Annotated in this window: 42 protein-coding genes and 2 tRNA genes; 15 read left to right on the top strand and 29 right to left on the bottom strand. The window is 66.7% G+C overall.

Features of this window, described 5'->3' with window-relative positions; all coding sequences use genetic code 11:
* Nucleotides 1–150: 150 nt before the first annotated feature.
* From GM672_RS13735 to GM672_RS13690, 10 genes are all read right to left on the bottom strand, one after another.
* A complete protein-coding gene (locus GM672_RS13735) occupies nt 151–849 on the bottom strand; it encodes a TorD/DmsD family molecular chaperone (protein WP_229427708.1) in 699 nt (232 codons plus the stop codon).
* 317 nt (nt 850–1,166) lie between these two features.
* The gene (locus tag GM672_RS13730; protein ID WP_170300060.1) at nt 1,167–1,859 is read right to left on the bottom strand and encodes a PEP-CTERM sorting domain-containing protein; all 693 of its coding nucleotides are present in this window, start codon (nt 1,857–1,859) and stop codon (nt 1,167–1,169) included.
* Between the two features lie 80 nt (nt 1,860–1,939).
* On the bottom strand, nt 1,940–5,329 hold the full coding sequence (locus tag GM672_RS13725; protein WP_155471098.1) for an SdrD B-like domain-containing protein: 3,390 nt from the start codon (nt 5,327–5,329) through the stop codon (nt 1,940–1,942).
* A gap of 323 nt (nt 5,330–5,652) precedes the next feature.
* Complete coding sequence (locus GM672_RS13720) at nt 5,653–7,104, bottom strand: GGDEF domain-containing protein (protein WP_155471097.1); 1,452 nt, start codon at nt 7,102–7,104, stop codon at nt 5,653–5,655.
* Nucleotides 7,105–8,183: 1,079 nt separating this feature from the next.
* A tRNA-Ser gene (locus GM672_RS13715) sits at nt 8,184–8,273 on the bottom strand.
* 711 nt (nt 8,274–8,984) lie between these two features.
* Nucleotides 8,985–9,074: transfer RNA gene (locus tag GM672_RS13710), tRNA-Ser, on the bottom strand.
* Between the two features lie 63 nt (nt 9,075–9,137).
* Entirely contained in the window at nt 9,138–10,427 is a 1,290-nt protein-coding gene (gene serS / locus GM672_RS13705; protein WP_155471096.1) for a serine--tRNA ligase, read from the bottom strand.
* Between the two features lie 99 nt (nt 10,428–10,526).
* Entirely contained in the window at nt 10,527–10,727 is a 201-nt protein-coding gene (locus tag GM672_RS13700; RefSeq protein WP_155471095.1) for a hypothetical protein, read from the bottom strand.
* 178 nt (nt 10,728–10,905) lie between these two features.
* Complete coding sequence (locus GM672_RS13695) at nt 10,906–11,202, bottom strand: YciI-like protein (protein ID WP_155471094.1); 297 nt, start codon at nt 11,200–11,202, stop codon at nt 10,906–10,908.
* A complete protein-coding gene (locus GM672_RS13690) occupies nt 11,180–12,001 on the bottom strand; it encodes an alpha/beta fold hydrolase (protein ID WP_170300059.1) in 822 nt (273 codons plus the stop codon). Before GM672_RS13690 ends, GM672_RS13695 begins: the two co-directional genes overlap by 23 nt.
* Nucleotides 12,002–12,130: 129 nt before the next feature.
* On the opposite strand from GM672_RS13690, the gene GM672_RS13685 reads away from it, so the two are divergent.
* Nucleotides 12,131–13,006, top strand: a complete 876-nt coding sequence (locus tag GM672_RS13685; protein WP_155471092.1) for a DUF6216 family protein — start codon at nt 12,131–12,133, stop codon at nt 13,004–13,006.
* 2 nt (nt 13,007–13,008) lie between these two features.
* Here GM672_RS13685 and GM672_RS13680 read toward each other — a convergent pair whose 3' ends face one another.
* Genes GM672_RS13680 through GM672_RS13670 form a run of 3 tightly spaced genes read right to left on the bottom strand, consistent with a single transcriptional unit; the run spans nt 13,009 to nt 17,449 of the window.
* Complete coding sequence (locus GM672_RS13680) at nt 13,009–14,316, bottom strand: replication-associated recombination protein A (protein ID WP_155471091.1); 1,308 nt, start codon at nt 14,314–14,316, stop codon at nt 13,009–13,011.
* An 11-nt stretch (nt 14,317–14,327) separates the two neighbouring features.
* Nucleotides 14,328–14,966 (bottom strand): outer membrane lipoprotein chaperone LolA, encoded by a 639-nt coding sequence (lolA, locus tag GM672_RS13675; RefSeq protein ID WP_155471090.1) that lies wholly within the window; start codon nt 14,964–14,966, stop codon nt 14,328–14,330.
* An 11-nt stretch (nt 14,967–14,977) separates the two neighbouring features.
* Entirely contained in the window at nt 14,978–17,449 is a 2,472-nt protein-coding gene (locus GM672_RS13670) for a DNA translocase FtsK (protein ID WP_155471089.1), read from the bottom strand.
* Between the two features lie 326 nt (nt 17,450–17,775).
* Between GM672_RS13670 and trxB the strand changes: the two genes are divergently transcribed.
* The 3 genes from trxB (at nt 17,776) to GM672_RS13655 (ending at nt 20,331) form a co-directional block, all read left to right on the top strand.
* Nucleotides 17,776–18,726: a thioredoxin-disulfide reductase gene (gene trxB / locus GM672_RS13665; RefSeq protein WP_155471088.1), complete on the top strand. Its 951-nt coding sequence runs from the start codon at nt 17,776–17,778 to the stop codon at nt 18,724–18,726.
* A 25-nt stretch (nt 18,727–18,751) separates the two neighbouring features.
* Nucleotides 18,752–19,435: a Smr/MutS family protein gene (locus GM672_RS13660; RefSeq protein ID WP_155471087.1), complete on the top strand. Its 684-nt coding sequence runs from the start codon at nt 18,752–18,754 to the stop codon at nt 19,433–19,435.
* A gap of 266 nt (nt 19,436–19,701) precedes the next feature.
* Nucleotides 19,702–20,331, top strand: coding sequence for a trimeric intracellular cation channel family protein (locus tag GM672_RS13655; RefSeq protein WP_155471086.1), 630 nt, complete (start codon nt 19,702–19,704; stop codon nt 20,329–20,331).
* 85 nt (nt 20,332–20,416) lie between these two features.
* Here GM672_RS13655 and GM672_RS13650 read toward each other — a convergent pair whose 3' ends face one another.
* From GM672_RS13650 to GM672_RS13640, 3 genes are all read right to left on the bottom strand, one after another.
* Nucleotides 20,417–20,755 carry a P-II family nitrogen regulator gene (locus tag GM672_RS13650; protein ID WP_107141586.1) on the bottom strand — a complete coding sequence of 113 codons (339 nt, stop codon included), beginning with the start codon at nt 20,753–20,755 and terminating at the stop codon, nt 20,417–20,419.
* Between the two features lie 31 nt (nt 20,756–20,786).
* Nucleotides 20,787–22,841: an NAD(+) synthase gene (locus GM672_RS13645; protein WP_155471085.1), complete on the bottom strand. Its 2,055-nt coding sequence runs from the start codon at nt 22,839–22,841 to the stop codon at nt 20,787–20,789.
* Between the two features lie 75 nt (nt 22,842–22,916).
* A complete protein-coding gene (locus GM672_RS13640) occupies nt 22,917–23,513 on the bottom strand; it encodes a hypothetical protein (RefSeq protein ID WP_155471084.1) in 597 nt (198 codons plus the stop codon).
* A 71-nt stretch (nt 23,514–23,584) separates the two neighbouring features.
* Between GM672_RS13640 and GM672_RS13635 the strand changes: the two genes are divergently transcribed.
* The 4 genes from GM672_RS13635 to GM672_RS13620 all read left to right on the top strand — a co-directional run bounded on the left by GM672_RS13635 (nt 23,585) and on the right by GM672_RS13620 (nt 31,097).
* The gene (locus tag GM672_RS13635; protein WP_155471083.1) at nt 23,585–24,739 is read left to right on the top strand and encodes a GNAT family N-acetyltransferase; all 1,155 of its coding nucleotides are present in this window, start codon (nt 23,585–23,587) and stop codon (nt 24,737–24,739) included.
* A 499-nt stretch (nt 24,740–25,238) separates the two neighbouring features.
* Complete coding sequence (locus tag GM672_RS13630; RefSeq protein ID WP_155471082.1) at nt 25,239–26,906, top strand: ShlB/FhaC/HecB family hemolysin secretion/activation protein; 1,668 nt, start codon at nt 25,239–25,241, stop codon at nt 26,904–26,906.
* A 34-nt stretch (nt 26,907–26,940) separates the two neighbouring features.
* Nucleotides 26,941–30,369 (top strand): two-partner secretion domain-containing protein, encoded by a 3,429-nt coding sequence (locus GM672_RS13625; protein ID WP_155471081.1) that lies wholly within the window; start codon nt 26,941–26,943, stop codon nt 30,367–30,369.
* Nucleotides 30,366–31,097, top strand: a complete 732-nt coding sequence (locus GM672_RS13620; protein WP_155471080.1) for a hypothetical protein — start codon at nt 30,366–30,368, stop codon at nt 31,095–31,097. Before GM672_RS13625 ends, GM672_RS13620 begins: the two co-directional genes overlap by 4 nt.
* 31 nt (nt 31,098–31,128) lie before the next feature.
* Here the strand turns inward: GM672_RS13620 and GM672_RS13615 are convergent, their stop codons facing one another.
* From GM672_RS13615 to hemC, 10 genes are all read right to left on the bottom strand, one after another.
* Nucleotides 31,129–32,541, bottom strand: coding sequence for a glycoside hydrolase family 19 protein (locus GM672_RS13615; RefSeq protein ID WP_155471079.1), 1,413 nt, complete (start codon nt 32,539–32,541; stop codon nt 31,129–31,131).
* 267 nt (nt 32,542–32,808) lie between these two features.
* Complete coding sequence (locus GM672_RS13610; protein WP_155471078.1) at nt 32,809–33,504, bottom strand: hypothetical protein; 696 nt, start codon at nt 33,502–33,504, stop codon at nt 32,809–32,811.
* A 74-nt stretch (nt 33,505–33,578) separates the two neighbouring features.
* Nucleotides 33,579–34,994: a sulfatase-like hydrolase/transferase gene (locus GM672_RS13605; RefSeq protein WP_155471077.1), complete on the bottom strand. Its 1,416-nt coding sequence runs from the start codon at nt 34,992–34,994 to the stop codon at nt 33,579–33,581.
* A 12-nt stretch (nt 34,995–35,006) separates the two neighbouring features.
* Nucleotides 35,007–37,376, bottom strand: coding sequence for a TonB-dependent receptor (locus GM672_RS13600; RefSeq protein ID WP_170300058.1), 2,370 nt, complete (start codon nt 37,374–37,376; stop codon nt 35,007–35,009).
* Between the two features lie 87 nt (nt 37,377–37,463).
* Nucleotides 37,464–38,858 (bottom strand): arylsulfotransferase family protein, encoded by a 1,395-nt coding sequence (locus tag GM672_RS13595; RefSeq protein WP_155471076.1) that lies wholly within the window; start codon nt 38,856–38,858, stop codon nt 37,464–37,466.
* A 415-nt stretch (nt 38,859–39,273) separates the two neighbouring features.
* Complete coding sequence (ppa, locus tag GM672_RS13590) at nt 39,274–39,810, bottom strand: inorganic diphosphatase (RefSeq protein ID WP_155471075.1); 537 nt, start codon at nt 39,808–39,810, stop codon at nt 39,274–39,276.
* Between the two features lie 151 nt (nt 39,811–39,961).
* Nucleotides 39,962–41,158 (bottom strand): heme biosynthesis protein HemY, encoded by a 1,197-nt coding sequence (locus GM672_RS13585; RefSeq protein ID WP_155471074.1) that lies wholly within the window; start codon nt 41,156–41,158, stop codon nt 39,962–39,964.
* Between the two features lie 3 nt (nt 41,159–41,161).
* The gene (locus GM672_RS13580; protein ID WP_155471073.1) at nt 41,162–42,346 is read right to left on the bottom strand and encodes a uroporphyrinogen-III C-methyltransferase; all 1,185 of its coding nucleotides are present in this window, start codon (nt 42,344–42,346) and stop codon (nt 41,162–41,164) included.
* Nucleotides 42,343–43,113: a uroporphyrinogen-III synthase gene (locus GM672_RS13575; RefSeq protein WP_155471072.1), complete on the bottom strand. Its 771-nt coding sequence runs from the start codon at nt 43,111–43,113 to the stop codon at nt 42,343–42,345. Before GM672_RS13575 ends, GM672_RS13580 begins: the two co-directional genes overlap by 4 nt.
* A 2-nt stretch (nt 43,114–43,115) precedes the next feature.
* Nucleotides 43,116–44,063 carry a hydroxymethylbilane synthase gene (gene hemC / locus GM672_RS13570; protein ID WP_260115688.1) on the bottom strand — a complete coding sequence of 316 codons (948 nt, stop codon included), beginning with the start codon at nt 44,061–44,063 and terminating at the stop codon, nt 43,116–43,118.
* 191 nt (nt 44,064–44,254) lie between these two features.
* On the opposite strand from hemC, the gene ppc reads away from it, so the two are divergent.
* The gene (gene ppc, locus GM672_RS13565) at nt 44,255–47,110 is read left to right on the top strand and encodes a phosphoenolpyruvate carboxylase (protein WP_155471071.1); all 2,856 of its coding nucleotides are present in this window, start codon (nt 44,255–44,257) and stop codon (nt 47,108–47,110) included.
* 171 nt (nt 47,111–47,281) lie between these two features.
* Nucleotides 47,282–47,938 carry a head GIN domain-containing protein gene (locus GM672_RS13560; protein ID WP_155471070.1) on the top strand — a complete coding sequence of 219 codons (657 nt, stop codon included), beginning with the start codon at nt 47,282–47,284 and terminating at the stop codon, nt 47,936–47,938.
* On the opposite strand, the gene GM672_RS13555 is transcribed toward GM672_RS13560, so the two are convergent.
* Complete coding sequence (locus GM672_RS13555; RefSeq protein ID WP_170300057.1) at nt 47,939–48,631, bottom strand: GNAT family N-acetyltransferase; 693 nt, start codon at nt 48,629–48,631, stop codon at nt 47,939–47,941.
* A gap of 34 nt (nt 48,632–48,665) precedes the next feature.
* Here GM672_RS13555 and GM672_RS13550 point away from each other — a divergent pair, with 34 nt between their 5' ends.
* Nucleotides 48,666–49,013 carry a zinc ribbon domain-containing protein YjdM gene (locus GM672_RS13550; protein WP_155471068.1) on the top strand — a complete coding sequence of 116 codons (348 nt, stop codon included), beginning with the start codon at nt 48,666–48,668 and terminating at the stop codon, nt 49,011–49,013.
* 35 nt (nt 49,014–49,048) lie between these two features.
* On the opposite strand, the gene GM672_RS13545 is transcribed toward GM672_RS13550, so the two are convergent.
* On the bottom strand, nt 49,049–50,026 hold the full coding sequence (locus tag GM672_RS13545; protein ID WP_155471067.1) for a 2-dehydropantoate 2-reductase: 978 nt from the start codon (nt 50,024–50,026) through the stop codon (nt 49,049–49,051).
* 100 nt (nt 50,027–50,126) lie between these two features.
* Here GM672_RS13545 and GM672_RS13540 point away from each other — a divergent pair, with 100 nt between their 5' ends.
* The gene (locus GM672_RS13540) at nt 50,127–51,059 is read left to right on the top strand and encodes an SMP-30/gluconolactonase/LRE family protein (RefSeq protein ID WP_229417722.1); all 933 of its coding nucleotides are present in this window, start codon (nt 50,127–50,129) and stop codon (nt 51,057–51,059) included.
* 96 nt (nt 51,060–51,155) lie between these two features.
* On the opposite strand, the gene rpoD is transcribed toward GM672_RS13540, so the two are convergent.
* Nucleotides 51,156–53,600 (bottom strand): RNA polymerase sigma factor RpoD, encoded by a 2,445-nt coding sequence (gene rpoD / locus GM672_RS13535; RefSeq protein WP_155471066.1) that lies wholly within the window; start codon nt 53,598–53,600, stop codon nt 51,156–51,158.
* Nucleotides 53,601–54,224: 624 nt separating this feature from the next.
* Between rpoD and GM672_RS29215 the strand changes: the two genes are divergently transcribed.
* The 3 genes from GM672_RS29215 to GM672_RS13520 all read left to right on the top strand — a co-directional run bounded on the left by GM672_RS29215 (nt 54,225) and on the right by GM672_RS13520 (nt 56,188).
* Nucleotides 54,225–54,737 (top strand): ProQ/FINO family protein, encoded by a 513-nt coding sequence (locus tag GM672_RS29215; RefSeq protein WP_229427712.1) that lies wholly within the window; start codon nt 54,225–54,227, stop codon nt 54,735–54,737.
* Complete coding sequence (locus GM672_RS13525) at nt 54,737–55,408, top strand: 3'-5' exonuclease (protein ID WP_155471064.1); 672 nt, start codon at nt 54,737–54,739, stop codon at nt 55,406–55,408. Before GM672_RS29215 ends, GM672_RS13525 begins: the two co-directional genes overlap by 1 nt.
* Nucleotides 55,409–55,471: 63 nt before the next feature.
* Nucleotides 55,472–56,188 (top strand): c-type cytochrome, encoded by a 717-nt coding sequence (locus GM672_RS13520; RefSeq protein ID WP_155471063.1) that lies wholly within the window; start codon nt 55,472–55,474, stop codon nt 56,186–56,188.
* Nucleotides 56,189–56,322 lie beyond the last annotated feature (134 nt).

Raw genomic sequence — 56,322 nt, 5'->3', positions numbered from 1 at the left:
GCTTCGGCCGCCGGCGCCTGCCCGGCCACCAGCGCCAGCGCGCCCAGGGGCGCGGCCTTCAGGAAGTGGCGGCGGGCCGGCGACGGCTCGTCGGCCGGCTTGGCGGCATCGTGCCGGGCTTGGGGGAATTGGTAGCGCATGGGGTGTCCTTTACTGCAGCGGGGCTGCGTCGTGGCCGTCGTCGACGGCAAAGGCGTCGGCCTCGATGGCCAGGAAGGCGGCGACAAAGCCGGCCACGACGCGGTAGAAGTTGGCGCCGGGCGCGCCGGCGATATCGGCCAGGCAGCGCTCATACCACGGTTCGATATGCGTTTCAAAGAACTGCTGCTGGCGCGCCAGCGGCTGGCGCGGGCGCCCTGCTCCACCGGCGACGAGCATGCGCATGGTTTCGCACAGCGCGCCCAGGTGGTCCTCGAACTCGCCCACGCCGGCGGCGCGCGCCAGGCCCAGGGCCGCCAGGTCGTCGCGCAGGCGCGCCAGCGGCGTGTCGTTCAGGAAGCCGGACAGGTACAGTGAACCATAGGGATTGACGGGCGGCGTGCCCATGGCGATGAACAGGGCGGAGAATTCCTCGGCGGCCGCTTGCGCGTCGATGACGCCGGCGGCGAGCACCAGTTTTTCCCACGCGTTTTCCAGCGGACGCTCGTCCTGCGTGCCCAGGATCGGGTCGGCCGCCGCGAGCGCTACCAGCAGGTCCCCGTCGGGCGGCGCCAGCAGCAGGCGCGCCGCCAGGGCGTACAGATCGGCCCGGGCCTGGTCCTCCGGAGAGACATGCAAACTGATCGAGACGGCGGCAGGCTCCGCGCCAGCGGCATGGGGAACAAACTCGGGTACGGGCTGGGCCTGCACAGGGACGACTCCTGTTAACTAAATCACAGGGAAATTGTATGTCCAGCATGCAAGCGACGTCGCACGGTTGGCGAAGATCGGGAAGAAAAAGGATAGGGCAGGATGGTAAAGCCGCTGCCGCGCCGCGGCATTGACGCTTGAGCACGTGTCAACATCGGGGTCAGGCACGTCTCTCGACACGAGCTCGACCGTGTAAACGAACCCGGCCGCTGACGCGCGAAGCGCCAGCGGCCGGCATGACAGCAGGTATCGGTGCGTACCGGCGGCGGGACGAAGGTCCCCACCACCACCCGCCGCCGGGTACGCGCCGGAGAAACTTACGCCGCGCGGCGGCGGCGGGCGATGACGCCCATCGCGGCCAGGCCCAGGCCCATCATGGCAAAGCTCGACGGTTCCGGTACCGGCGACACGGCCATGGCCGTCACGACGGTCTGCGAGCCGGCGGCGGCATAGCTGGTGAACTTGTAGTCGTTGACGATGGCGGTCGATTCGTTCGTGGCGGCCAGCAGCATCGTCTTCGCTTCGGCGATCACGGCCTTGGCGGCCGTGGAGTTACCGAGCGGTGCCATGGCCAGGTTGCCCGAGGTCAGGTTGCCGTTATCGTTGTTCAGTTCCCACAGGGCCAGCTGGAAGCCCAGGGCCTTGACGGCGTTGTCGCCCGTCAGCACGCCCGACGACGTCGCGAACGACGAGTAATACAGCGAATACAGGCGCTTGACGCTGGTGCCGAAGCCCGTGAACAGCGAGCCCGTGTAGTTGAGGTTGTCGGTGTGCATGCCGACGGTCGGCTCGATGCAGAAGGCCAGCAGGCTGCTGTCGTCGGCCACGTTCCACACGGGCACGCTGCGCGCTTCGGTGTTGGTGATGTCGAAATTGGCGTTTTTCTTCGTCAGCACGCCCTGCGAGGCAACGGAGCTGACGACGACGCCGGCGTGGGCGGCACCGGCCAGGGTCAGGGAGGCGGCGGCAACGGCGATGGACTTGGCGATCAGGGAAGCGATTGTTTTCATGGTTTTGTCTTTTCTTTGTTTATAGAGTGAAGTCATGCGCCGCCGGCGGGGCTGGCGGCAATACCTTGGCAATGTGTCGATCAGGCGACGTACACGATGTCGCTCTGGCCGATCAGCTCGGCCATGTTCGGCGCGGTCACGCCGGCCGCCGCCGCATCGGCCGCGGCGACGTTGAAGTACACGTCCGTCATGTCGACCGTGTTGCCGTCGATCACGGCGCTGCTGCGCTCCAGGTGCAGGTTGCCGTTGGCGTCGAGGAAAGGCAGTTCGTCGAAGGCCACCTTCAGCGACGTCAGGCCGGCCTGGGCCAGCGAGACCAGCTCGCCCGCATCGGTCTTGCCGTCGCTGTTCGCGTCCTGCCACAGCGTCAGCAGGTCGAACTGCGCGTCCAGTGCGCTGACAATGCCGTCGCCGTTGCTGTCGAAGCTGGCCAGCTTGGCAAAACCGCTGCCCTTGGCGTTGCCGCCGAACAGTTCGGCGACGCTGTCGATACTGCCATTGCCGTTGGCGTCGATGGCCAGGAAGGCGTCGCCGCCGGACAGCCAGCCGGACTGGATCGCCGTGCCGGTGCCGAGCAGGTCGAAGCTGCCGTGGAAATCGGCGCGGGCGATGGTGTGGATGCCGTTGCCGTCCAGGTCGATCGCGATCGGCGTGATGGCCGCATCCCAGCTCATGTCGTTCTCGCCCGAGCCGAGGAAGGTCGTGTCGGTGCGGGTCAGACCCACCTTGCTGATGCCGTCGCCATTGACGTCGGAGTCGATCAGGTCGTTGCTGCCCGTGTTCTTGACGCCCCACTTCCAGTCGTTCATCGCATAGGTCTTGCCGGCCTTGTCGGTGAACAGCACATTGCTCTTGTCGAACTTCAGGTAGTAGCTGCCCGGATCGATATTGCCGAAGCCGTAGTTGCCGGTGGCACTCGTGACGGTGCTGGCCACGAGCGTGCCGGTGGCGGCGTCGTACAGGGCCACCTTGATCTTGCCGATGCCTTCTTCGCCGCTGTCCTGCACGCCGTTATGGTTGACATCGCGCCACACCTTGTCGCCGATGCTGGCCTTGCGGTACAGGCCCGCGTCGACGCTGGTGTCGTGCTCGCCGGCCGACAGCGAAATGGTGCCGCTGCCGATCACGGTGCCGGTGCCGGTGAAGTCCGAATCGGCGCCGTCGTTGCCGACGTTGGCCTTGGTCGCGTAGTAGCCGGTCGGCTTGGTCAATTCGACGCTGTAGTTGCCCGCTTGCAGGTTGGCGAACTTGTAGCTGCCATCGGCCGCCGTGACGGTGGTGGCCTTCAGGTTGTGGGCCGCGTCGTACAGGCGCACGGTGACGCCGCACAGGCCTGCTTCGCCGCTGTCCTGCACGCCGTCGAAGTCCGTGTCTTCCCACACGCGGTTGCCGATGCTGCCGGCGGCCGTGATGCCTGCGTCCACGCTCGTGTTGACTTCGCCCGACACCAGCGTGACCTTCTGCGAGATGCCGTCGCTGCCGATATCGGAGTCGCGCGCGTCGTCGCCGCCGGCGTCGCGCTGGGTGATGATGTAGCCCGACGGCAGGACCGACTTGTCGAACGCGACGCTGTAGGTGCCGGGCTTCAGGCCGTTGAACATGTACAGGCCGCCGTTGTCCGTGGTGGTGGTGGCGATCGCCTTCCCGGTCGCATCGAGCAGGCTGACCTTGACGCCGCCGATACCGCTGTCGCCGCTGTCCTGGATGCCGTCGCCGTCGCAGTCGAAGAACACCTTGTTGCCCAGCGACGCAGTCTTGTACAGGCCCGCATCGATATTATTGTTCGTGCTGCCGGCGGCGACGGTGAACTGGTCGGTCTGCCCGGCCGCGTTGATGTCGCTGTCCGTGTTGAAGTTGCCGCCCGCGTCCTTGGCGGTGGCGACATAGCCGCCTGGTGCCTGCACGGCCACGCTGTAGGTGCCGGCCGCGGCCTTGAAGCCGTAGGTACCGCTGGCGTCGGTCGTGGTGGTGGCGACGACGCTGCCGTTGGCTCCCTTCAGTTGCACGGTGACACCGGCAATGCCGGCCTCGCCGCTGTCCTGCACGCCGTTGGCGTTCTTGTCCAGCCAGACCTTGTCGCCGATGGTGGCGCGGTTGTCGACCAGGCCCGCTTCCAGCACGGCATGGCCACCCGAGGCCAGGGTGACCTGGCCCGTGCTGCCGTCGGCAGCGGCGTCGGAATCCTTGCCGGACGCCGTGAAGGACAGGCCCGTCGGCAAGGTGGCCTTGTCGAACTGGACGCTGTAGTTGCCCGGCTTCAGGCTGGTGAACTGGTAGCTGCCGTTGGCATCCGTGACGGCCGTGCCGACCTGCTTGCCGCCCGCGTCGAGCAGGACCACGCGCACATTGGCGACGGCCGTTTCGCCCGCATCGCGCACGCCGTCGCGGTCGCTATCGTTCCACACCTTGCTCGTCAGGCTGGCGTTGCGGTACAGGCCGGCGTCGGCCGTGTTGTTGACGTCGCCCTGCGTCAAGGTGATGGCGCCGGTGCTGCCGTTGGCGTTGAAATCGCTGTCGACGGCGTCGTCGCTGCCCTGGTCCTGCGCGCTGGCGGCATAGCCGGCGGGCTGTTGCAGCTGCACCGTGTAGGTACCGGCCGCAACGTTGAAGAAATACTGGCCGTCGGCGTTGGTGCTGGTGGTCTTGACGACATTGCCCGTGCTGTCCTTCAGTTCGACGGTGACGCCGGCAATGCCCTGCTCGCCCGCATCCTGCACGCCGTTGGCATTGCTGTCTTCCCATACGGTGTCGCCCAGCTGGGCCAGCGGCGCATTGCCGCCCGTCGTGTCGGCCGGCACCTTGAAGCTCAGGTAGTTCGGCGCGACGCTGGTGTCCTGCGCGCCGGGACCGACCGTGCCGCCGTTGTCGACCACGTGGAAGCCCATCTCGACCAGGCCGCTGGCGCCCGCGCCCGGCTGGAACGTCAGCGCGCCGGCGTTCATCTGGGCAACGCTTACTTCGGTGCCCACGGCAACAGCCGTACCGTCCAGCAGGATCGTGCCGGTGGCCGGCAGCGACGTGATGACGACGGACTTGAAGGCATCGCCTTCGACGGGATCGGTGAAGCCGAAGGCGTCCTGGCCCAGCACGACCGGGTCGTGGTTCGGCAGGTCATAGAATTTGTCGGCGCCGAACGGGGCGTCGTTGACGGGGTCGACGATCACCTGCAGGGTCAGGGTGACGATGTCGCCGCCGTTCTGTTCGACGATGAATTCGTAGGTCGTGAATTCGCCGTTGTAGTGCTGCTGCCAGCTGCCGGGACGGACGTACAGCGTCTCGCTGTCGACCAGGCCGAACAGTGGCGTATTGCCTTCGGCGTATTCGCCGTCGGGCTGCACGGTGACGAACTCCGTAATCGTCAGGCCCTTCGTGCTCGTGTAGCCGGCCTGTGCCAGCAAGTCGCGCAGCGCCAGGGTGTTATCGGTGTCTTCAAAGACGTGGACGGTGCTGACCAGTGAAGTATCGCTCATGCGTGTTCAATCCCCGGCAGAAATGCCGGCTTTCTAATGGGTAAGTTGGAAAGGACAGGATGACCGGCGAGGGTTTGGCCAGCAGTTTTATTATTAACTTTTATATCCTGATGGACATCATTGTTGCAGAACTTACAAAGGAAAGATAGATGGTTTGAGGAATTTTTGTTGATTATTTGCGAAGACGACTTTCCTATAATTCAGCTTTGTGATGGCGGTCACCAATATCCGATTGGAAACGCCGATTTCCGTGCCGCAGTACGCAGTCGAGGGAGTGCATTGCCTTTTGGCAACGTCTTAAATCGGCAACATTCTGGGTGGAATCAGGTGGCCGTGGCCGGCTTTCGTGTGTCGCCGAGGACGACCCGGTTGCGCCCGGAGCGCTTGGCCGCGTACAGGGCAGCGTCGGCCGCGGACAGCATGGCCTCGACGGAGGTGCCGGGATGGGTCCAGCAACCCACGCCGATGCTGACCGTGGACTGCAAGGTGGCGCCATCGCCCACCGTGACCGGATGCGCGGCGAAGGCATCGCAGATGCGCTGGGCAATGGCGCGGGCGTCGTCCACGCTGCAACCGGGCAGCAGCACGGCGAACTCCTCGCCGCCAAGTCGCCCCAGCAGGTCGCCGCCGCGCAGGCAGCCTTCGGCCAGCTGCGCGAAGCTGACGAGGACGGCGTCACCGGCGGCGTGGCCGTGGGTGTCGTTGACTTTCTTGAAGAAATCGATGTCCATCATCAGCACGGCCAGTGGACGGCGCACCACCGCGGGCGTGGCCAGCAGCTCTTCGGCATGGGTCATGAAGCCGCCTCGGTTCAACACATGGGTCATGGGGTCGTGCGATGCGGCATGCTTCAGGCGCGACAGCAGTTCGTTGCGCGCCACCATCACGCTGGCGACCGTCAACGGCGCCAGCGCCGTCAATGTCACGCCCACGCGGAGCGACATGATGGCCTGCTGGCTGTCGAAATTGGCGCCGATGACCAGGGTGCCGCTGGAAATGGCCAGCAAGGTCCACATGGAGAAGAACAAGGTGATGCCGGCCGTGGCAAACAGGCTGTAGGTCAGCGCGCACCACAGCATGGCGGGGATCGGATAGGGAATCACGCCCGGGCCGCCCAGTTGCGTGCCCAGCCACAGGCTGCCGGCAAAGGCGGCCAGCGGCGCGACCTGCTCGATGCGCCATTCCGGCCAGTCGCTGCGCCGCTTGTGCCCGGCCAGGCGGCGCGACAGATCCGGCATCGTCAGCATCACGGGCAGGATGGCGATGTAGTTGACCAGTTCCGTCGTAAACCAGAAGGCGAAACCATAGGCCGGCGTGCCGCCGAACAGCACGGGGTGGATGAAGATGCCGCAAATGCCCGCCGCCGCGCCGCCGCTGGCCACCACCAGCACGAAGCGCAGCATCGAACGGGGGTGGCGCAAGGCCCGGTAGTCATCGCTCATGCGCGAGAGCAGCAGGTAGCAGGTAACGACGCCCATCAGGTTGGTACAGGTCAGCATGGCGCTCTTGGGCCAGCCATGCGCCATCACCAGGTCGGCCACCATGTAGCCGGTGGCCGCGGCCAGCCAGTGCGCCAGCCCGGGCGGGTGGCGGCGCCTTAGCAACAGCCCGACCAGCACGGCATTGGTGGGCCAGAACGCGGCCAGCACGCCGGGGGGTGCCGTGTAGATGCCGAAGATGGAACACACGAACACGATCACGCCCACCAGCAGCGCGTCCTTCACGTCGATGCCGCCGGCCGACTGTGCGTCGACGGCGGTTTTGCTGCTGCCCATACTTTGCCTCCACCCGGTCGGTGCATTGTGCGGGTGTAGTTTGGATGAGTCAATTAGATTGCTGTAGGGTAATCAATAATGCGACAGAAGCTTGTCGGTACGGCATCAACGTATCGGCGGGCTGTTGCCGCCCATTGACTACCTCCCATGGCCGCGCTGCATCGACCGAAATGAAAAAAGTTCAGCGCACACTTAACTAGGAGGGTGGCCAAGAGTAGTTGAAGGGGCATCGGCCGGTTTCCGCGGGAATGGTGTCTTATGGCGTGGTGCATGCCGCGCAAGAGCTTCACTTGGTCGGTTGGCTGGAGGAAGTAATGTTTGCTATTCATAGCATCGGCTCACGGTGCGGAGCGACTGGTGCCAGTTGAGAAGCGGCGGCCGGTTCTCAATGGAGTGAGAACGCGCGCCCTCGGCGCGCCAGGCTGGCGTGGGGCGCCAGCAGATGGGCGATTCGGAGAGCCCCGCGCTGGCAGGAGCGGGTCTTCGAATCCCACCCTCTTCCGTCCGGCAAAATAGAAAAAGCCTCCCGCAGGGGAGGCTTGGCCAACGAAGTCGTGCGTTCTATAGGGAGCCGGCCATATGCTTTCTGTGGGGAGCCGGCGCTCGTTTAAACAGAGTGACGAAGCGCGCCCTCGGCGCGCCGGGCTGGCGCGGAGCGCCAGCAAACAGGCGATTCGGAGAGCCCCGCGCTGGCAGGCGCGGGGCTTCGAATCCCACGCGGAATGCCCGCAGGGGCTTTCCTCCTCTGCGCCAGGCAAAAAAAATCGCCCCGGAGGGCGATTTTCTTTTGCTGTTCTGGCGGAGAGGGTGGGATTCGGTCACGTCCCGCGACCCCGCTCGGACTGGTAGGCCCGAGCTTTCGAATCCCACCTCTTCCGTCCGGCAAAATAAAAAAGCCTCCCGAAGGGGAGGCTTTTTTATTTGTTCTGGCAGAGAGGGTGGGATTCGGTCACGTCCCGCGACCCCGCTCGGGCTGGTAGGCCTGAGCTTTCGAATCCCACGCGGAAAGCCCGCAGGGGCTTTCCTCCTCTGCGCCAGCAAAAAAAATCGCCCCAGAGGGCGATTTTCTTTTGCTGTTCTGGCGGAGAGGGTGGGATTCGAACCCACGGATGGGTTGCCCCATCGCTTGATTTCGAGTCAAGTACATTCGACCACTCTGCCACCTCTCCTGGTGTTGCCACAGAGCGCCTAGCGGTGCCCTGCATTCTTGTGTTGAGCAGAGTTTGTTGCAACACAAGAGGCACGATTCTATAGCAACATTGGTTGGGCGTCAAATCTCGGCAGTGGGTTTGGGGACGATGGGAGGGATCGCTGCCTAGGAATTAGGTCTGTTGGCGGGTTTGGTTTGCTTTTGTGGCGCTGGGCTTCGATTGGTAACCGCCGGAGAAGCTGTTGGCGTCTGGCCGCTTGTCGCTTGGCGACTCGCTCTTTTGATGTTGGCTAGGTTTTACGTTGCTGGCTTCGGTCCGCTTGTCGCTTCGCGCCTCGCTCTTTTGATGTTGGCTGGGTTTTACGTTGCTGGCTTCGGTTCGCTTGTCGCTTCGCGCCTTGCTCTTTTGATGTTGGCTGGGTTTTACGTTGCTGGCTTCGGTCCGCTTGTCGCTTCGCGCCTCGCTCCTCGTTGGCTGAAATGGGAGCCAGCGGCCCCTGCCCGCTTGTCGCTTTGCGACTCGCTGCTTTTAAACATAGTCAGGGAATTGAACGCCAAGCGCGGAGCGCTTGGCGGGGCCGCGCCCTTGGCGCGACAGATGGGCGATTCGGAGAGCCCCGCGCTGGTAAGCGCAGGTCTTCGAATCCCACGCGGAAAGCCCGCAGGGGCTTTCCTCCTCTCCGCCAGGCAAAAAAAAATCGCCCCGAGGGGCGATTTTCTTTTGCTGTTCTGGCGGAGAGGGTGGGATTCGAACCCACGGATGGGTTGCCCCATCGCTTGATTTCGAGTCAAGTACATTCGACCACTCTGCCACCTCTCCTTTCTCACATTGCTGCGAGAAGGCAAGATTATAGCAGCCCTTGCGGAAAATGGAAGGGCTTTTTCAGGCTTTCAGGTGCGTCAGGCCGCCCATGTACGGACGCAGCACTTCCGGGATGACGACGCTGCCGTCTTCCTGCTGGTAGTTCTCCAGCACGGCGACCAGGGTGCGGCCCACTGCCAGGCCGGAGCCGTTCAGCGTGTGCACCAGTTCCGGCTTGCCCTGGGCATTGCGGAAGCGCGCCTGCATGCGGCGGGCCTGGAAGGCTTCGCAGTTCGACAGCGACGAGATCTCGCGGTAGGTGTTCTGCGCCGGCAGCCACACTTCCAGGTCATAGGTCTTGGCGGCGCTGAAGCCCATGTCGCCCGTGCACAGCGACATCACGCGGTACGGCAGGCCCAGCTGCTGCAGGATGGTTTCGGCGTGGCCGACCATTTCCTCCAGCGCCTCATACGATTTTTCCGGGTGCACGAGCTGCACGAGCTCGACCTTGTCGAACTGGTGCTGGCGGATCATGCCGCGCGTGTCGCGGCCGTAGCTGCCCGCTTCCGAACGGAAGCATGGCGTGTGCGCCGTCATCTTCAAAGGCAGTGCGTCCGCCGCCAGGATCTCGCCGCGCGCCGTGTTCGTCAACGTCACTTCCGACGTGGGGATCAGGTAGAAGTTCTCGCCCTCGCCTTCGGCCCCGCCCTTCTTCACCGAGAACAGGTCCGCCTCGAACTTGGGCAGCTGGCCCGTGCCCATCAGCGAATCGGCGTTGACCATGTACGGCGTATAGCATTCCGTGTAGCCGTGCTGGTCCGCGTGCGTGTTCAGCATGAACTGCGCCAGTGCCCGGTGCAGGCGCGCGATGCCGCCCTTCATGACGGAGAAGCGCGAACCGGTCAGCTTGGTCGCCGTGTCGAAGTCCAGGCCCAGCGGGGCGCCCACGTCGACGTGGTCCTTCGGTTCGAAGCTGAACGCGGGCGGCGTGCCCACCTTGCGTACTTCGACATTGCCCGTTTCGTCGGTGCCAGGCGGGACGGATTCGTGCGGCAGGTTCGGCACGGCCTGCATGAAGGCGGCCATCTTTTCCTGCACGGCGGCCAGCGCCGCTTCGTTGGCCTTCAGCTCATCGCCCAGGCCCGCCACTTCCGCCATCACGGCCGAGGTGTCTTCTCCCTTGCCCTTCAACATGCCGATCTGCTTGGACAGCGTGTTGCGCTTGCCCTGCAGTTCTTCGGTACGCGTCTGGATCGCCTTGCGTTCCGACTCCATTGCGGAAAAGCCTGCCACGTCCAGCTGGAATTTGCGGGTCGCCAGCCGGGCGGCGACGGTGTCGATATCTTTACGGAGAAGTTGGATGTCTATCATGGGATTTGCCGCTATGTCGAAAGCGCAATTGTACCAAGATGACGCCACTTCCTTCGAGTTTTACGCCCTCCGACGGGCGGCGCGTTGGGCGCCGCCGGCTCAGATCAGCGCGGCTTTCTCGGCGGCGGTCAGGCGCTTGGCGGCAATCGTCACAACGGGCATCGGTTGGTCGGCCTGGACGGTGACAACGGGGTCGGCGGCCACTTCGATCGCCTTCGGTTCCGTGGTGGCGAAGGCCCAGCCCAGTGCCACGGCGGCGACGACGACAAAGATGGCTTCCATGTGTTTCAGTGCGTTCATGATGTGCTCCTTCAGGTTGGTGGGTACAACGCGTTCTGCGATGGTTGTACTGTACCTAAAGGCGCCCTGCGTCGCGCCGGGGTTCCGACGGAGCGTTCGAAACGGGGGATGAACTGCAAAAAGACGGCGCCGAAGTCGCTGCCGACCCGGCGCCGTGGCACTGCCGCCGGGCGACTATTCAGCGCACCGGCGTGGCGGCCTCCGCGCCGACCACCGTGTGCCACTTGCGCACGGTCCAGCGCTTGACGATCCCCTGCGTCACATACGGATCGGCCTTGGCAAACGCCTCCGGCACGGCCGGCGAATCGGTGGTGAACAGCAGCAGCGCGCTGTCGATCGGTTCGCCCGCGGCGCCGGCCAGCAGCAGCTCGCCCCGCCCGACGGCGTCCCAGGCCAGCTTCAGGTGCTCGGCCCGGAACGCGTCGCGGCGCGCCAGGTAATCGTCGGACAGTTCATAGGCCAGCAGGTAATGCATCGGTTTTCTCCGTTACGGTCGTCGACCCGAGCCAGTCGAGCACGAGTTGGTTGAAGGCGTCCGTCTGGCGCAGCATCGGCCAGTGGTCCGTGTCCATGGCCACGGCGCGGCTGCCCGGTTTGCTGTCCAGCTCGCGCGCCCACGCGGACGAGTGGAACATGAAGGGCTTGCGCGTGCCGTAGATGAACAGCATCGGGCAGGCGGGCCGGAAGGTGCGGGCCGATTTGTACTTGCCCGTCCACGTCGAGTAGTAGGGATAGTTCTTCTGCACCGTCAGCGCCTCGGGTGGCGCCGGCACGTGCATGCGCCGCGCCATCGAGTGCGTCATCGATTCGCCGATGCTGCCGCCGATGCGCCACGCGGCGGCCAGCCACAGCTGGTAGGCGACGATGCCCAGCTTGCCCTTGATGCCGATGTCTGTCAGGTGGTCTTTGGAACCGGCATCGCCGATGTCGACACCGACGATGCGCGCCACCAGGTCCGGGTGCCGCTGGGCGAACTGGTAGCCGAACAGGCAGCCCCAGTCGTGCACCAGCAGGATCACGGGCCGCTGGGGGCTGACCTCGCGCACCACCGCCTCGCACAGGGCGATCAGCGAATCGAGCGAATGCTCACCCCGCGGCGCGCCCGGCTCGAAGCCGGGCCACGTAAAGCGCACGCAGCGGTAATGCGACTTGAACGCCGCCACCTGCCCTTCCCACAAGGCCCGGTTGTCGGGCCACCCGTGCAGCAGCAGGATCGTCTCGGGGCCGCTGCCTTCGATCAGGACTTCGGTGCCGTTGATGGTTTTGATTTGCACTGGCCTGCCTCGCAAGAATGTTGGTAAATGTACTAGCGAAAACTATACCATGCGAAATTGGCCAGACGGCTTGAACTTTCCCGGCGGTGTCCTGTCTGATCGGAGTGATATCCCATCCTTGGAGCAAACATGGATACGGTAACCATCAGCAGCATTGTCACGCTCAGCGTCGCAGCCGCCCCGATCCTCGGAACTGCGGCATTGTTCCTCGTCGGCCTGATTATATGGTGGCGCACGGGCTCGTCCATTACGATCCTGTCCCGGCTGTGGCGTTTATTGCATGGGAAAATGAGTCCGGCCGTCCCCGCGATCAGTGGCTATCTGGCCGCACAGGCGGAGGTGGCGCGGCTCAGCTTTGAAACGGGCGCCAGGTTCCGGACAGCCCAGCAGGCAGAACGTGTTATCGCATGGTCCATACGGCATGATGAAAGCTTGTGCGATGCCGCCGCATGTGGGCCCTACTTCGATTTCGAACTGCCTGGGTTAAAGGACCGTTCGAGCCAGCCGAAGCCGTGGGCCATCGTTGGTATCGGCGCCTTTTTCGCCATCCTGTCAATCGCGATTCTCACTGCGGCCCTGTTCATGATCCCGGACCGGGCCATCCTGCGGCTGACCGCCACGGGGACGTGGCTGACGATCGACCGGGAATCGGTCAAGCCCATGACGTTCGCGCCTGGCTTCACCCTGGCGCGCTGCAGCCGCGACCACAGCGCGATCCCGCCCCGTGCCGGCTTTACTACGGCTGAAGTCGGGGCACTGTGCGATGCGGTCAAGGCGGAGAGTCCGGCGTCGCTGGGCCGCTTCATCGACCGCAGCATCGCGGGCCAACGGCAGGTGCTCGGGGTTATCGCCGTGACCCTGGCCTGCTGGGCCTGGCCCACCTACGCCACACTGCGTCACGCCGGCAAGGCCAACGCAATGCGGGAACGCTTGCGCCGAAAGGCGGCCACCGGAGCGGATCGAGCGACAGCGGCAAGTTCGCAGGAAGAGCGCATCGGCGATTAGCCCTACTCCTCCCCAGCCGCCCGATCCATCGCCCGCAACCACGCCAGCTTGTCCGCGATCTTCGCCTCGATCCCGCGCGGCACGGGCTGGTACCAGCGGGGTTCCGGCATGCCGTCCGGCAGGTAGGTTTCGCCGGCAGCGTAGGCGTTCGGTTCGTCGTGGGCGTAGCGGTATTCGTGGCCGTAGCCCAGCTCCTTCATCAGCTTGGTCGGGGCGTTGCGCAGGTGGACGGGCACCTCGCGCGACTTGTCCTTCTTGACGAAGGCCATGGCCTGGTTGAAGGCGTTGTAGCCGGCGTTGCTCTTGGCCGCGATGGCCAGGTAGACAACGGCCTGGCCCAGCGCCAGCTCGCCTTCGGGGGAACCGAGGCGCTCGTAGGTTTCGGCCGCGTCGTTCACCATCGTCAGCGCGCGCGGGTCGGCCAGGCCGATGTCTTCCCAGGCCATGCGGATGATGCGGCGAGCCAGGTAGCGCGGGTCGGCGCCGCCGTCGATCATGCGGCAGAACCAGTACAGGGCCGCATCAGGATGCGAGCCCCGCACGGACTTGTGCAGGGCCGAGATCTGGTCGTAGAAATTGTCGCCGCCCTTGTCGAAGCGGCGCGCGTTCAACGTCATCGCGTTTTCGACGAAGGTGGCGTCGATGCGTGTCACGCCGGACGAATGGGCGGCCGTATCGGCCTGCTCCAGCAGGTTCAGGAAGCGGCGCGCGTCGCCGTCGGCGAAACCGATCAGCGTGTCCACGGCCACTTCGTCGAACTCGATGCCGGACAGGGTGCTCTTGCGCGCCTTGTCCAGCAGCTGGCGCATTTCCTCGTCCGTCAGCGATTTCAGCACGTAGACCTGGGCGCGCGACAGCAGGGCCGAGTTGACTTCGAAGCTGGGGTTTTCCGTTGTCGCGCCAATGAAGGTGACGAGGCCCGATTCGACAAAGGGCAGCAGCGCATCCTGCTGGGCCTTGTTGAAGCGGTGGATCTCGTCGACGAACAGGATGGTACTCTTGCCGTACTGGTCCAGGTTCTGCTGCGCCTGTTCCATCGCGGCGCGGATGTCCTTGACGCCCGCGAAGACGGCCGACAGCGCGATAAAGGCCGCATCGAAGGCATTGGCCGTCAGCCGCGCCAGGGTGGTCTTGCCCACTCCCGGCGGGCCCCACAGGATCATCGAGTGCGGCTTGCCGGCCTGGAAGGCCAGGCGCAGCGGCTTGCCCTCGCCCAGCAGGTGGCCCTGGCCGATCACTTCGTCCAGTGTTTTCGGACGCAGCGCCTCGGCCAGCGGCTGGCGCGGTTCCTGCGAAAAGAGATCGGCCATCGGTTCCGCGCTTACTGCTTGACGACGTCGGCGCCGGCCGGCACCGCGAAGCGGAACGACGTGGCGCCGAGCGGCGGGTTCTTCTCGAACTTGCGGAAGGCCAGCACGGAGGTCTGACCGAAGTTGTCGCGCAATTCCATCGCTTCGGGCTGGCCGTTCTTCAGGCCGATGGTGATCTGCTCGAAGCTGGTGTCCTTCGCCTTCGGCACGGCCTTCAGCCATTCCAGGCCGCCGCGCGTGCCCGCCTCGGACAAGGTGAAGTTCTTCTCCATGTCGTTACTGCCGAACAGGATGGCGGCCGGCGACGAGCCCAGGGCGTCGCCCAGCTTCTTCACGGTGACCTGGTTCAGGTCCTTGTCGTAGATGTAGAGCTGCTCGCCGTCGGCCTGCAGCAGCTGCTCGTAGGGCTTCTGGTACTGCCAGATGAACTTGCCGGGGCGGGCGAACACGAAGGTGCCGGTGGACGGCGCCGACGTCTTCTTCGCGCCGTCGACATCCTTGGTGAGCGTTTGCGTGAACTCGCCCTTGGCGGCCTTGGTCGAGGCAACGAAGGCCTTGAACTGGTCCAGTGCGGCGGCGTTGGCGCCGGCGCCGGCCAGCAGGCCTGCCGTCAATGCGGTGAGGATGGCAAAACGGTTGATACGGTTCATACGGTTTATCCTTATTCTGCGGGAGTGGCCGGCACCAGGATGTCCCGGTTGCCGTTCGACTGCATGGGCGAGACGACGCCGCTCTGTTCCATCTGTTCCAGCAGGCGGGCCGCGCGGTTGTAGCCGATGCGCAGGTGGCGCTGCACCAGCGAGATCGACGCGCGGCGGTTCTTCAGCACCACCTGCACGGCCTGGTCGTACATCGGGTCGGCTTCGCCGCCGCCCTCGCCCGCCGCACCGCCTTCCCCGCCGCCGCTGCCATCTTCCAGCGTGCCGCCTTCGAGGATGCCGTCGATATAATTCGGCTCCCCCTGCAGCTTCAGGTGGGCCACGACCCGGTGCACCTCCTCGTCCGACACGAAGGCGCCGTGCACGCGCACCGGCAGGCCGGTCCCGGGCGGCATGTACAGCATGTCGCCCATGCCCAGCAGCGCTTCGGCGCCCATCTGGTCAAGGATCGTGCGCGAGTCGATCTTCGACGACACCTGGAAGGCGATCCGGGTGGGGATGTTGGCCTTGATCAGGCCCGTGATCACGTCCACAGATGGGCGCTGCGTGGCCAGAATCAAGTGCAGGCCGGCCGCGCGGGCCTTCTGGGCGATACGGGCGATCAGTTCTTCCACCTTCTTACCGACCACCATCATCAGGTCGGCCAGCTCGTCGATGATGATGACGATGGTCGGCAGCTTCTCCAGCGGCTCGGGCGAATCGGGCGTGATCGAGAACGGATTCGGGATGTGTTCCTCGCGCTTGGCCGCCTCGGCGATCTTGGCGTTGTAGCCGGCCAGGTTACGCACGCCCAGCTTGGACATCAGCTTGTAGCGGCGCTCCATCTCGTTGACGGCCCAGTTCAGTGCGTGGCCGGCCTGGCGCATGTCCGTGACGACCGGCGCCAGCAGGTGGGGAATGCCTTCGTAGACGGACATCTCCAGCATCTTCGGGTCGATCAGGATCATCCGCACATCGTGCGGATCGGACTTGTACAGCAGCGACAGGATGGTCGCGTTGATGCCCACCGATTTACCGGAGCCGGTGGTACCGGCCACCAGCAGGTGGGGCATCTTGGCCAGGTCGGCCACCACGGGCTTGCCGGCGATGTCCTTGCCCAGCGCGACCGTCAGGGACGAGGCGTTGTCGTTGTAGACCTTCGAGCCGACGATCTCGGACAGGCGCACGATCTGCCGCTTCGGATTGGGCAGCTCCAGCGCCATGTAGTTCTTGCCGGGGATGGTCTCGACGACGCGGATCGACGTCAGGGACAGCGAACGGGCCAGGTCGCGCGCCAGGTTGACGATCTGGCTGCCCTTGACACCCGTGGCGGGTTCGATCTCGTAGCGGGTGACGACGGGGCCCGGATAGGCCGCCACCACCTTGGCTTCGACGCCGAAGTCCGACAGCTTCTTCTCGATCAGGCGGCTGGTGAATTCCAAGGTCTCCACGGCCACGGTTTCCTGGGCCGGCGGCGGCTCGTCCAGCAGCGCCAGCGGCGGCAGGTCGGTGTTTTCGATGTCGCGGAACAGGGGCGCCTGCTTTTCCTTCTCGACCCGCTCGGACTTCGGAATATTCGTCATCTGCGGCTCGACGCGGATGGTCGGCGCCGCCGCCTGCGCGCTCGGCAAAGTCGGCTGCAGATTCGGCTGCAGGTGCGCCGCCATCAGCGGCTTCTCGCGCGCCGCTTCCTGCTGCAGCTTCTCGATCACCTTCTCGGGATGGCGCTCGACGTGCTTCTCGCGCTCCTTGACGACGACTTCCTCGCGCTTGACCGTGGCGGCCTGGCCCTGGCGGCGGTCCTCGCGGTCGTGGTAACGCAGCACGACCCATTCGATCGACGTCTCGATGGCCGCGCCGATGCGCTCGGCCACCGTCATCCACGATACGTGGAAGAACCAGGAAAAGCCCGTACCGAACAACAGCAGCAGCATCAAGGTGCCGCCCGTCGAACCCAGCCCGACGTGGGCCGTCTTGCCGATCAGCTCACCCAGCACGCCGCCGGCCGCGCGCGGCAGTTCCACGTGCAGCGCGCGCATGCGCAGGTACTCCAGGCCCATGCTGCCGATCAGCAGCAGCACGAAGCCGGCCAGGCGGATCAGGCCTTCATGGCTGTGCTCCTGGTCCTCCTCGGGCGGCTCGTCCAGCAGGAAGCGGTGCGTCAGGCGGCGGTAGCCCCGCCACACGTAGCGCACCAGGTACAGGCACCACCACCAGGCCGAAAAGCCGAAGATGTACAGCATCAGGTCGGAAATCCATGCACCGGCGCGGCCGCCCAGGTTCGACACCTTCGGTACCAGGCTCGCATGGGACCAGCCCGGATCGACCTTGTGGTAGCTGGCCAGGATCAGGATGAAATACAGGCAGACCGCCGCCAGCGCGAACCAGCGTGCCTCGGACAGCAGCCGCACCAGCCGGTTCGGCAGGGGCTGGCGCTCGGTTGCCGTGCGCGTGCGCGTGTAGCTGTTGCCAGCCGTTTGACTTGTTTTGCTCATAAGTGTTACTGCTTGACGCCCGTGTGAAGCGGATGCTGTTGTTACGCGCGGAAAATTGATTGCTATTGCACCTATTTTAAGGCATACGCGGCCCGGCCGGCCTTTCTGTATAGGGGAAATACGGGCATTTCACCATCTTGGGGCAGGCCCGGCCGTCCCGGCCCGCCGACTGCACAGCCGGAACGGTTTGGCGCCGTTCCCTTATAATCCCGGTTTGCCTGCGCGCAGCGGCAACTTCCCCGCCACGCGCCGCTCTTGTGCTTCCGAGCAAGGCCCCAATCTTCGGTTAATCCCGGGTTTCATCCCGTTTTTGCAGAGAATTCTCCATGACCACTACCAAACACGCCCGCGTTCTGATCCTTGGCTCCGGTCCGGCCGGCTACAGTGCCGCCGTCTACGCCGCGCGCGCCAACCTGAAGCCGATGCTGATCACCGGCGTCGAGCAGGGCGGCCAGCTGATGACGACGACGGATGTCGAGAACTGGCCGGGCGACCCGCTGGGCGTGCAGGGTCCGGAACTGATGCAGCGCCTGCTGCAGCATGCGGAGCGCTTCAATACCGATATCGTATTCGACCACATCCACACGGCGAAGTTGTCGGAAAAGCCCTTCCGTTTGATCGGTGACGCGGGCGAGTACACCTGCGACGCGCTGATCCTGGCCACGGGCGCCTCGGCGCAGTACCTGGGCCTGCCGTCCGAGGAAGAATTCATGGGCCGCGGCGTGTCCGCCTGCGCCACCTGCGACGGCTTCTTCTACCGTGGCCAGGAAGTGGCCGTCATCGGCGGCGGCAACACGGCCGTCGAGGAAGCGCTGTACCTGTCGAACATTGCCAGCAAGGTCACGCTGATCCACCGCCGCGACAAGTTCCGCGCCGAGCCCATCCTGGTGGACCGCCTGATGACCAAGGTCGCCGAAGGCAAGATCGAGCTGAAACTGAACCACAACCTGCACGAAGTGAACGGCGACACCAGCGGCGTGACGGGCCTGACCCTGAAATCGAACGACGGCGAACTGTCGACCATCACCGTGCACGGCCTGTTCGTGGCGATCGGCCACAAGCCGAACACGGGCATCTTCGAAGGCCAGCTGGACATGCACAACGGCTACCTGAAGACGCGCGCCGGCACGGAAGGCATGGCGACGGCCACGTCGATCCCGGGCGTGTTCGCCGCCGGCGACGTGCAGGACCACGTGTACCGCCAGGCCATCACCAGCGCCGGCACGGGCTGCATGGCCGCGCTGGACGCCCAGCGCTACCTGGAAGCGCAAGAGTAAAACCTTAGCAAGAGGAGCCGGCACCATGGCGGGATTGAAGAGCTTTGCCGACCTGAAGGGGCTGTCGAAGCAGCTGAAGGAAGACCACGAGGCGCGCGCGGCGGCCGAAGCGGAACGCATCGAGCAGGAGAAGAAGCTGGTGGCGGAAGCGAATATCTTCCGCGGCAGCCTGGGCGGCGTGAAGAAGTTGCCCGAATCGAACCGCTACGTGCCGCGCGCGCCGAAGCCCATCCCCGCCGCGGCGGCGCCGAAGCGCAAGCTCAGCGCCGGCGAACAGAAGGACGACGATGCGGCCGTGCTGCGCGAGGCCATGCTGTCGGACCTGTTCGAAGTCGATCATTACATGGAAGAAGACCCGTCGCTGAACTACCTGGCGCCCGGTGTCGGCAACGACGTGATGAAACGCCTGCGCAAGGGCCACTGGCCCGTGCAGGACGAGCTCGACCTGCACGGCCTGCGCCGCGACGACGCCCGCAACGCCATCGGCCAGTTCCTGCAGCAGGCCAACCGCCGCAATCACCGCTGCGTCTGCGTCATCCACGGCCGCGGCTTCGGCTCGAAAGGCCAGGAGCCCGTGCTGAAATCGATGGTGCACAGCTGGCTCGTGCAAACGGACGGCGTCATCGCCTTCAGCCAGGCCCGCCCCTCCGAAGGCGGCGAAGGCGCCCTGATCGTCCTGCTGCGTGCCGCCCTGCGGCCCGAACGCTAAGCACCCCGGTTCAACCCCGATTCAGTGTCAGACACCTGATACACTGCCCCGCATCAAAAGCAGGTCGGTGCCTGACGCCGAATTCGCATCCATCGACGAATATTCCCCGTTCAACCGGTTCCGCGCCTGGCACCGAACCGGAATTGAACCAGCAACGCTTCGTTGCCCGAAAACCGGTGTCAGACACCGTTTTTAAGGCAACTGTCTCCTTTGCGGCAACCCAGCCGCATGTTAGCCTGTGGGATCAACAACTTTTCCCGCGCCGCATGAAACTCGTTCCGCATGTTTCCCTCGTTACCGTCATCGAAGTGGTGGCCATCATGGTCGGGGCTTTTTCCGGCTTCGTGGAAGCGCGGCGCAAGCGGATGGATATCGTCGGCGTCATCATCGTCGCCTTCATCGCCGCGTTCGGCGGCGGTACCCTGCGCGATATCCTGCTCGACAAGCGCCCCCTGTTCTGGGTCGAGCACCAGGAATACACCATCCTCCTGTTCGTGCTGGCGCTGACGGTGGCGCCGTTCATGAAGCACCTGCGCCATATCGTGTCGGAGCGGCTGATCGTGTGGGCCGATGCGCTGGGCCTGGGCCTGTTCGCCGTGGCCGGCGTGTCCCAGGCGCAGGCGGCCGGCATGCCCATGTTTATCGCGGCGATGATGGGCGTGATCACGGGGATTTTCGGCGGCGTGCTGCGCGATATCGTCTGCAACGAAGTGCCGATGGTGTTCAGGGACGGCAAGCCCTACGCGATCTGCGCCTTCGTGGGCTGCTGGATGTATATCCTGCTGCAGCAGGTCGACGTGCCGGAAGACTTCCGGCTGTGGCTCAGCGCCGCCACCATCAGCATGCTGCGGCTGCTGACGTGGAAGTTCGACCTGCGCATCGGGCGGCCATCGTAGCTTGATTACGGCCGGGCTCGTGTCCACCTTGGGGTCAGACCCCGACAAGGACACGGGCCCGGCAGCTAAACCGATTAAACCGTCATCAGACCGCGTCCGGGCCCGTCTCGCCGGTGCGGATGCGCACCACCTGCTCGACGTTCTGCACGAAGATCTTGCCGTCGCCGATCTTGCCCGTGCGAGCGGCCTTGATGATGGCGTCCACCACCTGCTCGGCCACGCCGTCGTCGACCACCACTTCCACCTTCACCTTCGGCAGGAAGTCGACCACGTATTCGGCGCCCCGGTACAGCTCCGTGTGGCCCTTCTGGCGGCCGAAGCCCTTCACTTCCGTGACCGTCAGGCCCGTCACGTTCACTTCGGCCAGCGCCTCGCGCACTTCGTCGAGTTTGAAGGGCTTGATAACGGCGGTAATCTGTTTCATGGCATTCTCCTTATTGAATCGTTGGGGTCCGTCACGCGTCGGGCACAGTCTTCAGGTTTTCCAGCCACAGCCTCGACTCCGAATCGCTCGGTGCGCGCCAGTCGCCCCGTGGCGACAGCGAACCGCCCGAGCCGACCTTCGGCCCGTTCGGCACGCAGGTGCGCTTGAACTGGCTGGTCTGGAAGAAGCGGTGCAGGAAGATGCCGAGGTTGTGCTTGATGTCCTTGAGCGCGTACTCGTTGCGCGCCACGTGCGCCTCCTCGGGCCAGGCGCCGACGGTGCGGTCCTTCCACGCATGGTGCGCGAGGAAGGCCACCTTGGTCGGGGCGAAGCCGAAACGCAGCGTGTAGTACAGGTTGAAATCCTGCAGTTCGTACGGGCCGATGACGCTTTGCGTGCTTTGCGCGGGGGCGCTGTCATTGGCCTTGCCAGGTACCAGCTCGGGGCTGATCTCCGTGTTGACGACATCCATCAGCACGCGCGAGTCGGCGTCGCCGAACTGGCGGCTCTCGGCCACCCAGCGCACCAGGTGGGCGATCAGGGTTTTCGGCACGCTGGCGTTGACGTTGTAGTGCGACATATGGTCGCCCACGCCGTAGGTGCACCAGCCCAGCGCCAGCTCGGACAGGTCGCCCGTGCCGATGACGATGCCGTTGACATGGTTCGCCAGCCGGAACAGGTGGCTGGTGCGCTCGCCCGCCTGCACGTTCTCGAACGTGACGTCGTAGTCCTCGTGCCCTTCCGAGTACGGGTGGCCGATATCCTTGAGCATCTGGATGCAGCTGGGGCGGATGTCGATCTCGGCCGCCGTGCAGCCGACGAAAGCCATCAGCCGGCGCGCCTGCTCCAGGGTACGCGTGCTGGTGGCGAAGCCCGGCATCGTGTAGGCCATGATGTTCGTGGCCGGCAGGTTCAGGCGCTCCATCGCCTTGGCGCACACCAGCAGCGCGTGCGTCGAATCGAGCCCGCCCGAAATGCCGATGACGACCTTCTTCATGCCGCTGGCCGACAGGCGCTGCACCAGCGCCTGCACCTGGATGTTGTAGACCTCCATGCAGCGCTTGTCGCGCAGGGCGGGATTGGCCGGCACATAGGGGAAGCGTGCCACGTTGCGCAACAGCGGCAGCACCTCGCGCGCCGGCACTTCCAGCGCGAAGTTCACGGTGCGGAAGGCCGCCACCTGCCCGGCATGGCGGCGCATCGACTGGCCGAAGGTATTGGTGCGCATGCGGTCGCGCGACAGCCGCTCCAGGTCGACGTCGCCGAAAATCAGGTGCGACTCGTCCTGGAAGCGCTCGGCCTCGGCCAGCAGGTCGCCGTTCTCGTAGATCAGGGCCTGGCCGTCCCAGGCCAGGTCGGTGCTCGATTCGCCCCGCCCCGCCGACGAATACAGGTAGGCCGCCAGGCAGCGCGCCGACTGCTGGCTCACCAGCTGGTGGCGGTAGTCCGACTTGCCGACGACGATATTCGAGGCCGACAGGTTGACCAGCACGGTGGCGCCGGCCAGCGCCGCGTATGACGACGGCGGCACCGGCACCCACACGTCCTCGCAGATCTCGGCGTGGAAGCGCAGCAGCGGCAGGTTCGCCACCTGGAACAGCAGGTCGGCGCCGAAGGGCACGCGCTGGCCCAGCAGCTCGATCTCGTCGGAGATGGCGTCGTCGGCGCTGCTGAACTGGCGCACCTCGTAGAACTCGTTATAGTTGGGCAGGTAGATCTTCGGCACGACGCCCTGGATGCGCCCGCCCGCGACGACGACGGCGCAGTTGAACAGCCGGTGGTCGACCCGCAGCGGCAGGCCGACGATCATCGCGGCCGGAATGCGGATCGACGCTTCCAGCACCTTGTTCAGCGCCACCAGCACCGTGTCGAGCAGCGCGCGCTGGTGGAACAGGTCGTCGCAGGTATAGCTCGACAGGCCCAGCTCGGGGAATGCCACCAGCAGCGCGCCCTTGGCGGCGGCCTGCTCGGCCAGCAGGATGGTCTGCTCGGCATTGTAGAGCGGGTCGGCCACGCGGCAGCGCGGCACGCCGACGGCCAGGCGGACGAAATCGTGCGAGTACAGGTTGTGGAATGGTTGCGGCATGGGGAGCGGAGTCGACATGAATGGCGAAGATTTTAACATCGACGTTCGCGCACCGTGTCCCGTGCCCCGCCACTGCTACCGTGCGGGCGCTTCCTGCTCCACCATGTCGGGGCAATCCGGCTCGGTGTCGTAGCCCAGGGCGTAGTAATAACTGGCGTAGGGACTGGCGTCCCCGCGCGCGCGCAGCAGCGCGATCCGTACGCCCTCCCCCGTGGTGCAGTGGCGCACGAACACGGGCGGCGCGCTGTCGGCGAAGCGCACTTCGTGGGTCATCGCGTCAAGCCTGCGTACCTTCCCCATGCCGTCGAAGCCGAAGCCCAGGCCCGGCCAATCGTCCTTCCGGACCATGCCGGCCGGCGCGTAGCGGCCGGCGATCCGCCGCCCTTCCTCGTCGCCATCCGGCTGCTCCCGCAGCAGCATGCGCTGCATGTCCGTGACCGGGCGCGGCAGCTTGTCGCCGAAGACGAAGCAGCAGTCCGGGCCCTTGCGGTCGAAAAAGGCGACCGGCAGCTTGCGTGCTTGGTCGTGGTCGATATTGGCCTGCGTCGTGTACAGGTGGGCATGTCCGCCGTCGGCCACGTCGACGACATAGAAGGCCGGGTCGGCCGGGCGGGAGCAGGATTGCAGTGCCAGCAGCGGCACTGCCAGCAGCAGCGGAAGCTTTTTTTTCATATCGATGAACAAGGATGAGCGCGCGATTCTAACAGCCCACGGCGCCTGCCGAATTTGCGTACAATGCCGCGATGACCTACCGTACTGGCGTGCTCTCTTCCCTTGCCGATGCCGGCGCCCCCGCATGGTCCGCGCTGCTGGCGCGCCAGGCCCCGGCCGGCGAGCCCAATCCCTTCCTGTCCTACGCCTTCCTGCACGCGCTGCATGAATCGGGCAGCGCTTGCGCCGACACGGGCTGGCAGCCGCAATACCTGGCACTGTGGGACGACACGGACGAGGGTTCCGAGCTGGTCGCGGCCATGCCCCTGTACGTCAAGTCGCACTCGTATGGCGAATACGTGTTCGATTGGGCCTGGGCCGATGCCTACCACCGCAACGGCGTCGAGTACTACCCGAAGCTGCTGTCGGCGATTCCGTTCACGCCCGTGACGGGGCCCCGCCTGCTGGCGCGGGACGACGCGGCGCGCGCCACCCTGGTGGCCTACCTGTGTGCGCAGCAGCAAGCGGCCGGCATGTCGTCGACCCACGTGCTGTATCCGCCGGCGGAACAGGCCGCGCAACTGCACGAGGCGGGCTTCATGCTGCGCTCGAACGTGCAGTTCCACTGGCTGAACCAGGGCTACGCCGACTTCGACGCGTTTCTGGCCACCCTGGAGCACAAGAAGCGCAAGAATATCCGCGCCGAACGGCGCAAGGTGCGCGAGGCGGGCGTGACGATGCGGCGCATCCGCGGGGTCGATGCGACGCCGGCCGACTGGCGCTTCTTCCACCGCTGCTACCGCAACACCTACGCCGAGCACCGTTCCTCGCCCTACCTGAACCTGGATTTCTTCCAGCGCATCGGCGCGACGATGCCGCACAACCTGCTGCTGGTGGTGGCCGAGCGCGACGGCCAGCCCATCGCCGCCTCGCTCGTCATCCACACGGCCGACACCCTGTACGGCCGCTACTGGGGCGCCATCGAGCACGTGCCCTGCCTGCATTTCGAGACAGCGTACTACCAGCCGCTGGAGTTCTGCATCGAGCAGGGCATCGCCACCTTCGAAGGCGGCGCCCAGGGCGAGCACAAGATGGCGCGCGGCTTCCTGCCGACCAAGACGTGGTCGGCCCACTGGCTGGCCCACCCGGCCTTCTCGGACGCCGTCGAACGCTTCCTGGAACGCGAAAGCGGCGGCATTGAAGCCTATATGGACGAGCTGAACGAGCGCAACCCGTTCAAGGACTGACGACAGCACCGCGCGATTGCGTGTCACACGGGGCGCCGCGCCTGGCGCGCGTCGCCGGAATATCCCGTCTGACCCGGCCGGCCTTTCTGTCGTATATCCGCACATCCGCCAATAAATTCGTGAACCGTGCCCGGAAACCGCGCCACCCTGTTACTCTGCGTACTTGCGCAGTGGAAATACGCCTCCGGACCGGGCCTTTCACGGCCCTCCTCTTTCCGGCGCCCCGACCGCGCCGGTTGCATACCCACTTGAAAGACAGTGGTCACCTCCGGGCTCGCCGCCGACATTGTCAGCCAGGCGACCCCGGCCTCCCCCGCCAGCGCCACCAGTAACCCGCGCCCGCACCGTTTGCCAGACACCCTTGCGCCTGATCCGAGATGGCGTCCGCACGTACCCGTAGTCAGGGTGCTCGGATGCGGTCGCCTTTCGTCGCGGATGCATTCATGGACCGTTGCGCCTTCCGGTGTGCCGGTCCAGCCACCCCATGAGGCCATGAACGATGAAGACCAAATTGATTCCCTGTGCGCTGCTGGCCATGAGCCACGGCGTGTTCGCCCAGCAGTTGCCGACCGCCGGCAGCCAGTTGCAGCAGATTCCGCCGGCGCCGATGCCGGAAAAACGGGCGCCTGCCATCGCCCGGCCAACCGTCGCCCCCGCCACCACGACCGCCGAGCCGGCCGGCATGACCATCGTCGTCCAGCGCCTTGGCGTGACCGGGTCGCAGGTCTATGCCGAAGCCGACCTGCTGGCGCTGACCGGCTTTCGCGCCGGCAGCGAACTGTCGCTGGCCGACCTGCGTGCCATGGCCGCGACGATCGCCGCCTTCTATCACCGCAACGGGTACTTCCTGGCGCAGGCCTATGTGCCGCAGCAGGACATCCGCGACGGCGCAGTGACGATCGCGGTCATCGAGGGCCGCTACGGCAAGGTGGCGCTGCGCAACGGCAGCCGGGTGTCCGATGTCGTGGCAAACCGCCTGCTTGACGGGCTCGTCGAAGGCGACATCGTCGCCATCGACGCGCTGGAAGAACGGCTGCTGCTGCTGTCGGACTTGCCCGGCGTAGGCGTCAAATCGACGCTGGTACCCGGCGCATCGGTCGGCGCTTCCGACCTGATCGTGGACCTGATTCCGGGCCCGCGCGTATCGGGCAGCGTCGACGCCGACAATGCCGGCAACCGCTATACGGGTGCCTACCGGGCGGGGGCCACCGTCAACCTGAACGAGCCGGCCGGACAGGGCGACGTCGCCACCTTGCGCGTGCTGAGCTCGGGCTCCGGGCTGAACTACGCCCGCCTGTCCTACCAGGCACAGCTCGGGCGCGCCAGCGCGGGCGTCGCATACAGCCAGCTGCGCTACCGCTTGCAGCGCGAATTCGCACCGCTCGACGCCAGCGGCACCGCGCGCGTCGCCAGCATCTACGGCGCCTATCCGCTCCTGCGCTCGCGTAACACCAACCTGACGGCGCTGCTGGCTTTCGACACGAAGCGCTTCGAGGACCGGATCGGCGCCACCGCCATCGTCGCCAGCAAGCGTGCGCGCGTGCTGACAGCCAGCGTGGCCGGCGACCATCGCGACCTGCGCTGGGGCGGCGGCCTCGGTACCTACGGGCTGGCCTGGTCGTCCGGACAGGTCGACCTGCGCACCCCGGCGCTGCACGCGTTCGATGCCGTCTCGGCCCGCAGCGAGGGCCACTTCAACAAGCTGGCCTTCCATGCGGCGCGGCTGCAGGGCGTGTCGGAGTCGCTTTCGCTGTATGCGGCCATCAATGGCCAGGTCGCGTCGAAGAACCTGGATGTGTCGGAAAAAATGGAACTGGGCGGCATGTACGGCGTGCGCGCCTACCCGGAAGGGGAAGCCTACGCGGACCAGGGCTACGTGCTGAATCTGGAAGCGCGCGTGGCGCTGCCGCCGCTTCCGGCCGGCGCGGCGGGCCGGCTGCAACTGGTCGGCTTTGTCGATCACGGCAATGTCAGCACCAGCAAGGACCCGTGGACGAGCGCACCGAACCATCGGTCGCTGTCCGGGGCCGGTGTCGGGTTGATCTGGGCAGACACCAACAATTTCGTCGTCAAGGCCTACTACGCCCGCAAGGTCGGTAGCGAGCCAGCCTTGTCCGCGCCGCATTCGGCGGGCCGGTTCTGGCTCCAGGCCGTCAGGTACTTCTGATCTCGTCGACCAATCTGCATAACAGGGACATTCAATGAACAATATCTACCGATCTATCTGGAACCCCGCCGCCGGCACCTTCGTTGCCGTGTCCGAGCACGCCAATGGCGCCGGCAAGCAATCCTCCCACGGGACCGGGCTGGCCATGACGGCACTGCCGATGACGGCACTGGCGCTGTCGCTGATGCTGGTCGGCACGGTTGCGCACGCTCTGCCGACCGGCGGCGTCGTGACGGCGGGGGTTGCCGCCATCGGCGGCACGCCGGGCAGTGTCGTCATCACGCAGTCGACGCCGAATGCGGTCATCAACTGGCACGGCTTTGACGTGGCGGCCGGCGAATCCGTGCGCTTCGTCCAGCCGGGCAGCAATGCGGTGGCGCTGAACCGGGTGCTCGGCTCCGACCCGTCCAGCATCCTGGGCACCCTGTCGGCGAACGGCAAGGTGTTCCTGATCAACCCGAACGGCATCCTGTTCGGCCGGGGCGCCACCGTCAACGTGGCCGGCCTGGTCGCCTCCAGCCTGGCGCTCGGCGATGCCGATTTCATGGCGGGCCGTTACGGCTTTGCCGGCACGGGCACGGGGGCCGTGACCAATCACGGCACGATCAATGCGCCGGGCGGCTATGTCGCGCTGCTCGGTGCCCGTGTGGCGAACGACGGCATCATCGCGGCCCGCCTCGGCAGCGTCGCGCTGGCAGCCGGCAGCGCCATCACCCTCGACGTCGCCGGTGACGGCTTGCTCAATGTCGCCATCGGCCAGGGCGCGATCGACGCGCTGGTGCAAAACGGCGGCTTGATCCAGGCGGACGGCGGGCAGGTGCTGCTGAGCGCCCGGGCCGCCGGCGGCCTGCTGCAAGGGGCCGTCAACAACAGCGGCGTGATCGAGGCGCGCAGCCTGGAACAGCGCCACGGCACGATCAGGCTGGCAGGCGACGCCACGACCGGATCGGTGCAGGTCGGCGGCAAGCTGGATGCCTCCGGCCTGGGCGCGGGACAGACCGGCGGTACCGTGCAGGTGCTGGGCAATAGCGTCAACCTGACGGGCGCCACCATCGACGCGTCCGGCGACGCAGGGGGCGGCCTGGTGCACATCGGCGGCGGCTTCCACGGCGATCCGGCCATCCCCGCGGCCCACGACACCGTGGTCGATGGCGGCGCGGTCCATGCCGACGCCATCGGTACCGGCAACGGCGGGCGGATCGCCCTCTGGTCCGTGGGCCGCACCGCCGTCAATGCCACGCTGACGGCACGCGGCGGCGCCCAGGGCGGCGACGGCGGCTTTATCGAGACGTCCGGCAAGGACGTGGTGCTGGGCGCCGGCAAAAGCATCAGCACCGTGGCGCCGCAAGGCCGCACCGGTACCTGGCTGCTCGATCCCGTCAACTGGACCATCGCCGCCGCCGGCGGCGACGAGACGCCGGGCGACGTGGTGACCAGCATGGCAAGTTCGGATCGCCTGATCAACGCGACCAATGACATCACCGTGGCCGACGCCCTGGTCTGGACGACAGGCCAGAAGCTGGCACTGGACGCGGGCCATGACGTGCGGATCGACGCATCCATGACCGCCAGCACCGCCGGCTCCGCCATCATGCTCACGGCGGGCAACGACGTACTGGTCAACGCGGCACTGACGGCCAGCGCCATGGGGTCGCGCATTGTCTTGACGGCGGGGCGCGATGTCACCAGCACGGCAGCCATCACGGCCACCGCCACCGACGCGAAAATCGCCATGACGGCCGGACGCGACGTCAGCGTCGTCGCCATCACGGCGGACGGCGGCGGCTCGGCCGACCTGGTCGCCCGTGGCACCGTGACGCTCAATGGCCAGGTCAGCGCCGACAACGGCGCCGTGACGCTGGTTGCCGACAACGACGGCACCGGCCCGGGCATCGCCGGCGGCACCGTGCGCTTTGTCGGACCGGCCTCGGTCAGCGCCATGGCGACGACGATCCGCTTCAATCCCGCCACCTACGCGGGCACCACCACCGAAATCGCCGATTACACGACCAAGGTTGCCTCGGGCGCCATCGACGCCAGGGCATGGGTATTCGCGCAGGCCGATAACAAGGTCTACGACGGCAATCGCGCCGCCACCCTGTCCCTGCGCGGCACGCCGAACGTGGGGAACAGCGTCGCGCTGGTTGCAGGCAGTGCCACGTTCGACAACAAGAACGTCGGCACCACCAAGCCGGTGGCCTTTACCGGCTATACGCTGGGCGGCGCCGACGGCGCGAAATTCGCGCTGTTCGCGCCCTTCGGCAGCACGGCCGGATCCGGCACGACGATGGCCGACATCACGCCACGCCCCCTCACCGTGACGGCGATCGGCAACGACAAGGTCTACGACGGCCGCAGGGCCGGCGTCGTGGCGCTGGCCGACAACCGCGTGGCCGGCGACCTGCTCGGCATCACCGCGACGGCGGCGAACTTCGTCAATGCGAACGTGGGCAATGGCAAGGCCGTGACGGTAACGGGCATCAAGCTGACCGGTGCCGACGCGGGCAACTACAGTGCCAATACGAGCGCGGCCACTGCCGCCGACATCACGCCGGCGCCGCTGACGGTGCGCGCGAACGATGCGAGCAAGACCTACGGCCAGACGCTCGCGCTGTCGCCGTCGGCCTTCACGCAGAAGGGCCTGGTCAACGGCGAGACCATCGGCAGCGTCAATCCAGCCAGCGCCGGCACGAGCGCCGACGCCGGCGTGGCCGGCAACCCGTATGCGATCGTTCCCAGCGGCGCCAGTGGCGGCACGTTCGCGCCGTCGAACTACGTCATCACCTACCTGAACGGCGCGCTGGTCGTCCATCAGGCGGCTTTGACCGTGACGGCCAACGACGTGACGCGGACCTACGACGAAGGCACCGTATTGAGCGGCTTCACCACCAGCGGCCTGGTCAACAGTGAAACGGTCGGCAGTGTCACCCAGACCAGTCCGGGCATCGTCGCCTCGGCCAGCGCCCCCGGCACTTACACGATCACGCCCAGCGACGCCACCGGCGGCACGTTCACGCCGGGCAATTATGCGATAAGCTACGCGGCCGGCGCGCTGACCGTCCTGGCCGCGGCCGTGACACCGCCCGTGGTGGTCCCGCCGACGACGCCCACGGCGCCACCGTCGCCACCCGCGGCGCCAGTCACGTCGCAGCCGTCGACGCCTGCCTTGCCACCGGCGCCGTCGTCGCCTTCCCAGCAGGACGTGGCGCATCACCCGCAGCCACGGGCGCTGGTGGCGACCGTGCCGTTCGCCGTGCGGGAAACCCGGCAGGCCGTCGTCGTGCCGGCACCCTTGCCTGCCGGGCTGCTGACATTGGCCCAGCCTGGCGACCCCGAACCGGAAGCGGCACTCCCTGCGGCGCCAGCTGCCCGCCCGGCAGCGGATGCACCGCCCGTCATGTCGCGTTCCGATCCGGCGATTACCGTGCCGGTCCACCGCGTCAGGAAGCAGGACCGCAATTGAACCTGTCAAAACCCCGGACGTTCGGCGCGACACTGGCCAGCCGGGTCGGCCTGGGCTGCCTGGCAGCCGTCGTCGCCGCCATGCCGGCGCTGGCAAGCGATACACCGGCAGGCGCGCCCGGGCATGCCGGCGCAAGCGCCAGCGCGGGCGCACGGGTGCGTGCCGATTTCGGCCGACTGGCGCCGTCGGCGGACGTGCGCCGGCTGGCGGACTGGATCCTCGCCGTCGACGACCATCGCCGCCTGCCGTTCCTCATCGTCGACAAGAAGCAGGCAACCGCTTACGCCTTCCATGCCGACGGCATCTTGCGCGGTGCCGCCCCGATCCTTCTGGGGCTGGCCATCGGCGACGATTCGGTGCCGGGCATCGGCCAGCGCAGCCTGTCGGCCATCCGCCCCGAGGAACGCACGACGCCCGCGGGCCGCTTCGTCGCAGCGCTCGACCGCAACCTGCACGGCAAGGAAATCCTGTGGGTGGACTACGATGCCGCCATCTCACTGCATCGCGTCGTCACGGGGGTGCCGAAGGAGCGCCGTGCCGAACGGCTGGCCAGCCCGACGCCACTGGACAACCGCGTTTCCTATGGTTGCATCAACGTACCGAAGGCGTTCTTCGACGGCGTCGTCGTCCCCGCTTTCAAGGGCACCAACGGCATCGTCTATGTGCTGCCCGAAACCCGTTCGGCGCATGCCGTGTTCGGCTCATACGACGTGGACGGGCAGCGCTGAGACACCGGCCGCGTCGGCGATGCGCACCCCGCTACTTCAGCGCCACGCTCCAGTTCTTCTCGACGCATTTCACGTAGTTCCCGGCGATCAGCGCGCTGTACGGCGTCTGGTAGTTCACCAGCTGGCACTGGTAGTCGCCGCCGGCGTTCCAGTTCTTCTCCCAGTAGATCGGGTAGGCCGCCGAACTGGATGGCCCGAAGCGCTGCATCGTCGCGCACGACAGCTGCTCGCTGCCCACGTTCCAGCCCAGGTCCTGCGCGAACTGCTTGTAGTAGTCGATGCGGTTCTGCGCCGCCGCCTTTTCCGTGCCGGTGCCGCATTCGGCATTGATGATCATGATGGTGGTGGCGAAGTTGTTGCCGGCACCAGCCGCGACGTCGGCCGCGTTGGGCACCCAGGTGCCGTCGATCACGTGCAGCATCGACGGCTTGGGCGGCTGTGGGTAGACGAAGAAGAAGGTGGCCGATGCGAGGTTCAGCCACGTCGACGCCACCAGGTCGGGATTTTTCAGCAGCACGGACTGGTCGCCGTTGTGCATCACCTGCGAGAACGGGCCGTAGTTGTAGTTGTACGAAAGCTGCTTGGCGCCCCGCCCGAAATACTTCTTGAAGCTGCCGTCGGCATTGGTGCCGCAGGTCCACACCGAATTGAACACGGGGTCCGCGCATTCGGCGTTGTAGCCGCAGCTGGCACCCGTTTCGTCGCAGCCCATCTCGCGCAGGTATTTCAGGCCCTGGCGCCATTGGGGCAGCGGGATGCTGGCGTTGTGGTCGCCCGTCTCCTGGGCGAAGTGGGCGAACATCGTGGCCAGCGAATGGCGGCAGATGGCGTCGGCGTCCCGGCCGTCGGCGTAGTCGTCGCACACGGCGGGGAATTTCGCCACCGCCTGCAGGAAGCGCTGGTAGGTGTAGCTGGCTTCGCGCGCGGAAAAATAATAGTCCCACTTCGCCGCGGGCAGCAGGCGCTCGACCCGGCGCACGTTGACGGGGTTGGCCGCCCTGCCCGGCGTCACCGCCTCCACGCCGGCATTGTCGAGCGTGCGCACGGAAGCCTTCACCTTGCGGAAGAAATCGTTGTCGGTCAGCTGCGCCTCGCGCGCCTCGGCCTGCGCTTTCGTCGGCACGCCGCCCGGCTGCGTGGGCGGCGTGCCGGGATCGGGCACGGGGCCGGTGGCGTCGCCCACGTACTTCCACGGCCCGTACTGGTCGGCGCCGGGCGCGCTGTTCTGGTTCCACCACTTCGCCTCGTACTGCTTGCCCTGGTAGGTGGCGCAGACGCCGGCCGTGTAGACCTGGCTGCTGCTCCAGGCCGGGCAGCTGGCCGCGGCCGCGCCGGCGATGGCGCCGCCGGACAGGGTGCGCGTGGCTGGCGCGCCGCCATCGCCGCCGCCGCAGGCGGTGACGAGCAGCGCCAGCGCCGGCGCGACGATTCTCGAAGTGTGCATGGTGTCTCCCGTGGGTGCGCGGCGGGGGCCGCGTCTGGGCAACACGATGAGCGCCGCCAAAGTGGTCGTCAAGTGGTTTTGAAAATTGCGGATTGGTTAAGACCAGTTGGTTGCGGCGGTGGCCCGCTGGGAGCATGGCTCACTGTGGAAAGCCGTGTCCAGAATGGGACATTCCGTTAAGGCGATAGTACCGCGGCGGCGATGCGCGCAAGTGGTATGGCTGCCCGACGCCGCCGAAAGCCACGTGCCTGAGGCGAAGCCTGCTGATCAGTCTTTCATGCGGCCGTGCGCCAGCAAGACCTGCAAGGCCCCCAGGGTCTCGACATGCAGCTGCTCCAGCCTATCGTCCTTGTCCTGCGCGGGAATGGCGTAACCGCGTTCGTCCAGTGCATACGGTTCGCCCAGCAAGGCGGCCATGTCGAGCTGGTAGTAACTGCAATCGCCATAGGGCCGCTTGCCGTCGATATAGGGCATCGGCCACGCTTCGTCGCCGTAGGCCAGCACGTCATCGATGCAGTCGCTGTCCACCATGCGCCACTGCGCCGCACGCAGCAGCACCAGGTGCTCGGTACGAAGGTCGAAGAAGCCGGCATCGTCGACACCGCAGGCGCCCGTGGCGAACCAGGCGCGCATGTCGGCCGGTACGGCATAAGACCCCGGCGCCAGCGCGATGGCGGCGACGATGTCGGGGATCAGCCGCCCCACTTCGGCCAGGGTGCGGATCGCCAGCGCTTCGTCGTCCGTGTCCAGCGCCGCCTTGGCCAGCGCCACCGCCGGGCCTTCGCCCACCAGCGGCCTTTCCGCATCGATGCATGGCGCCCCGCTCTCGACGGGCATCCAGTCCACCCGCAGCCGCGCGGCCAGCGCCAGATGGCGTGGCGCCAGCACGGGCGGCATGGCGCCAGCGGTAAAGACGGCCCGGATCACGTCATCGCGGCCGACCGGGAGCACAGCTGTCGTCATGATTCGCCCCGTAGTTCATCCAGAAAGTGGCGACGTTAGCATGGCGGCCCTGCCCCCGCAAGGCGAGCACGCACTCAGTCCAGTTCAGGCCCGTAGCGGTCCGCCTGCACCTTGCCCGACACGCCATGGGTACGCACTTCCGGCGTGATCGGCAGCATGCCGGCATTCCACTGCTCCCACTGTGCCTTCAGGTCTGCAAGCTTGTCCGGGTGTTTCGCGGCCAGGTTGGCCCGTTCGCGCTGGTCCTGCGACAGGTCGAACAGGAACTCGTTGTCGTTCAACTTCAGGTATTTCCAGTCGCCCGCCCGTACGGCTTTCTGGGCATTGGCCTTGTAGCGCCAGAACAGCGTGCGCTCGACGGTCTTTTCGTCGCCGGCCAGGATCGGCAGCAGGTTGCGACCGTCGGCGGGGTGCGACGCGGCCGGCGCCGTGCCGGCCGCCGCCAGCAGCGTGGGCAGCCAGTCCATGCTGATGGCCACCTGGGGGCTGACCTGCCGGGGCTTGATGCGGGCGGGCCAGCGCACCAGGGCGGGCACGCGAATGCCCCCTTCGAGCAGCTCCGTCTTCTGGCCCGAGAAGGGCCACGTCTGCGAGAAGCGCTCGCCGCCGTTATCGCTGGTGAAGACGACGATGGTGTTCTCGGCCAGGCCCTGCTGTTCCAGGGCCTTCAGCACGCGGCCGATGGAGGCGTCCAGCGCCGTCACCATCTTGCCGTAGGTGGCCAGGTTGCCGCCGTCGTAGTGGAAGATATTGCCGATCTGGCGCGATACCTCCTCGTCCTTCGGGCCTTCCCACGGCCAGTGCGGCGCCGTGTAGTGCAGCGACAGCAGGAAGGGTTTTTCCTTGCTTTGCTTGCGGATGAAGTTGGCCGCGCGGTCGCCCAGCAGGTCCGTGTAGTAGCCCACTTCGTGCACGGGCACTTCGCCCTCGTACAGGTCTTCCTTCACGTTCGGACCCACGCCCGGCTTGTGCGTGAAGTAGTCGATGGCGCCGCCGTAGTTGCCGTAGAAGGTGTCGTAGCCGCTTTTCAGGGGACCGAAGTTCGGCAGCGATCCCAGGTGCCATTTGCCGAACAGCGCCGTGCGGTAGCCGACCTGCTTCAGCAGCGAAGGCAGGGTCGGGTGGTCCGGCGGCAGGCCGATGGTATCGGACGCGCCGGCGATCGGCTCCTCCAGCCCGCCCCGCAGGCGGTACTGGTAGCGTCCCGTGATCAGGCCGAAGCGGGTGGCCGAGCACACGGCCGAATTCGAATAGGCCTGCGTCAGCCGTACGCCCTGGGCGGCCAGCCGGTCCAGGTGGGGCGTGGCGAATTCGCGCTGGCCGTAGACGCCCAGGTCCGCGTAACCCAGGTCGTCGGCCAGGATGAACAGGATATTCGGCGCGCCCCCGCCCTTGGCGGCGGCTTCGGCGCGGCCCAGCAGGGGCGCCAGCGCCAGGGTGGACAGCCCGCCAATGACGGCGCGACGTTTCTTGTCGATGGATTTGCTCATGATGATCTCCTCTTAAAATTCGTAGCGGCCCGTGACGCCCACGGTGCGCGGCGTGCCGATGACGGCGTTATAGGAACCGAAACCGCTGTTCCACAGGCTGGTGTAGTACTGCTTGTCGAAGGCGTTCTTCACCCACAGCGACACATCCCAGGCCGTGCCGTTGGTGGTGCGCAGCCCGACCGAGAAATTACTGACGCTGTAGGCCGGTATGCGGGCGTACTCGGAAGCGTCGAGCGTGCCGTAGGTGCTGGCGCGGTAGGCGTAGTTGGCGTTGACATAGCCGTTGATGCCGTCGCCCACGCCTTTCGCATACTGCAGTCCCACGTTGCCGGTCCAGCGGGGCGCGTTGACCAGCGCATCGCGGCCGGACAGATCGCAGAAGGTGCCTGGCCGCTCCGGCGCGCATGGCGCATTGGTGTATTTCAGGTAGCTGGCGTGGTTGAAGGCACCGTTGGCGCGCAGGGTCAGGCCCCGCACGGGCGTGGCGATGGCTTCGATTTCGACGCCCCGCGTGCGCACGTCACCCGCGTTCGTCAAATAGGAGCTGCGCGCGATGGGATCGTAGGCATTGCTCTGGTAGCCGTGGACGACGGTGGCGAAGACATTGCCGTTCAGTTGCAGGCGGTTGTCCAGCAGGGTGCTCTTCACACCCAGTTCCAGTGCGTTCGAACGCTCCGCGCCCACCAGCATCGACGCCACGCCGCCCGTGCCCGGCACCGCCAGGTTGATGCCGCCGGATTTCTCGCCGTGCGAGATGCTGGTGTACAGCAGTACCTCGGGCGCGGCCTTGTAGCCGGCGCTGAGCAGGGCCGTGGGGCTGGACTGGGTCAGGCTCAGGTTGCCCGAGTCGAAGGCGCCATAGCGCCCGTTGCGGGCGGCCAGCGCGGCGCCCGTGACGGTGGCGCCGCCCGTCGGGGCGTTGCGCACCACCCGCGCCCACTTGTCCTCGTAGCTGGCGCGCACGCCGGCCGTCAGGTCCAGGCGCTCCGTCGCATGCCACGTGCTCTGGCCGAACAGCGCATAGCTGTTCACGCGCAGCCGGCCCGGCGCGGTGCTGCCGACGTTATTCCACGCCCCCGGCGCGTTGCCGTTGTACAGGTCGGCCAGCGGGCCGTTGACGGCGAACGAGTTGTTGTCCAGCTCCTGGTAATAGTAATAGGCGCCGAACACGGATTCGACCGGCTTGCCGGACGGCGTGGCCCAGCGCAGCTCCTGCGTGAACTGCTTGTGCTTCGCCGACGCGCCCACGTTGAGCATGATGGGCACGTCCAGGCCGTCGTCGTTGCGGGGCGTGAAGTTCCAGAAGCGCCAGGCCGTCACGGAGGTCAGGCGGGCGTCGTTGGCGAAGGTCCAGTTGGCCTCGGCCGAGGCGCCGCCCTGGTGCACGCTGACGGAAGAACCGCTGTCCAGGCTGACGGCCCGCTCGTTCGGGTCGACCACGGGCGTGGCGCCCACCAGCCTTGCCTGGGTCAATGCGCGCCCGGACGGCCCGGCGCTGTAGAACACCAGGGTACCGTTGTTCGAATGCTCCTCGTTGTAGTCGGCGATGACGCGCAGGCTGAATTCCTTGCCCTGCTCGACCGATACCTGGCCCCGTGCGCCCTGCCGCTGGCCGCCCTGCACGTGGTCGCCGTTGTGGCGATTGACGATGTAGCCGTCGTCCACCGTCTTGTAGGCCGACAGCCGCCCCGCCACCGTCTCGCCCAGGGGGCCCGACAGCACCAGCTTGCCCTGGCCGTAGCCGAAGCGCCCTGCCGACAGTTCCACCGAGCGCTCCGGCGTGAACGTGGGCTTCCTGGTGGCGATATTGAGTACGCCCGCCGTCGTGTTCTTGCCGAACAGCGTGCCTTGCGGCCCGCGCAGCAGTTCCAGCTGCTGCACGTCGAGCGCGTCGAAGGCGGCCATGCCGGGGCGGGCCAGGTAGACGTTATCCAGGTAGATGCCGACCGAGCCTTCCAGCCCGTCGCTGGCGGGGTTGTTGCCCAGGCCCCGCACGGCAAAGCTCATCTGCCGGGCATGGACGTAGTTGATCGTCGTGCTGGGCAGCAGCTGCTGCAGGTCCTGCACGCGGTACAGGCGGTTGCCGTCCAGCGCGTCGTCGCCCAGCACCGTCATGGGCGTTGGCACGTTCTGCGAACTCTCGACGCGGCGGCGCGTCGTCACCAGCACGGTCTGCACGGCGCCGACCACTTCGGCGCCGTCGGCGGCCGGTTCAATCGGCGTGGAATCGGCCGCAGCGGCGGCGGTCAGCGGCACGGCCGCAACGGCGGCGGACACCACATTGCCGGCACCCAGTGCGAACGGTGGCAGGGCGGCCAGCACGGCCAGCGCGGTGACGTTCAAGGTCAGGCCAGGTACGCCTCGACGAAAAGCTTGGTACACGTGAATCCCCTTTTTATTATGCAAAGATGATGGGCAAGCCGGCGCCCTGCCCCGCGCAGGAGCGCCGTTGAAACAGAAGCGGTGGAGTCAAGGCCGGGCGGCGGCCAGCGGCGCGGGCGCAGCGGCAGGCAAGGACACGGGCCATTCGGAACGGGGCGTGCCTTCCGGGACCCAGTCGTAAGGCACCGGCTGCGCGCGGTAGACCCAGTTGGTATCGACCGGGCGGCCGGCGCCGCCCACGGCGGAAGCGCCGTAATAGGGGCTGACGTATTCCCACACGATGTCGCCGGTGCGGGTGACCTGGAACAGGCGGCCGTTCATGCCTTCGTCGATCAGCGTATTCCCGTTGGGCAGGCGGCGCGCGCTGCTGATGAAGGCACTGTAGAAGCTCCACTGGGCCTGGCGCGAATCGGCGGCCGTGTACTGCCACACGATCTGCTTCGTGACGGGATCGATTTCCAGCACGCGCGAATGGGGGAAGATGCCGGGGCTGACCTTCGGGTAGCCCGCCTCGCCCTGGTTGTCGAACACCAGCAGGTTGCCCTCGCCCGGCAGGCCCGGCGCGATGAGGTGCGGGTCGTGCTGGCCGATGATCTGGTCCACCGCCCGCGGTACGGCCGTGGACGCGATGGCCGGGTAGTCCGGGCCCAGCGTCCACACGATGCGGCCCGTGGCGCGCTCGATGATGGCAGTAATGTTCGCTTCGCGCGAACTGATGATGAGGTTATCGGGATGGAAGCGCTTGTCGCCCGCCGTGAACCACCGGTTCGGGCCCACCACGGCCAGGCTGTTCAAGTGCAGGTAATCGTAGGCGGGTACGCCGTGGCGGGGCTGGCCGGCGCGCACCTGGCGCAGGGCGTCGGGCGAGAAGCCCAGTTCCTCCACGTGTTCGGAGGCGGTGCACTGCCACGCGATCTTGCCGGCCGGCGTGACCTCATAGATGACGTCGTCCAGCACGGCCTTGGCGGCGAAGCCTGCCACGCGATGTACCCGGTTGGCCAGCACCAGCGTATTGCCGTTGGCGGTGCGGCGCCAGTCGTGGTGCTGGTGGACGGCGCCGTTGGCGGGGCCGCCGGAGGCCAACGTGGCCGAACCGTAGGCTTCCTGTGCGCCCGTGCCCCACTGCCAGCGCACCTTGCCGTGCCAGTCCAGTTCACCGATGCTGGCATTGCCCAGGCCATTGCCGGCCGAGTGCACGCCGGGCACGCTGCCCAGCTGCAGCAGCACATTGCCGCGCTGGCCGCCCGTCAGCGCCGGGTCCAGCAGCACGGGCGGGAATCCTTCCTGGGCCCACCCGTGCACTTCATTGCCGTTCATGTCGACCAGGTGGGTCTTCTTGTCCTGCCCTGTAAACAATACGTAGCCATTCCACGCCCGCGCCGGGTCGTAGCGGGTGACGCCGGTGGGGAACACGCTGGGCGCGGCGAACGCGGAAAACGCCGTCAGTGCCAGCAGGGCGCCTGCCAGGATGGGGTGGTGCATGAAGCCTCCTTAATATGTTTTTGACACACATTGAAGACTTCATCATAAGGATGGGTTATTAAACGATCCACGAATGAATTTGCATAACAATATTTGGCGGCGCCGTATTTGCTAATGCGGGCCGGCCGGGAAAGCTCCGCTGCGCCCTCACGGCGACACCACGGTCGCCGTGCTGCCGTCCGCTGCCGGCAGCTTGACCGTCAACGTGGCGCTGCCGCTGGGGTTCGGCGGAGTCTAGCGAACAGCCGGCCGGCGCACCGGCGGCAGTCGTTTTGCCGGCTTTTACACGGTTTTGCAGTTGCAACGGAACTGTAATCGAGCCGATATTGCTCGAAAAATGGAGACAGACCCCATTTTTCGAGCAACAAAAAAGGCACCCCGCGGGGTGCCTCGTCAGTGCGCAGCAGTCGGCCGACTACTTGGCTTCCTTGTTGTAGGCGGCCACGCCGTCCACGATTTCCTGCTTGGCCGATTCCGGGCCTTCCCAGCCATCGACCTTGACCCACTTGCCTGGTTCCAGGTCCTTGTAGTGCTCGAAGAAGTGCTGGATCTGCTGCAGGCGCAGGTCCTGCAGGTCTTCCGGCTTCTGCCAGTGCTTGTAGATCGGCAGGACCTTATCGACCGGCACGGCCAGCACCTTGGCATCCTGGCCCGCTTCGTCCGTCATCTTCAGCACGCCCAGGGCGCGGCAGCGCACGACGACGCCTGGGATCAGGGGGAACGGGGTGATGACGAGCACGTCCACCGGGTCGCCGTCCGGCGACAGCGTGTTCGGCACATAGCCGTAGTTGCACGGGTAGTGCATCGCGGTGCCCATGAAACGGTCGACGAAGATGGCGCCCGATTCCTTGTCCACTTCGTACTTGATCGGATCGGCGTTCATCGGGATTTCGATGATGACGTTGAAATCGTTCGGCACGTCGCGGCCGGCGGACACTTTGTTCAGGCTCATGGTTTTCCTCTTAATACAGCTCGGTTATTCAAATTTCATCAAGCAAGCCGCGCAATTATAACGAAACGGTCGGCGGCGTGGCGGCGGATTGTGCAGCGCAACAGCAGCCGGCGCGGCCGCAAAGCCGGCCGCCGGCCGTACCAAACAGGCCTTACAGGATGGTGGCCAGCGCGCACTGGCGGTAGTGGCTGGCCGCCTGCTCGGGCTGCTGCAGGGCTTCGTGCAGCTGCGCCAGCTTCAGATGGGCTTCGCGCACCATGGGTGGGTCGGTGGCGTCGGACAGGGCCTGCTCCAGGTAGCGCTGGGCCTTGCCCCACAGCTTCTGCTTCAGGCACAGCGAGCCCAGCGTCAGCGCCAGTTCGGCGTCGAGCGGGCGTTCCAGCAGCCATGCCTCGCAATGCTCGATCTGGGCCAGCAGCGCGGCCGAACCGGCCGGCGCGGCTGCATCGCGGTAGGCCCGCACGACCCGTTCGTCCCAGTTTGCGGCCAGCGATTCCTCGGCCACCAGGCGCGCCTCGTCGTGCAGCCCACGGCTGTTCAGGGCCGTGGCGGCGCGGCTGGCCACATAGGGCTTCACCCTGTCGACCGACGGAATGGTCGACCACACCCGCATCAGCGATTCGGCATCGTGCGTGCGGTCCGACAGCAGGTCGTTGTAGGCCAACTCGCGCAGCCGCGCCGACAGGGCCGGATGCAGCGCCTTGTGCTTGTCGAGCGAGCGCACCAGGCGCAGCACTTCCGGCCAGTTCTTGGCCTGCTGCTCGGCCTTCAGCGACCATTGCAGCGCGTGGATATGGCGCGTGCCGCTGGCGTTCAGTTCGCGCACGGCAGCCAGTGCGGCTTCCGGCTGGTGGTCGTCCACCAGCAGCTCCGTCATCGTCATCAGGCGCGCCGTCTTCATGGCGGGATCGTCGGCGATGCGGGCCACCCACTGGTCGCGCCGCGCATGCTGGCGCATCCGGTGTGCGGCGCGGGCACCGATCAGCGCGGCCACGCCGGCGTTCTCGGGCAGGTCGGCGGCGCGCAGCGCGGCCTTCTCGGCATGGCCGAAGCGTCCTTCGAACAGGGCCTTCAGCGCGTCGCGCAGGCCCTTGTTGCCGTCCCGTTCACGCTTGCGCTGGCGGTACTCGGCCACCCGCGCCGGCATGCGCATCGTCGCGCGCACGGCGCGCACGGCCGCGTACAGCAGCAGGAACAGCAGCAGCTGCAGCACGACGAAGAAGTTCAGCGACAGGTCCATCCGGTACGGCGGATAGAACAGCACCACGTTGCCGGGATTGAAGCGCGCCGTCACGGCGATGCCGATGGCGGCCGCCATCAGCGCAAGTAACCAGAGGAATAAGCGCATGGTTCAGGGCTTCGCTTTGTAGTTGCGCACGGCGTTCAGGCTGTCGGCCAGGGTCGGCATCTCGATGGCCAGGTTGCTGCCCTGGACCTGGCGCAGCAGCGCCTGCACCGTCTGCGTCTGGCGCGCGCGCGTGTCGAAGTAGCGCAACAGGGCTTCCTGGGCGGCCAGCAGGTCGGCCCGGAAGGCGCCCTCGTTGCGCGACAACAGCGCCATGCGGGCGTTGAGCAGGCGCAGTTTCAGGTTCTCGCGCAGGAAGTAGGCGTGTTCGGGCGCGAGCATCATCGCGTCGGGATTGTCGACGCTGCGTACCCGCACCAGCTGGCGCACGTCCGTCCACATCTCGCTGCTCCAGCTGCTCCACACGCCCTGGACGCGGCCCAGCCAGGTATCGGCAATCGGCTCGGCCACCGGTTCCGGCACGGCAGCGCCGGCGCGGTTGCGGCGGTTCGGTTTCGGCTGCGCTGCCGTCGATGCCGGCGTCGCGTCGGACAGCATCGGCAGCGAATCGACCTGGGCGATCACATTGTCGAGCCGGACGGCCAGGCCGACGGAGTCGACCGACGGCAAAGCCTTCAGCTTTTCCGTGTCGCGCGCAATGGCCCGGCGGATCGTGATGAACTGCGGCTTGTCCGAACGGGACAGGCTGCGGTCGGCATTTTGCAGCGCGATCAGCGCGCCCGGCACGTTACCGGCCAGCTGCAACTGCTGGCTGGCCGTCGACAGCACCTGTTCGATCTCGGCCAGGGCCCACTCGTCGCGGTTCTTCGACATGTCGTTGTACAGCTGCTCGAGCGCCTGCTGCTGGGCCTGGGCTTCCTGCTGGCGCCCTTCCAGCATGCCCACCTTGACCTGCAGCTCCCGCGCCACCTCCTGCGTGGCACGCACCAGCTGGGCCGCTTCCGTCGTCGTCGCATCGCTCTTCTGCAGCCGGCTCGCCATTTCCTGGCGCAGGTTGCGAATCTGGCGGCTCGTGCTGATGCTTTGCGCGGCCAGCAGCACGGCCAGCACGATGACGGCAATCGTCATCGGCCGTTGCAGGATATGGCCCCAGCTGGAGGCGGCGGCCGATGGCGGCTGCTGCGGCGGCTGCGGCGCGGCCGGTGGCGGGCTGACGGGCGGGTTGGCGCCGCCACCTGTCGGTGCGGCCGGTCCTTGTGACGGGTCTGGTAAGGTAGGCAAATCGTTCATGGTCGTGATTGTAACGCGGCGAGCAGGCGCTCGTCGCCGGATCCTGTGAGCGTTACGAGGGGCAGCCCCAGTTCATGCGCGCTGGCGGCGATCCGGGCATGCGGCACGATCAGCCGCTGTTGTTGCATTTTCGCCACGAGATTTTCGCCCGGCACACGGGCCAGCAAGTCCAGCAGGCCCCGCAGCGCCTCGGAACTGGTGATCAGCCAGTCGTTCGGCACCGCCAGCAAGGTCACCAGTCGCGCCGCCAGCGCCGGCGTCAGGGCCGGCACGCTGCGGCGGTAGGCCGGCAAGGTCGTCACGTCGGCCCCGGCCGCGCGCAACCCGTCGGCCATCAGCTCGCGGCCCGATTCGCCGCGCACGATCAGCACGCGCCGCCCGCGCAGCGCAGCCAGGTCCAGGGTTTCGAGCAGGTGTTCGGAGTCGCTGCGGGCAGCGTCATGCGGGCTGACGATGTCGACCCGGTCGGGCGTGATGCCGTGGGCGGCCAGTGCGGCACGGCTGCCCTCGCCCAGCACGGCCAGCGTCACGCCCGCGGGCCACCGTTCGATATGGGCGAAGGCGGCGTCGATGGCATTGGGGGACACGAAGGCCACCAGCGCGAAGTCCTGCAGCCGCGCCAGGGTGGCGCGCAGGGCCGACTGGTCCTGCAGCGGCGCGATGTCCAGCAGCGGCAGCACTTCCACGGCGCGGCCCAGCGCGCGCACGCGCTCGGCCAGCGGCAGGGCCTGCGCCAGCGGGCGCGTGATGACGACGGCGCCGGGCATCCTCAGGCGGCGCCGTCGGCGGCCGCTTTTGCCTGGGCCAGGATGGCCAGCGCATCCTGGTCGCGCAGCTTGTCGGCCACCTGGTCGCCCAGCTGGGCCGCATCCGTGGCCGGGCCGTGCACTTCGGCGCTCGCCAAGCGGGTGCCGTCGGGCGTGGCCACCAGCGCCCGCAGGTACATGGTGCCGTCCTCGATGGTGGCATGGGCCGCCAGCGGCACCTGGCAGCTGCCGCCGAACACCTTCGACACGCGCCGCTCGGCCGTCACGGCCTGGCTGGTGGCGACGTCGTTCAACGGCGCCAACAGCGCGAACAGGTCGACGCCGTCGGCCCGGGGCACGTCCGTGTGGGCGATTTCGATGGCCATGGCGCCCTGCCCCGCCGCCGGCAGGCTGACGGCCGGGTCCAGCACGGCGCGGATGCGCGAAGCCAGGCCCAGGCGCTTCAGGCCGGCCGCGGCCAGGATGATGGCGGCGTAGTCGCCCCGATCGAGCTTGCCCAGCCGCGTATCGAGGTTGCCGCGCAGGGGCTTGACCACCAGGTGCGGATAGCGCGCGGCGATCAGGGCCTGGCGGCGCAGGCTGCTGGTGCCGACCACGGCGCCCGGCGGCAGGGCGTCGAGCGAGTCATACTGGCCGGAGACGAAGGCGTCGCGCGGGTCTTCCCGCTCCAGCACGGCCGCCAGTGCGAAGCCTTCGGGCAGGTCCATCGGCACATCCTTGAGCGAATGGACGGCCAGGTCGGCCCGGCCTTCGGCCATTGCCACTTCCAGTTCCTTGACGAACAGGCCCTTGCCGCCCACCTTGGACAGGCTGCGGTCGAGAATCTGGTCACCACGGGTGGTCATGCCGAGAATCTCCACGACGCACTGCGGATATAATTGTGACAAGCGCGCGCGTACGTGCTCGGCCTGCCACATGGCCAGCCGGCTCTCGCGCGAGGCGATCACCAGTCTGGAAGGGATTTGCTGTGCCTTTTCGGATGTATTCAAAACCGGTACTTTCTTTCGCTGTTGCGGATGCCAACCGGCGTACGCCAGTTACCTGCGCATGGATTCAAGACCATAAATTTTAGCATGCGCTTCCCTGCAGACCGTGGCCACAAGCCCTTGCACCGACACCCATCATCTTTGTTGAAACAACTATGGTAAATTTTGCTAGTGCGACAGACGAACACACCCGCCCACCCGAGGGCGAGCGGGCCAACGACGCCACCGCCGCCGACAAGGACGCGCCGCTGAAGGAAGACATTCGCCTGCTGGGGCGCCTGCTGGGCGACGTGCTGCGCGAACAGGAGGGCGAGGAAGTCTTCGCCGTCGTCGAGACGATCCGCCAGACCGCCGTGCGCTTCCGCCGCGAAGCCGATGCCGGCGCGGCCAAGGAACTGGACGGGATGCTGAAGATACTCACGCGCGAGCAGACCATTTCCGTCGTGCGCGCGTTTTCCTACTTCTCGCACCTGGCCAATATCGCCGAGGACCAGCACCACAACCGCCGCCGCCGCGCCCACCTGCTGGCCGGCTCGAAGCCCCAGCGGGGCAGCATCAGCTACGCATTGGCCAAGCTGAAGGACGCCGGCGTCGACAAGGACACCGTCGACGGCTTCTTCCAGGACGCGCTGATCGCCCCCGTGCTGACGGCCCACCCGACCGAGGTGCAGCGCAAGTCCATCCTGGACGCGGAACACGATATCGCCCGCCTGCTGGCCGAACGCGACATGCCGCTGACGCCGAAGGAACGGGCCGCCAACCTGCACATGCTGCGCGTGCGCATCGCCACCCTGTGGCAGACGCGCATGCTGCGCTACACCAAGCTGACGGTGGCCGACGAGATCGAGAACGCCCTGTCCTACTACCGCATCACCTTCCTGCGCGAAGTGCCCGGCCTGTACGACGATATCGAGGATGACATCGCCACCCTGTACGGTACCGAACAGCCCAAGCCGATTGCCGCGCCCTACCTGCAGATGGGCAGCTGGATCGGCGGCGACCGCGACGGCAACCCGAACGTCAACGCCGGCACCATGCAGCACGCGCTGGCCCGCCACGCCACCACCATCGTCGACTTCTACCTGGACGAAGCGCACGCGCTGGGCGCGGACCTGTCCGTCTCGACCCTGATGGTGGCCTGCAGCCCCGCGCTGCAGGCCCTGGCCGATGCATCCCCGGACCAGTCCGACCACCGCGCCGACGAGCCGTACCGCCGCGCCCTGATCGGCATCTATGCCCGCCTGGCCAGCACGGCGCGCATGCTGGGCGCGACCAATATCCTGCGCAAGGAAGTGGGTCACGCCGAACCGTACGCGGACGCGCAGGCCTTCTCGGCCGACCTGCAGGTGCTGATCGAGTCGCTCGAAGCCAACCACGGCGGCATGCTGGCGCGCCCGCGCCTGACGACCCTGAAACGCGCGGCCGACATCTTCGGCTTCCACCTGGCGTCGCTGGACATGCGCCAGTCGTCGGACGTGCACGAGCGCGTGCTGGCCGAACTGTTCGCCCGCGCCGGCGCCGAGCAGGACTACGCCGCGCTGCACGAGGACGCGAAAGTGGCGCTGCTGTTGGCCGAGCTGGCGCAACCGCGCCTGCTGTATTCGCCGTATATCGATTACTCGGCCGAGACGCAGTCGGAACTGTCGATCTTCCGCGCCGCCCGCGACATCCGCCAGCGCTACGGCAAGCGCGCCATCCGCAACTACATCATCTCGCACACGGAAACCGTGTCGGACCTGCTGGAAGTGCTGGTGCTGCAGCAGGAAACGGGGCTGCTGCGCCAGGACGCCGACGGCGCCGCGACGGCCGACCTGATGGTCATTCCCCTGTTCGAAACCATTCCCGACCTGCAGCGCGCCGCCGGCATCATGGGCAGCGTGATGGCACTGCCGCTGGTAAAGCACCTGGTGGAACAGCAGGGCCGCATCCAGGAAGTCATGCTGGGCTACTCGGACTCGAACAAGGACGGCGGCTTCCTGACGTCGAACTGGGAGCTGTACAAGGCCGAGATCGCGCTGATCGACGTGTTCGAGCAGGCCGGCGTCAAGCTGCGCCTGTTCCACGGCCGCGGCGGCACCGTCGGCCGCGGCGGCGGTCCCAGCTACGAGGCCATCCTGGCGCAGCCGAAAGGCACCGTCAATGGCCAGATCCGCCTGACGGAACAGGGCGAGATCATCGCATCGAAGTTCTCCAACGCGGAGATCGGCCGGCGCAACCTGGAGCTGCTGGTGGCCGCGACGCTGGAAGCGAGCCTGTTGCCGCCGCCGTCCGACACGGCCAAGCACGAGCAGCTGGCCGGCTTCGAGGCCGTGATGGCCGAGGTGTCCGACTTCGCGTACAAGGCCTACCGCGACCTGGTCTACGAAACGCCGGGCTTCACGGACTACTTCTTCGCCGCCACGCCGATCGCCGAGATCGCGGAACTGAACCTGGGCTCGCGCCCGGCGTCGCGCAAGTCGACCCGCCGCATCGAGGACCTGCGCGCCATTCCGTGGGGCTTCTCGTGGGGCCAGTGCCGCCTGCTGCTGCCGGGCTGGTTCGGCTTCGGCAGCGCCATCGGCGCGTGGATCGCCGGCGGCGAGCGCGAACAGCGCATCGCCCAGCTGCGCGACATGCACGCGCACTGGCCGTTCTTCCGCACGCTGCTGTCGAACATGGACATGGTGCTGGCCAAGACGGACCTGGCCATCGCCTCGCGCTATGCCGAGCTGGTGGCGGACAAGGAACTGCGCGAGCGCATCTTCCGCCGCATCTGCGACGAGTACCGCCACACCCTGGAATGCCTGGAGGCGATCACCGGCACGACCGAGCGCCTGGCCGGCAACCCCCTGCTGGCCCGCTCGATCACGAACCGCTTCGCCTACCTCGACCCGCTGAACCACTTGCAGGTCGAGCTGATCAAGCGGCACCGGGCGCTGTCGTCCGAGCCGGACAAGGCCGACCCGCGCGTGCACCGGGGCATCCACCTGTCGATCAACGGCGTGGCGGCGGGCTTGCGCAATACTGGTTGATCCAACGTCTGTTGTAACGACGCCAAGGCGGACCTGCGGGTCCGCTTTTTTTTGTACTTTCGACAGCCCGGCCCCTTAAAATCGCAATTCGTCGCATGCCTGCCACGGACGCCGGCTGCCTCGCTAGAATCTGCCGCACGCCCGTCAAAAACAAAGATAAAGGTATTCGCCATGCTTCGTCCGCCGTCTCTGTCCATCGCCTCCGCCGCCTTCTTTACCGCCCTGTCCGCCGGCATGCTCGCCATGCTGCCTGCCGCCCATGCGGCCGACGACCAGCGCACCCTGGCGCCGTTCCGGGCGATTGCCGTCAAGGGCCCGATCGACCTGCAGATCCTGGCCGGCAAGGCGCAATCCGTGAAGGTCAGCGGCAACGGCGAATTCATCGGCAAGCTGCGCACGACGGTAAAGGATGGCGAGCTGCTGATCGACTATCCGGGCAAGGCCACGCAGTCTACCGACACGGGCAAGATCGTCGTGACGATGCCGAACCTCGTCAAGGTCATCGTCGAAGGCGCCGGCGAAGTCGACATCGACCACGTCAACGAAGAGCGCATCGACATCCAGTTCCAGGGCGCCGGCCGGCTTTCCGCCAAGGGCCGCACCAAATGGCTGCGGCTGAAGGCGCAAGGCGTCGGCCAGGTCGACACGCGCAGCCTGCAGTCCGAGCGCGCCGACGTCAATTTCGAAGGCATCGGCGAAGTCTCCGTGCACGCCAGCCAGACCCTGAACGCCGTCGTGCGGGGGCTGGGCAACGTGGTCTACTACGGCCACCCGAAGACCTTGAACAAGTCCGCCAGCGGCCTGGGTGGGATCAAGGCGGGCGATTGATCAAGGGGGCGGCAGCACCAGTCGCGCATGCCGCAGCTGACGCACCCGAATGAATCCCAGCGCCTCGTAGATTCCGATGGCCCGCGCATTGCCGCTGCCCACGTGCAGCATCGGCGTGATGCCATCTTCCTGCATCGCATGCATGACGTGGCGCACCAGCAGCGCCGCGTAGCCACGCCCCATGTAGCCGGGCCGGGTGCAGACGGCGCTTACTTCGCGCGCTTCGCCCATGTCCATCCGTTCGCCCGACAGGGCCACCAGCCGGCCCTGGTCGAAGATGCCGAAGTAGCGGCCCATCGTGCCGGTGCGCGCGCGGAAGTAGCCGGGAAAGGCGACGTCAGTCAATTCCTGCATGGCCGGGTCGAGCGGGTCGAGCAGCGTCACGCCTTCGCGCGGCGGTGCGGCGATGGCGCCGCCCGTATAGACCATCTGCGTCACGCCACCCAGTTCACGCACTTCCCAGCCGGGCGGCACGGCCGGGATGGCCCCGACGAAGAACACGTCCTCGCGCAAGAGCGCCAGGTCCCCGGCCGGCACCGGCATGCCTTCCTCCGGCACGGCGGCGAACGGCGCCACATCGGGCGGGTAACGCCGCATCGCACCGAGCGGTTGCGCCAGTTGGCGCTGGCCGCCGTGCAGGGCGGCCCAGACGGGATTGGCCAGCCCGGCCAGCCCCTGCTCAGTCATTCCCATACAGTATACTTTCTCCTTTTTCGAAAGTTCCACCATGAGCACCCTGCCACCCTGCCCGCAATGCGCGTCCGAATTCACCTACGAGGATGGCGCCAGCCTGGTGTGTCCCGAGTGCGCGCACGAGTGGCCGGCCAAGGCCGAGGCGGCGCCTGATTCCACCAATACGGCCCGGGTCTACCGCGACGCTTCCGGCAACGTGCTGCAGGACGGCGATACCGTCACCATCATCAAGGACCTGAAACCGAAGGGTTCCGGCGGCGTCATCAAGCAGGGCACGAAGGTCAGGAACATCCGCCTGGTCGATGCCGACCACGATATCGACTGCAAGATCGACGGCTTCGGCGCGATGAGCCTGAAGACCGAGTTCGTGCGCAAGGTGTAAGCCCGCGTTTCTCAAGCCCGATCTCAAGCTGGATCTCACGCCGGATACAGTCCGCGCGTGCGGGCGAACAGCCGGGTCAGCCCGAACAGCGCGTCGATATTCGGCGTGGCCACGCCGACGCGCTGGCCGATCTCGCGCACGGCGCCGACGATGTTGTCCAGCTCGATGGGCCGGCCCGCCTCGACATCCTGCAGCATCGACGTCTTGAACGCGCCCAGCTTGCGCGTGACGCCATGGCGGTCTTCCGGCGTCTCGTCGATGGCGCAGCCGATACGCGCGCCCACCAAGCCGGCCTCGCGCATGGCCGCGATGCAGAAGGCGCTGGCCAGCGGATCGTCCAGCAGGCGGTCGGCCGTCGCGCCCGTGATGGCCGTGACGGGATTGGTCGTCATATTGCCCCACAACTTGTACCAGATATCGTAGCGGATGCGTTCGGACAGCGTGACGGCGAAGCCCGCCCCGCCCAGCACCTCGCTGACGTGGCGCGCCCGCGCGGACACGCCGCCATCTGGTTCGCCGACGATCAGGCCATTGCCCATGCGGTGCTGCACGACACCCGGCGCCACGGTGGACGTGGAAGCGTGGATGACGCAGCCGAGCAGGTGACGGTACGGAACGGCCGCGCCGACGGCGCCACCCGGATCGACGCTGTCCAGCGGCCCGCCCGGCAGCGGCGAAGCGCCTTCCGCGAACCACCAGGGCACGCCGTTCATGGCCGGCAGCACCACCGTATCGGGCCCCAGCAACGGTCCGATCGCCGGCGCCACCTGGCCCAGGGCCGGCCCCTTGACGGCGATGACGACCAGGTCCTGCACGCCCAGGTCGGCCGCGTCGTCCGAAGCCGTTACGGGCGCCTGCACCAGCTGGCCCGCCTCATGCAGCCGCCAGCCGTGTTCCCGCAATGCCGCCAAGGTGGCGCCCCGCGCCAGCGCGCTGGTGGCGATGCCGCTGGCCGCCAGCCGCGCGCCGATAAAGCCGCCGACCGCGCCGGCACCCACGATGCATGTCTTCATTGCCGTTCCATCTCCCGTATTAAAAATCTTGTGACCGAAATGATAACGTATAGTGAGGCCGGGCTTCTCCTTCCGCCACCACATCGCCATGACCATGACCATGACAATGACCGCCACCTTCCGCCTGTCGATCCTTGCGGCGCTGCTGCTGACCGGCCCTGCTGCCCTCGCCGCTTCCTGCGGCCAGGCGCCAAAGGGCGAGCTGGCCGCGCAGCGAATCGCTGCCGTGCAGCCGAGCCGCGAAGGCGCCAGCCTGTACGAAGGCCCCGTGTGGCGGGGCGGCGCCCTGTACTTTTCCGATTTCGCCACGAGTGCCCCCTTCCCTTCGCGCATCCGCAAGCTGTCGTCCGGCGACAGCGTCGTCACCGTCGTCGAGGACAGCGGCAGCAATGGCCTCGCGGTGGACGCCCGCGGTGCGCTGGTCGCCGCCACGCACAAGGACAAGGCCGTGGCGGCGTATCCGCCGGGTGGCGGCAAGCGTGTCGCCGTCGCGGCGAGCTACATGGGCGCTGTCTTCAACTCGCCCAACGATATCGCCATCGCCGCCGACGGCACGCTGTATTTCACCGATCCGGACTACCAGAAGGCGGCGGCGCCGGGCGGCCAGCCCGTCACCGGCGTGTACCGGGTCGGCACGAATGGCGACGTCACGCTGGTCGACGGCAGCCGCCGCAATCCGAACGGCATCGCACTCTCGCCCGCCGGCGACACCTTGTACGTCACGGCTGCGGACGGCGCCTTGCACGCCCATGCCATCGCGGACGGCAGGCCGGCACCGGGACGGCTGCTGGTGGCCGGTCTCGATGGCCCGGACGGCATGACGGTGGACTGCCACGGCAACCTGTACGTCACCGAACATAGCGCGCGCCGGCTGCGCGTGTTCTCGCCACGCGGGGGCGAACTGGCCACGATCCGTGTCGACGCCAACGTGACGAACGCCGCCTTCGGTGGCGACGACGGCAAGACGCTGTTCATCACGGGCGCGGGCGCGATCTGGCGCGTAAAGCTGGACGTGACGGGCGCGCCCTACTGAACGCTGCAAACCCTGCGGGCAAAAAAAGGGAAGCCCGTGGGCTTCCCTCGATGACCGATCCGGCGGGATCGGTTTGGAGTCATCAGTTTTGCAAGATCAGTTTTGAGTCAGGAAGGTCTTCAGCTTGTCCGAACGCGACGGCTGGCGCAGCTTGCTCATGGCCTTCGCTTCGATCTGGCGGATACGTTCGCGCGTGACGTCGAACTGCTTGCCCACTTCTTCCAGCGTGTGGTCGTTCGACATCTCGACGCCGTAGCGCATGCGCAGCACCTTCGCTTCGCGCGGGGTCAGCGAGTCCAGCACTTCCTTGATCACGTTGCGCATCGACGCATGCAGCGCGGCGTCCAGCGGCGCCAGGGTGGTGTTGTCCTCGATGAAGTCGCCCAGCTGCGAATCGCCGTCCTCGCCCATCGGGGTTTCCATCGAAATGGGTTCCTTGGCGATCTTCATGATCTCGCGCACCTTCGATTCCGGCATCTCCATCTTGACGGCCAGGGTCGCCATATCCGGCTCGCTGCCCGTTTCCTGCATGATCTGGCGGCTGATGCGGTTCATCTTGTTGATCGTCTCGATCATGTGCACCGGTACGCGGATGGTGCGGGCCATGTCGGCGATCGAACGGGTGATGGCCTGGCGAATCCACCACGTCGCATACGTGGAGAACTTGTAGCCGCGGCGGTATTCGAACTTGTCCACCGCCTTCAGCAGGCCGATATTGCCTTCCTGGATCAGGTCGAGGAACTGCAGGCCGCGGTTGATGTACTTTTTCGCGATCGAGATCACCAGGCGCAGGTTGGCCACCGTCATTTCGCGCTTGGCGTGACGGGCGCGCTTCTCGCCGGCCGCCATCTGCTTGTTGATCTTGCGCAGGTCGGCCAGCGGCAGCGCGACACGCTCCTGCAGGTCGATCATCTTGTTCTGCAGTTCCTTGATGGCCGGGACATTGCGGCCCAGGACGATGCTGTACGGGTGGCCCGCGCCGACTTCGCCGTCGACCCAGTCCAGGTTCGTCTCGTTGCCCGGGAAGACCTTGATGAAGTGGGCGCGCGGCATGCCGCAGCGGTTCACGCACAGTTCCAGCACGGCGCGCTCGATGCCACGTACCTGTTCCATCTGGCCGCGCAAGGTGTCGCACAGCTTCTCCACCACTTTCGCGGTGAAGCGGATCGACAGCAGCTCGGCCGAGATGATGCCCTGGGCCTTCTGGTAGGCGGCGGTGCCGAAGCCGGCCTTGCGCATCTTGTCGAACTGGGCCGAGATGACGGCGAAGCGCTCCAGCGCGTCGACCTTCAGCTGCACCAGCTGCTCGGTCGAGAAGCCGGCCGCGCCGCCATTGGCGTCGCCGTCCTCTTCTTCCTCTTCCAGCTCTTCCTCGTCGTCGTCGTCCGGGTTGCTGACGGCGCGCGCCGGTGCCACCGGGGCCGACGTCTCTTCCGGATCGACGAAGCCGTCGACGACGTCGTCGACCTTCATCTCGTCGCTTTCGATCTTCTCGGCCAGGGCCACGATCTCGGCGATCGTCGTCGGGCAGGCGGAGATGGCCTGGATCATGTCGCGCAGGCCTTCCTCGATGCGCTTGGCGATCTCGATCTCGCCTTCGCGGGTCAGCAGCGCGACGGCGCCCATTTCACGCATGTACATGCGGACCGGGTCCGTGGTGCGGCCGAAATCGGAATCGACGGTGGACAGCGCGGTGGCGGCGGCGGCTTCGACTTCGTCGTCGCTGGCGGCGGTGGCCACGTTATCGGACAGCAGCAGGCTGTCGGCATCGGGCGCGCGTTCGTAGACGGCGATACCCATGTCGTTGAAGGTGGCGATGATGCCTTCGATGGCTTCCGGCTCGACGATACTTTCCGGCAGCTGGTCGTTGATCTCGGCATAGGTCAGGAAGCCGCGCTCCTTGCCCATGTTGATCAGGTTCTTGAACTGCTGGCGGCGCTTTTCCAGGTCTTCCTGCGACATGCCTTCGGCGCTGCCCAGCGCGTCCAGGCCCTTGGCCTTGCGTTCGCGTGCTTTCGACGCGGCCTTCAGTTCGGCGCGCTCGACGGCGTTCAGGGCCGCCACTTCGTCGTTTTCGGGCGTGAATTCGCTCGGCTTGCGGCCGCGGCGGCCCGGCACCTTCACGGACGGCAGCAGGTAGCCGGAGGTGTCGATCGAGGCCAGGGTGGCAGCGTCCGTGACCTGGCTGACGGCGGCGGGCGCCGTCGGCGGCAGGGCCGGATCGATGACGGCGGCGGACTTGTCCAGCTTTGCCTTGCGCACGCGCACCACGGGCGCCTTCGGCACGGCCGGTGCGGCAGCGACGGCGGCATCGCCAGAGTCGGCGGCAACGGCGGCCAGCGGCGCATCGGCAGCCTCTTCCTGGCCCGGCACGGCCACCAGGCGCGGACGGGTCTTCTTCACGACGGTCACTTTGCCGGCAGCCTCTTGCGCATTATCGATCACATAGGATAAGGTGGTCTTCGTTACCGCCAGCGGCGCCGCTTCGGTGCGCGGTTTTTTGGCGGACAGCGTTAAGGTTTTCGGCGTTTTCGTCGTCATCAAATATCTCTCTGTGCCACGCAACGGGGCGCGGCGCAAGTGAACAATCCAGCATGGCCTGCAAAAACGGGCCACATTGGTACGTATATGGGGATCATCCTGAATGAAAAAAGCCCGTCGAACGGGCTTGCTACCGCATAGTTCATCCAGTGGTTTCAGTACAAGAAGAGATGGCACATGCCTGCCTGCGCACAACGCGGCTCGGGCGCGGCGGCGGCGCATGACGCCACCTCGTCGCGCAACGCTGCCAGCGTCGTCGTCACGGCTCGCGGGTGATTTCCACACCCGCCATGCGGAAAACCCTGTGCAGGGAACCGCGGGGTACTCTCGATCAAACTGAACTAACTCTTGGCCAAACGGATTCCACACCGTGCTGCATTTGGTGCGTCGGTCATTATACACGGATTCGCGATGGTTTTACATGCAGCCCCGTCTTAATCATGCGGCCACCCTCGTGGCAAAACCCGCATCATGATTGAAATTGCAACGCGCCGGGCCCGCGCACATGGTATGCTGGCGCCTCTTGCTTAATCTGTGAAGTCGATGAACACTAGCCTTACCTCCCAGCCCGCCGACGGCGCCGAACCCATCGCCACCCCGGGCAACGACACGATCGCCGGTGCGATCGGCAATCCGACCGACAACGCCACTGACGCCGAAGGCGCCGGCAGCGATGCGGCCGAAACGCCTGCCGCGCCAGCGCTTGATGCGACTGCGCCCGCCGGCCAGGCCACGGGCCCGACCAGCGCACGCGCGCTGCTCAAATCCCTGCAGCAGCAGTTCGCGCCGTTCCGCGATTGCCTGCCCCTGTCGATCGGTATCGACAAGCAGATCCTGGCCCAGGTGCCGGGCATCGACCGCAAGCTGATGCGCGCTGCGCTGGGCATCCACACGGGTTCGCAGCGTTACCTGCGCACCATGGAAAAAGCCACCGTCCGTTATAACCTGGACGGGAGCAAGGGCGCCGAAGTGACGGACGTGCACCGCAAGCACGCCAAGGACACCTTGCAGGAACGCTTCCGCAAGGAGGCCGAGCGCAAGAAGGCCGAACGGGACGCCGCCGCGGAAGAGGAAAGCAACCGTCGCCGCCAGGAAAAGCTGGAACAGCTGACCGCCAAATTCTCCCGCAAAGGCTGATGGTCGCGGTGGCAGTGCAATCCCCGGACCGCGCTGGCAGCACCGCGCCTGACGCGGAACTGCCGCCGTATCACGGCATCGCCCTGACCGACGTGCACCTGGTGCGCACGGTGCAGGAGGCCGAAGCGGCGCAACAGGCGCTGCTGGCCTGTGACGCGATCGGCTTCGATACCGAATCAAAGCCCACCTTCGTCAAGGGCCAGGGCTCGGACGGACCGCATCTGGTGCAGTTTGCCGACGAGCAGCGCGCCTGGCTGTTCCAGATCGGCCCGGACAGCGCCCCGCTGGTGCCGGCGCTGAAAGCGATCCTGGAGGCGGAAGACGTGCTGAAACTGGGCTTCGGCCTGTCCGACGACGTGAAACGGGTACGTGCCAAGCTGGGTATCGAACCGGCCCGCATCGTCGACCTGTCGACCGCCCTGCGCGTGCCGGGCCAGAAGCACGACCTGGGCGCGAAGAGCGCGGTCGCCAAGTTCTTCGGCACGAAGCTGCACAAGTCGAAGAAAATCTCCACCACCAACTGGGCCGCGCCACGCCTGACGGACAAGCAGATCCTGTATGCGGCCGACGATGCCCAGGTGGCGCTGCGCGTGTACCGCCACTGGCTGGCGCTGGGCAATGTGCTGCCGCCGCCGCGGGCGCCGCGCCGCCGTCCGCCACCGGCCGCCTGATACGGGGCACCTTTGCAGCACAGGCGCGGGCGCCGCTCACGCCTTCTTGAACGGGAACCGCGCATGCCTGATTCAATTTCGCTCCGCCCTGCCTTGATCCTGCTGGCCATGCTGGCACTCCCGCCACTGGCCGTGGCCGCCCCCGCGCCGGACACGCTGGAGCAGCGCCTGGCGCCCTGCCTCGCCTGCCACCAGGTGAAGGACCGCAACGACGCCTTCTTCCCGCGCCTGGCCGGCAAGCCCGAAGGCTACCTGTATAACCAGCTGCGCAATTTCCGCGACGGCCGGCGCCAGTTCCCCATGATGACGTATATGGTCAGCCAGCTGCCCGAGCCCTACCTGCGCGAGATCGCCGGCTGGTTCGCTGCCCAGCATCCGCCCCATGCCGCCCCCGCACCCGTGCAGGCCACGCCGGCCCAGCTGGAACGGGGCCGCGCGCTGGTGCTGCAAGGCGACGCGGGCCGCAAGGTGCCTGCCTGCGTGGCCTGTCATGGCGCGCAGCTGGGCGGCGTCGCGCCGGCCATTCCCGGCCTGGTCGGGCTGCCGCGCGACTACCTGAACGCCCAGTTCGGCGCCTGGCGCAACGGCGTGCGCAAGGCCCAGTCGCCCGACTGCATGGCGCTGGTGGCCAGCCGCCTGACGCTGGACGACGTGGCCGCCGTATCGGCCTGGCTGGCCAGCCAGCGCGTGGACGAAACCGTGCGCCCGGCCACGGCACTGGCGGCGCCGCTGCCCCTGCCCTGCGGCGGCGTGCCCGCAGCGGAAGGAGCGCGGCCATGAAGCGGCGTGGCGCGATCTTCCTGGCCATGCTGGTCTTGCTGCTGGCCACCGTGACGGGCCTGTTGTGGCCCCGCCACGATGCCGGCCCACCGCCCAGCGCGGCGGCGCAGGCGCTGCCGGCGTCGGAGCGCATT

The sequence above is a fragment of the Pseudoduganella buxea genome, assembly GCF_009720835.1.
GTDB lineage: Bacteria > Pseudomonadota > Gammaproteobacteria > Burkholderiales > Burkholderiaceae_D > Rugamonas > Rugamonas buxea.
Note: the sequence above shows the minus strand (reverse complement) of the source record. Positions and strands in the feature narration are given on the sequence as shown.

Bases quoted from the DNA above. Each gene is read 5' to 3' on its own strand.
- trxB (WP_155471088.1), top strand. From the start codon at position 17,776: ATGACCACTACCAAACACGCCCGCGTTCTGATCCTTGGCTCCGGTCCG.
- GM672_RS13520 (WP_155471063.1), top strand. From the start codon at position 55,472: ATGCCTGATTCAATTTCGCTCCGCCCTGCCTTGATCCTGCTGGCCATG.
- GM672_RS13555 (WP_170300057.1), bottom strand. From the start codon at position 48,631: ATGGGAATGACTGAGCAGGGGCTGGCCGGGCTGGCCAATCCCGTCTGG.
- GM672_RS13615 (WP_155471079.1), bottom strand. From the start codon at position 32,541: ATGCACACTTCGAGAATCGTCGCGCCGGCGCTGGCGCTGCTCGTCACC.
- GM672_RS13605 (WP_155471077.1), bottom strand. From the start codon at position 34,994: ATGAGCAAATCCATCGACAAGAAACGTCGCGCCGTCATTGGCGGGCTG.
- GM672_RS13580 (WP_155471073.1), bottom strand. From the start codon at position 42,346: ATGAACGATTTGCCTACCTTACCAGACCCGTCACAAGGACCGGCCGCA.
- GM672_RS13695 (WP_155471094.1), bottom strand. From the start codon at position 11,202: ATGCATTACCTGCTGGCCTATGAACTGTCCGACGATTACCTGGCGCGC.
- GM672_RS13575 (WP_155471072.1), bottom strand. From the start codon at position 43,113: ATGCCCGGCGCCGTCGTCATCACGCGCCCGCTGGCGCAGGCCCTGCCG.
- GM672_RS13550 (WP_155471068.1), top strand. From the start codon at position 48,666: ATGAGCACCCTGCCACCCTGCCCGCAATGCGCGTCCGAATTCACCTAC.
- GM672_RS13560 (WP_155471070.1), top strand. From the start codon at position 47,282: ATGCTTCGTCCGCCGTCTCTGTCCATCGCCTCCGCCGCCTTCTTTACC.
- serS (WP_155471096.1), bottom strand. From the start codon at position 10,427: ATGATAGACATCCAACTTCTCCGTAAAGATATCGACACCGTCGCCGCC.
- GM672_RS13660 (WP_155471087.1), top strand. From the start codon at position 18,752: ATGGCGGGATTGAAGAGCTTTGCCGACCTGAAGGGGCTGTCGAAGCAG.
- GM672_RS13725 (WP_155471098.1), bottom strand. From the start codon at position 5,329: ATGAGCGATACTTCACTGGTCAGCACCGTCCACGTCTTTGAAGACACC.
- GM672_RS13585 (WP_155471074.1), bottom strand. From the start codon at position 41,158: ATGCGCTTATTCCTCTGGTTACTTGCGCTGATGGCGGCCGCCATCGGC.
- GM672_RS13610 (WP_155471078.1), bottom strand. From the start codon at position 33,504: ATGACGACAGCTGTGCTCCCGGTCGGCCGCGATGACGTGATCCGGGCC.
- ppc (WP_155471071.1), top strand. From the start codon at position 44,255: ATGGTAAATTTTGCTAGTGCGACAGACGAACACACCCGCCCACCCGAG.
- GM672_RS13650 (WP_107141586.1), bottom strand. From the start codon at position 20,755: ATGAAACAGATTACCGCCGTTATCAAGCCCTTCAAACTCGACGAAGTG.
- rpoD (WP_155471066.1), bottom strand. From the start codon at position 53,600: ATGACGACGAAAACGCCGAAAACCTTAACGCTGTCCGCCAAAAAACCG.
- GM672_RS13670 (WP_155471089.1), bottom strand. From the start codon at position 17,449: ATGAGCAAAACAAGTCAAACGGCTGGCAACAGCTACACGCGCACGCGC.
- GM672_RS13625 (WP_155471081.1), top strand. From the start codon at position 26,941: ATGAACAATATCTACCGATCTATCTGGAACCCCGCCGCCGGCACCTTC.
- GM672_RS13630 (WP_155471082.1), top strand. From the start codon at position 25,239: ATGAAGACCAAATTGATTCCCTGTGCGCTGCTGGCCATGAGCCACGGC.
- ppa (WP_155471075.1), bottom strand. From the start codon at position 39,810: ATGAGCCTGAACAAAGTGTCCGCCGGCCGCGACGTGCCGAACGATTTC.
- GM672_RS13595 (WP_155471076.1), bottom strand. From the start codon at position 38,858: ATGCACCACCCCATCCTGGCAGGCGCCCTGCTGGCACTGACGGCGTTT.
- GM672_RS13680 (WP_155471091.1), bottom strand. From the start codon at position 14,316: ATGGCCGATCTCTTTTCGCAGGAACCGCGCCAGCCGCTGGCCGAGGCG.
- GM672_RS13640 (WP_155471084.1), bottom strand. From the start codon at position 23,513: ATGAAAAAAAAGCTTCCGCTGCTGCTGGCAGTGCCGCTGCTGGCACTG.
- lolA (WP_155471090.1), bottom strand. From the start codon at position 14,966: ATGAACCGTATCAACCGTTTTGCCATCCTCACCGCATTGACGGCAGGC.
- GM672_RS13700 (WP_155471095.1), bottom strand. From the start codon at position 10,727: ATGAACGCACTGAAACACATGGAAGCCATCTTTGTCGTCGTCGCCGCC.
- GM672_RS13655 (WP_155471086.1), top strand. From the start codon at position 19,702: ATGAAACTCGTTCCGCATGTTTCCCTCGTTACCGTCATCGAAGTGGTG.
- GM672_RS13645 (WP_155471085.1), bottom strand. From the start codon at position 22,841: ATGCCGCAACCATTCCACAACCTGTACTCGCACGATTTCGTCCGCCTG.
- GM672_RS13730 (WP_170300060.1), bottom strand. From the start codon at position 1,859: ATGAAAACAATCGCTTCCCTGATCGCCAAGTCCATCGCCGTTGCCGCC.
- GM672_RS13540 (WP_229417722.1), top strand. From the start codon at position 50,127: ATGACAATGACCGCCACCTTCCGCCTGTCGATCCTTGCGGCGCTGCTG.
- GM672_RS13545 (WP_155471067.1), bottom strand. From the start codon at position 50,026: ATGAAGACATGCATCGTGGGTGCCGGCGCGGTCGGCGGCTTTATCGGC.
- GM672_RS13525 (WP_155471064.1), top strand. From the start codon at position 54,737: ATGGTCGCGGTGGCAGTGCAATCCCCGGACCGCGCTGGCAGCACCGCG.
- GM672_RS13685 (WP_155471092.1), top strand. From the start codon at position 12,131: ATGGATACGGTAACCATCAGCAGCATTGTCACGCTCAGCGTCGCAGCC.
- GM672_RS13635 (WP_155471083.1), top strand. From the start codon at position 23,585: ATGACCTACCGTACTGGCGTGCTCTCTTCCCTTGCCGATGCCGGCGCC.
- GM672_RS13720 (WP_155471097.1), bottom strand. From the start codon at position 7,104: ATGGGCAGCAGCAAAACCGCCGTCGACGCACAGTCGGCCGGCGGCATC.